Raw genomic sequence first — 54,755 nt, 5'->3', positions numbered from 1 at the left:
CTTCTACAAGCGGACCGGCAAGCGCGTGTTCCGCATGGCGCCGATCCACCATCATTTCGAACAGCTCGGCTGGTCGGAGCCGACGGTGGTGATCCGCTTCTGGATCATCGCCTTCGTGCTGGCGCTGGCGGGCCTGTCGACGTTGAAGCTGCGATGATCACGTCGCGCGACTGGGCGGGGAAACGTTACGCGGTGCTGGGGCTCGCACGCTCCGGCGCCGCGAGTGTTTCGGCGTTGCTCGCAGGCGGGGCGAGCGTGGTGGCGTGGGATAGCGAGCCCGACAAGCGTGAGGCTATCCTCCCCGGCACGGGGAGGGGGACCAGCGAAGCTGGTGGAGGGGGCGTGCCACTGGGCGAGTCCTTTGCCGAAGCCCCCCTCCACCACCAGCCTGCGGCTGGCGGTCCCCCTCCCCGTGCCGGGGAGGATTTGAAGATCGCACCGCTCGATGACCTGTCCGGCTTCGACGCACTGGTCGTGTCGCCGGGCGTACCACTCAACACCCACCCCCTCGCCGCTGCGGCGCGCGCGGCGGGGGTGCCGGTGATCGGCGACATCGAACTCTTCGCCCAGGCGCGGCACGACCTGCCGCCGCACAAGGTCGTCGGCATCACCGGCACCAACGGCAAGTCGACCACCACCGCGCTGGTCCACCACATCCTGAAGACGGCGGGCGTGCCGACCCTGATGGGGGGCAATATCGGCCTGCCGATCCTGGGACAGGAGCCTCTGCCCGAGGGCGGGGTCTATGTGCTGGAGCTGTCCAGCTATCAGATCGACCTGACGCAGAGCCTCGACTGCGACGTGGCGGTGCTGCTCAACATCACACCCGATCACCTCGACCGCTATGACGGCTTCGCAGGCTATGCGGCGTCCAAGGCGCGGCTGTTCGCGATGCAGTCGGCAGGGCATGTGGCGGTGGTCGGCACGGGTGACGAAGCTTCGGCCAATATCGCCCAAGGTCTGGCCGGACGCGCGGAGGATCTCGTGACGATCGCCCCCGACGCCCCGCTCGACCAGAGCCGTTGGCCCGCGCTGCAAGGCCCGCATAACGCCCAGAACGCGCAGGCCGCCATCGCCGTAGCCCGCGCGTTGGGGATCGGCGAGGACGCAATTGAGGCAGGTCTCGCCAGCTATGCCAGCCTGCCGCACCGGATGCAGCATGTCGCGACCCGGAACGGCGTGGCCTTCGTCAACGATTCCAAGGCGACCAACCCCGAATCCACCTCGCCCGCGCTCGCCGCATTCCCGCGCGTGCACTGGATCGTCGGCGGCAAGCGCAAGGGCGACGATCTCGACGCCTGCGCGGCCCATCTGGACCACGTCGTCGCGGCCTATACGATCGGTGAGGCGGCCCCGCTCTTCTACGATCTGTTGAAGGGCAAGGTGCCCGTGGTGGAGCAATCCGGCACGCTGGAGGCGGCGGTCGCCCATGCGGCGGCGGCGGCGCGGTCGGGGGACACGGTGCTGCTGTCGCCCGCCTGTGCCAGCTTCGACCAGTTTCGTGATTATGAAGCGCGGGGCGATGCCTTTCGCGCGGCGGTGGAGGCTCTGGCGTGAACGATCGCACTGCAAAGCCCGTCCCGCGTCCCGGCCTGATCGGTTCGATCAAGGGCCGGGGCGGGCGGGGCGACCGTTCGCCGCTGGGCACTTGGTTCTGGGATATCGACCGGGTGCTGCTGTTGCTCACCCTGTTCCTGATCGCGATCGGCCTGATCGCGGTCGCCGCCGCCAGCCCGGCCACCGCCATGCGCTATTCGGGCGAGCACAAGAAGTTCGCGCCGCTTTATTATTTTTGGCGTCAGGTGATGTGGGTGGGCGTGTCTTTGCCCGTGCTGTTCGTTGTCTCGATGCTGCCGGTCGTCACCGCGCGGCGTATGGCGGTGCTGGGGACGGCGATCCTGATCGCGATCCTGGCCGTGACGCCCTTTATCGGGGTGGAGATCAACGGTGCGCGGCGCTGGATCGGCTTCGGCATCGCGCAGTTCCAGCCGTCCGAATTCCTGAAACCGATGTTCATCGTCACCACCGCCTGGCTGTTGTCGCTGAAGGCCAAGGAGCGCGACCTGCCCGCGACCCTCATCACCATGGGGATGACCGGCCTGGTCGCCGGGCTGCTGATGATGCAGCCGGATTTCGGGCAGACGATCGTCTTCTGTCTGGTCTGGGCGGCGCTGCTGATGATCTCTGGCACGCCGATGCGGGTGATGCTGGGGCTGGCCGCGATGGTGCCGGTGGGGCTGACCGCCGCGTACATGTTCTATGGCACCGCGCGGAACCGCATCAATGCGTTCCTCTTTCCCGATGTCGAGGGTGAGGGCGCGGCGGACCATTTCCAGGTCAACGCCGCGCACAACACGCTGACCGCCGGTGGCTGGACCGGCACCGGGCCGGGCGGGGGATCGGCCAAGTTCGGGCTGCCGGAGGCGCATACCGACTATATCTTCTCGGTGATCGGCGAGGAGTTCGGGCTGATCGCCTGTTCGATCATCGCGCTGGTGTTCCTGGCGATCGTGGTGCGCGTCTTCGTGAAGCTGCTTGACGAACAGGACGAGTTCAAGCTCTACGCCGCCTCCGGGCTGGCGGTGCAGTTCGGCGCGCAGGCGCTGATCTCGATGGCGGTGAACACGGGGCTCGCGCCTTCCAAGGGCATGACCCTGCCGTTCATCAGCTATGGCGGCTCGTCGATGATCGCGCTGTCGATCGGGATGGGGTTGTTGCTGGCGTTCACCCGGCGCAATCCGTTCCTGACGCGCAGCCCCTATGTAGTCAGGTGGAGCGGGCAATGAGCCGTCACTTCGTCCTCGCCGCCGGAGGAACCGGCGGCCATATGGTTCCCGCCGCGGCGCTGGCGGCCGAGCTGACCCGGCGCGGCCACCGGGTCGCGCTGGTGTCGGATGCGCGCGGGGTGCGCTTTCCGGGGCTGTTCGAGGATATCCAGACCCATGTCCTGCCCGCCGGGCGTTTCGCGGGCGGACCGATCGGCTGGGGCAGGGCGTTGCGCGAGATGTGGCGCGGCCGGGCGATGGCGCGCGAGCTGTACAGCACCTTCCGCCCGGCGGCGGTGATCGGTTTCGGCGGTTATCCCGCCATGCCCGCTTTGCTGGCGGCCTTCGCGGAAGGCATCCCGACCGCGATCCACGAGCAGAATGCGGTGCTGGGCCGGGTCAACCGGCTGGTCGCGGGCAAGGTGGATGCGATCGCGCTGTCCTATCAGGATACGCAGCGGCTGAGCGCCAAACATGCCGACAAGACCCGGCTGGTTGGCAATCCGGTGCGCGACCAGGTGCTGGCGCTTCGCACGCGCCCCTATCCGCTGCTGGAGGAGGACGGCATCTTCCGCGTTCTCGTCACCGGCGGCAGCCAGGGCGCGAGCATCCTGTCCAAGGTCGTGCCCGACGGCCTCGCCATGCTGCCCGTCACCTTCCGGCGGCGGTTGCAGGTGACGCATCAGGCGCGGATCGAGGATATCGACGAGGTTCGCGCCAAATATGCCGAGCATGAGATCCCGGCCGAACTCGCCACCTATCTGCCCGATCTGCCCGAGCAACTGGCCTGGGCGCATCTCGTGATCGCGCGGGCCGGGGCCTCGACACTGGCGGAGCTGACGGTCGCGGGTCGCCCTGCGATCCTGGTGCCGCTGCCCAGCGCAACCGACGATCACCAGACGGTGAACGCGCGCGAGATGACCCAGGCCGGTGGCGCGCGGACCATCGCGCAGAAGGATTTCACGCCCGTCGAACTCGCCAAGCAGATGCAGAAGCTGGGCCTCGACCCGGCGGCATTGGAGAATGCGGCGGGTCGGGCGCGCGGCTGCGGGCGGCCCGAGGCGGCGAGCGACCTCGCCGATCTGGTCGAAAGCCTCGGCTCGCCGCGTCTGGTCCTGCCGGTCGGCAAGTCGCACACTACTCAGAATTTGGCGGGAGCAGGCGCATGAAGGGCGTCGCCACGGATATCGGCACGATCCACTTCGTCGGCATCGGCGGCATCGGCATGTCGGGCATTGCCGAGGTGATGAAGAATCTCGGCTATCGGGTGCAGGGCTCCGACGTGGCCGAGGGCTATGTCGTGCAGGGTCTGCGGGACAAGGGTATTCCGGTCGCCATCGGCCATGCCGCCGACAATCTGGGCGATGCGGCGGTGGTCGTCACCTCGACCGCGATCACCCGCTCCAACCCCGAAGTCGAAGCCGCGCTGGAACGCCGCATCCCCGTGGTGCGCCGCGCCGAGATGCTGGCTGAGCTGATGCGGCTCAAGTCCACCGTCGCGGTGGCGGGCACGCATGGCAAGACCACGACCACCTCGATGGTTGCGGCTTTGCTGGATGCGGGCGGGGTCGACCCGACCGTCATCAATGGCGGCATCATCAACAGCTATGGCTCCAACGCGCGGCTCGGCGCCTCCGACTGGATGGTCGTCGAGGCGGATGAGAGCGACGGCAGTTTCCTGCGGCTGGATGGCACGATCGCGGTCGTGACGAATATCGATCCCGAGCATCTCGACCATTACGGCTCGTTCGACCGGGTGAAGGACGCGTTTGTCGAGTTCGTCGAGAATGTGCCCTTCTACGGGGCGGCCTTGCTCTGCCTCGACCATCCGGAAGTGCAGAACATCCTGCCGCGTGTGCGTGACCGGCGGGTGGTGACCTATGGCTTCTCTGCGCAGGCCGATGTGCGTGGCGTTAACGTCACGCCGATCCCCGGCGGTAATCGGTTCGAAGCGATCATCCGCAACCGCGACGGCTCCAGCCGCTCGATCGAGGGGATCGAGCTGCCCATGCCCGGCCGCCACAATGTCCAGAACGCGCTCGCCGCGATCGGCGTCGCGCTGGAGCTGGGGATCGAGGACGCAACCATCCAGCAGGGCTTCGGCCAGTTCGGCGGGGTCAAGCGGCGCTTCACCAAGGTCGGCGAGATCGCGGTGGACGGCGGTACGGCAACCGTCATCGACGATTACGGCCACCACCCGGTCGAGATCCGCGCGGTGCTGGCCGCCGCGCGTGAGGGCGCGCGAGGCCGTGTGATCGCGGTGGTGCAGCCGCACCGCTTCACCCGGCTCGGCAATCTGATGGAGGAGTTCCAGACCGCCTTCAACGATGCCGACCGTGTGCTGGTGACGCCGGTCTATGCGGCGGGCGAACAGCCGATCGAGGGCGTCGACGCCGACGCACTGGTCGAGGGGCTGAAGCGGCGCGGGCATCGCTCGACCGCGACCGTGGCGGATGCGGATGCGCTGGCCGATGAACTGGCGGGCTCGATCCGCGCGGACGACATGATCGTCTGCCTGGGCGCGGGTGATATCACGAAATGGGCGGCGGGTCTGGCGAGCGCCATCGAGGCGCGCCGATGACCCTGCCCGACACCGCCGGCCGACTGACTCCGGGCGCGCCGCTGGCGCCGCTGGTGTGGTTCAAGGCGGGCGGACCGGCCGAATATCTGCTGGAGCCGAAAAGCGTCGACGACCTGTCGGCATTCCTGCGCGATCTGGCATCGGACGTGCCGGTCATGGCGCTGGGGCTCGGCTCCAACCTGATCGTGCGCGACGGTGGCGTACCGGGCGTGGTCGTGAGGCTGGGCAAGCCCTTCGCCTATGCGCGGGCAGGGGAGGGGTATCTGATCACCTGTGGCGGGGGTGCGTCGGGTATCCTCGTTTCGTCCAATGCGCGCGATGCGGGCATCGGGGGTCTGGAGTTCCTGCGCTCGATCCCCGGCACGGTCGGCGGCTTCGTGCGGATGAACGGCGGGGCCTATGGTCGCGAAGTGGCGGACGTGCTGGTATGCGCCACGGTCATCCGCCGCGACGGCACGGTCGAGACGCTGGGCGTCGCCGATTTGGAATACACCTATCGTCACTCCAACCTGAGCGACGGGACGGTGGTGGTCGAGGCGGTCTTCCGGGGCCATGCCGCCGAGCCGGCGGCGATCCAGGCCGAGATGGACCGCATCGCCGCCGCGCGCGAGGCGTCGCAGCCGCTGCGTTCCAAGACCGGCGGTTCGACCTTCAAGAACCCCGAGGGGCACAAGGCCTGGGCGCTGGTCGATGCGGCGGGCTGTCGCGGCTTGACTCGCGGCGATGCGCAGGTGTCGGAAAAGCATTGCAATTTCCTGCTCAACCTCGGCAACGCCACGGCCGCCGAGATCGAGGCGCTGGGCGAGGAAGTGCGGGACAAGGTGAAGGCGCAGTCGGGCGTGACGCTCGAATGGGAAATTCAACGAGTGGGAATCGCGAAGTGACCAATGCTATCCATATCGCGGTTCTGATGGGCGGCTGGTCGGCGGAGCGGCCGGTGTCCCTCATGTCGGGCGCGGGCGTCGCGGATGCGCTGGAGCGCAAGGGGCACCGCGTCACCCGGATCGACATGGATCGCGATGTCGCCGCCAGGCTGGTCGAGGCCCAGCCCGATATCGTCTTCAACGCGCTGCACGGCTCGCCCGGCGAGGACGGGACGGTGCAGGGGATGCTCGACCTGATGGGGATTCCGTACACTCATTCGGGGCTGGCGACCTCGGTCATCGCGATCGACAAAGTCCTTACTAAGCAGGCGCTTGTGCCGCACGGCATCCCCATGCCCGGCGGCCGGATCGTGAAGTCGGAGGAGTTGTTCGCGGGCGACCCCCTGCCGCGCCCCTATGTGCTGAAGCCCGTCAACGAGGGCTCCTCGGTCGGCGTCGCGATCGTCACCGACACCAGCAACCATGGCAGCCCGATCGGTCGCGACGTGGCCGGTCCCTGGGCCGAGTTCGAGGAACTACTCGCCGAGCCCTATATCCGGGGCCGCGAACTGACCACCGCCGTGCTGGGCAACCGTGCGCTGGGCGTGACCGAATTGAAGCCCAAGAATGGCTGGTATGATTTCGACGCGAAATACACCGATGGCCTGACCGAGCATGTCTGCCCCGCGCAGATTCCCGACGACATCGCCGAGGCGTGCAAGTCGCTGGCGCTGGAGGCGCACCGCATCCTGGGCTGTCGCGGCGCCTCGCGCTCCGACTTCCGTTGGGATGACGAGCGCGGCGTCGACGGCCTGTTCCTGCTGGAGGTCAACACCCAGCCGGGCATGACCCCGCTCAGTCTCGTGCCCGAACAGGGGCGTCATGTCGGCATGGATTACGACACGCTGGTCCAGGCGATCGTCGATGAGGCGGTTGCTTGGTATAAGGATCGCGCGGGATGAGCCGGACGATCAAGCGCGGGCCGTCCCCCCGCCGCCCGGTGCCGCGCCGCCGCCAACCGGTGAAACGCGCGACGCTGTCCGAGCGATTGCTGGCGAAGCTGCCGGTCAGTGAGGAGACGGTCAAGAAGGCGGTCACCTGGGCGATATTGGGCGGCGCCGGCGCCGCGGTGCTGGCGGTCGCGACCTATGTCGGCGTACCCGGCATGATCGGCACCGCCGTCGCCGAACAGGCGGGCCATGCCGGTTTCCGTGTCCAGCAGATCGAGGTGACTGGCCTGAAGCGCATGGACCGGATGACCGTCTATGCCGTCGCGCTCGACCAACAGAGCCGGGCGATGCCGCTGGTCAATCTGGAAGATGTCCGCGCCAAGCTGTTGCGTTATGGCTGGATCAAGGACGCGCATGTCTCGCGCCGTCTGCCCGACACGCTGCTCGTCGATATCGAGGAGCGGACCCCGGCGGCGGTGTGGCAGGACAATGGCCAGCTGACCCTGATCGACGCGGGCGGCGTGCTGCTGGAGCCGGTGCAGCCCGAGGCGATGCCCGACCTGCCGCTGATCATCGGGCCAGGCGCGAACTTGCAGGAGCCGGGCTATCAGGCGCTGCTCGCCGCGGCGCCCGCATTGAAGCCGCGCGTCAAGGCCGCGACCTGGATCGGCAACCGCCGCTGGGACCTGACCTTCGACAGCGGCGAGACGCTGGCCTTGCCGGAGGATGGGGCAGGGGCGGCGTTGATGAAGTTCGCCGCGATGGACGGATCGCGCCCGCTCTTGGGGCGTGGCTGGCTGCGCTTCGACATGCGCGATCCCGCGAAGCTGGTTGCGCGCAAGCCCGGATTGAATCAGAATCACGCTCTGGCCGAACCGGCACAGGCGGGCGCCGCGGCAACGGGCGAGCCCGCGACGGACGGTGGCGCGGAGGGGCCGCGCAACGACGGGGAATCACAGGGGTAGCAAGACCATGGCAAAAATTGCACCCGAAGGGCTGATCACCGCCCTGGACATCGGATCGTCCAAGGTCTCGGCGCTGATCGCGCGCAAGGGCGATGGCGGCGAGCTGATCGTGCTGGGCACCGGCCAGCGCGAGAGCCGGGGCGTCAAGCGCGGCTATATCGCCGACATGGGCGCGACCGAGGCGGCGGTGCGTGAGGCGGTCGAACAGGCCGAACGCATCGCGGGGCTGAATATCGAGAATGTCTGGGTCGGCTTCTCGGCCGGTGGCCTGGTGTCCGACGTGGCCGAGGTCGAGTTCGAGCTGGGCGGCCATCAGGTCGAGCAGGGCGATATCGACGCGCTGCTGGCGGCCGGGCGCAACTCGATCGACCCGCAGGGGCGTATGGTTCTGCACGCGCAGCCCGCGCTCTATACGCTGGACGGGCTGACGGGGGTAAAGAAGCCGCTCGGGCTCCATGCCGATCGGCTGGGCGTGCATATCCATGTCGTCGCCGCCGATGGCTCGCCGGTCCGCAACCTGGACCTGTGCGTCCGCTCGGCGCATCTGGAGGTCAAGTCGATCATCGCGGCTCCCGTGGCGACGGGCCTGGCCTGCCTGTCCGACGAGGAGCGCGAACTGGGAGTGGCGCTGGTCGAGATGGGGGCGGGGATCACCAATGTCTCGCTGTTCGCGGGCGGGATGCTGGTGGGGCTGTGCTCGCTGCCGATGGGCGCGGCGGACATCACCGATGACGTGGCGTCGGCCTTCGGCACGCGGCGACAAATGGCCGAGCGGATGAAGTGCTTCCACGGCTCAGCCAATGCTTCTCCTCGCGACAATCACGACATGATCCAGGTGACGCCGATCTCTGCCGAAGATGGCGGCGACACGATGCAGATCACCAAGGCGCAACTGATCGGCGTGATCCGCCAGCGGTTGGAGCATCAGATGGGTGAGATCCGCAAGGCGCTCCAGCATCTGAAGTTCGAGGGGCCGGTGGGGCGTCAGGTAGTGCTGACCGGCGGCGGCGCGGAGCTGAAAGGGATCGCCGACTATGCGCAGCAGGCGCTGGGGCGGTCGGTCCGCATCGGGCGACCGCGCGGGCTGTCCGGTCTGCCCGATGCGCATGGCGGCCCGGCTTTCGCGACGCTGGCGGGGCTGGCATTCTATGCCGCGACCGATCCGATCGACCTGCGCAGCATCGCGCCGACCAACCAGACGGTCCACCGGCCCAGCGGCATGGGGCTGTTTCGGCGGCTGATTCAGGCGGCGAAGGCGAATTATTAAGCGAAAGCGTCGTATCTTCGACGGTTTTGGGTTGGCACCAGGGCTTTGACTGGTGCACTAACAGTCAATCAGGGGCCCGGTCTTAGCGTATCGACCGGGAACGGCGGAGTAGAATTGGGATGAGCATCGAATTCATCGCACCCGAGGTCGACGAATTGACGCCGCGTATCGCGGTGATCGGCGTCGGCGGTGCCGGCGGCAACGCGATCGCGAACATGATGCGCGCCGAGGTGCAGGGCGTGGATTTCCTCGTCGCCAATACCGACGCGCAGGCGCTGAAACAGTCGATCGCGCCGCAGCGTATCCAGCTGGGTGCCAAGATCACGCAAGGCCTGGGCGCGGGTAGCCGCCCGGAAATCGGGCGTGCGGCGGCCGAGGAGACGATCGAGGATCTGTCGCGCCTGCTCGAAGGAAGCCATATGTGCTTCATCGCGGCGGGCATGGGCGGCGGCACCGGCACGGGTGCGGCCCCGGTCATTGCCAAGGCGGCGCGTGACATGGGCATCCTGACCGTCGGCGTGGTGACCAAGCCCTTCGCCTTCGAGGGCAATCGTCGCGCCAAGTCGGCGGACGGCGGCATCGAAGAGCTTCAGAAGTACGTCGATACCCTCATCGTCATCCCCAACCAGAATCTGTTCCTGATCGCCAATGCCAACACCACCTTCAAGGAAGCGTTCGCGATGGCGGACGAGGTGTTGCAGCAGGGCGTTCGCGGCATCACCGACCTGATGGTCATGCCGGGCCTCATCAACCTCGACTTCGCCGACGTCCGCTCGGTGATGCAGGAGATGGGCAAGGCGATGATGGGCACCGGTGAAGCCACCGGCGACAATCGCGCGATCGAGGCGGCGCAGAAGGCGATTGCCAACCCGCTGCTCGACGGCGTGTCGATGCAGGGGGCCAAGGGCGTCATCATCTCGATCACCGGCGGCGACGACATGCGCCTGCTGGAGGTCGACGAGGCGGCGAACCATATCCGCGAGCTGGTCGATCCCGACGCCAACATCATCTGGGGTTCGGCGTTCAATCCCGAACTGGAAGGCCGCATCCGCGTGTCGGTGGTCGCCACCGGCATCGATGCCGATGTGAAGCCGGGTGCCGCCGCCCCGACCGAAACCCAGCGCAGCAGCTTCAGCATGGGCGGCATGGCGCGCAAGGCGGACGAGACGCCGAGCTATCGTCCCAGCGAACCGGCGGCGGTAACGCCCCCGGCTCCGACGCCCGCCGCCCCGGTCGAGCAGGCTGCCGCGCCGGTCGCTGCCCCGGCGCCGTCCGCACCGCTGGTCGCGCCGATCGCTTCGTCGCTGGCCGCCACCGCGCCCAAGCCCGCCCCCGCGCCAGCCCCGAGCGAGGATGACGAACTGGTGCTGGGCGCCGACACGATCGTTCCCGCCGCTCCCGCGCAGGCCCCTGCGGCCCCGGTCCAGGCTCCGGCCGAACCCGCGCCGGGCAGCGAAGAGGCGCGTCGTCGCTGGCTGGCTCCGGGCAGCGAAGCGGGCGAGGCTCCGGCACAGCCCGCCCCGCGCGTAAAGCTGGGTGGCACGCTGTTCGAGCGTATGTCGAACGCTGCACGCGGCGCGCAGCGGGATGACAATTCGCAGGGCGGCTCGGACTCGTCGCTCGACATTCCGCGTTTCCTGCATCGGCAGAACAACCAGTAACGTCCTACCCGGCCCCTGCGAGGGGGCAGGGACGACAGCCAGGGGCCCGCGCGACCGGATCGTGCGGGCCCTTCGTTTGTTATGGAACGGTCCAATAAGCTGTCCTCTCAAACGACGTGATCCGTCGTATACGACACCATCCCAATCCTCCCCTGGAAGGGGAGGTGGCAGGCCGAAGGCCTGACGGAGGGGTGTCCCGGTAGGAGGAACGGGCATTCCGATGATCGGGGGGCGGGCTTCGCAAAATCCTGAAGCAGATCGACATTCATTCTCACGCGAAGACGCGAAGAATATGTTCGCGCGGAGGCGCGGAGGACGCAGAGATGTCGTGCTCGCGGCTACTGCGGTCCATTCTTACCAACTGAGGATTGACGAGGCGCGCTGCCGTGCGCGCATGATTTCTCTGCGTCCTTCGCGCCTCCGCGCGCAAAAAGACTTGGCGTCTTCGCTTGGGTTTCCAGCGCGACGAATGTCGATCCAACCTGACCCGGTCGCGACAGTTTGCGCGGGAAGGGCACGGAGGTCGATCGAACCAGACAGCAGCCTCCTCGAAACGGACCATGATCCCGACGAACGTCAGCCTGGACACCAGACCGCCCGCCACCCGGTCCGCCTGTTGGTCGACCGCCCGGAGCGCTCGGGCGCGTGGGGTATGCGATGGGCATTGCCGCGCGCGGGAAAACGCGCTTTATGGGTGATGGTCCCATGACGTTCGCAATCTTTCCCCGCGCCTCGCTCGCGCTCGCGCTGGCCATCGCCGCCGCGCCCGTGCCCCTCCTCGCGCAGGAGGTGGTTCAGCCACTCCCCGGCACCACCGATGCCGACAAGCTGGGGGACGTGATGCGCCGCGTCGCGCAGAACCCCCGCAACGTCGATGCGCTGGTCGAGGCGGCGCAATTGTCGATCCATCTCGACGATCTGTCCGGCGCGGCGTCCCTGCTGGCGCGCGCCGAGAAGGTCGATGCCCGCGATCCCCGCGTGAAGGCGGGCATGGCCTCGATCCTGGTGCGTTCGGAACGACCGGGCGAGGCGCTGCGCTATTTCGCCCAGGCGGAGGCGGCGGGGCTTCCGGCCGCGAAGTTCGCCGCCGACCGTGGCCTTGCCTATGACCTGATCGGCGATCAGGGGCGGGCGCAGCGGGATTATCGGCTGGCGCTGGCCAATGGGGCGAATGACGAGGTGATTCGCCGCTACGCCCTGTCGCTGGGCATTTCGGGGCAGCGCGAACAGGCGTTGGAACAGCTCGATCCGTTGCTGCGCAAGACCGACCGCGCGGCATGGCGCGCGCGTGCCTTCATCCTGGCGATGGGCGGCGACCTGCCCGAAGCGACGCGGATCGCCAGCACGATGATGCCCCCGCAACTGGCGCAGGGACTGCAACCCTTTTTCCAGCGCCTGCCGAGCCTGCCCGCCGTCGATCGCGCCTTCGCCGTGCATTTCGGCGAGACCCGCGCCACGCCGGAGCGGCTGGCCGATGCAAAGCTGGCCCCCAATCTGCCCGCGCTGACCCCCGAACCCGTCGCGCTGGCATCGGCCCGGACGGCGGCACCGGTAACGGTCGCTGCCCCCGTGACGACGCGCGAGGAGCGGCGGCGGGGCGGGCGATCGTCGCGCGGTAATCGTGGCGTCGCGATGGCGGCGGCGACCCCGCAGCCGACGACCCCCGTCACCGCCACTCCGACGCCGACGCCGCCCGTGACGGCGGCCCCGACGCAGGTGGCGGCGCTTCCGGCTCCGGCGACGGTCAATCCCACTCCAGCGCCGACTTCGGAACCCCGCGCGGTCGCGGCGACCCCGCCAAGGCAGATGGTCCAGCCCTTGCCCGGCTTCGTCAGCACCTTGCCCACCACGCCACCGCCCAGCGGGACCGCAGCCAATCGCCCGCCCGTCACCGTCGCGTCGAACACGCCGCCGCGTGCCGTGATCCAGCCGCTGCCCGCTGCGCAGCCGACGGTGGCGCCCTCGAACGGTGGCTCGACCGCGATGGTCCAGCCCTTGCCCGCGACGGTCGAAACCCCCGCGCCCGAGCCCGTGGCCGTCCGCGAGCCGACCCCGACGCCGGTGGCCGTTGCGGCGGCGGAGCCGGAAAAGACCGTCACGTCCGCCCCGCGCCCGACGCGTACCACGACTCGCCGCCCGTCTCTCGCCGCGGCGCATGCGGTCCGCGAGGATTCGGTCCTGGCGCGGATCGTTGCCAATCTCTCCATCCCGGCGTCCGAACTCGGCGTGGAAGGGCCCGAGCGTCCCGCCGCCGTCGCCGCAAATGTGCCGATGAACAGCGGCTCGCAGCGGGTCCTGGCGGAGGCGCGGGCCAAGGCCGAACGGGACGAGGCGGCGCGCGAAAAGGCCGCCGAAACCATCGATCCGGCCCCCCGCACGCCGACCGCCGCCGAGCGCAGGGCCGTTGCCGCCAAGGCCGCGGCCGCCAAAAAGGCGCTGGCCGCCAAAAAGGCCGAAGCCGCCAAGAAGGCGCTCGCCGACAAGGCCGAGGCGGAGGAGAAGAAGCGCGCTCGTGCCAATCCCGAGCGGATCTGGGTGCAGGTCGCGGGCGGCGCGAACGAGGATGACTTGCCCAAGGCCTGGGCCGCGACCAAGGCCAAGGCACCGACCGTCTTCGCCGGGCGACAGGGGTACAAGACCCCGCTTCGCGCCACCCACCGCGTGCTGACGGGACCGTTCAAGACGGACGAGGAAGCCCGCGCCTTCGTCAACCAATTGGCGAAAAAGGGTGTGTCGGCCTTCCCGGTGACCAGCGAGGCGGGGCAGGCGGTCACCCGGCTCGACGCGAAATAAGTATCGCCATGACCCGCTTCGCCCCTTGGGCCTCCTATCCCGACCAAAGCCGGGGGCGTCGCCATGGCGAGGCCCCGGGGCTGGAACGCGGGCCGCGCGATGCCTTTCAGCGCGACCGCGACCGGATCATCCATTCGATCAGTTTCCGACGCCTGCGCCACAAGACGCAGGTGTTCATGGCTCCCGATGGCGATCATTTCCGCGTCCGCCTGACCCACAGCCTGGAGGTGGCGCAGATCGGTCGGACCATCGCCCGCACCCTGGGGCTGAACGAAGACCTGACCGAGGCGCTGTGCCTGGCGCACGATATCGGCCATCCGCCCTTCGGCCATGCGGGCGAGGACGCGCTGAAGGCCGCCCTGGCCGATCATGGCGGCTTCGACCATAACAGCCATACGCTGCGCACCCTGACCGAGATCGAGCGGCCCTATCCGCGCTGGGACGGACTGAACCTCAGTTGGGAGACGCTGGAGGGGCTGGCCAAGCATAACGGCCCGGTGCGCCATCCCGGCTGGGCGCTGCGTGAGGCGGATGCGGGCTTTCCGCTCGATCTGGAAAGCCATGCCTCGCTGGAGGCGCAGGTCGCGGCGCTGGCCGACGATATCGCCTATGACAATCACGATATCGACGACGGCTTGCGCGCGGGGCTGTTGACGCTCGACCAGTTGCTGGCGGTGCCTCTGGTCGCGCGGGGGTGGGACGCGGCGCGCGCGCAATTCCCCGATGTCGCGCCCAAAAGGCTGGCGAGCGAACTCATCCGGTCGCAGATCGGGGTGATGGTCAATGATCTGGTCGCCGAAACGCGCGCCCGCATTGCCGAGAGCGGGGTGGGGGACGTGGCGGACGTTCGCGCGGCGGGCCGGGCGCTGGTCGGCTTTTCCGACGCGATGCGGGTCGAGGAGCGCGATCTGAAGCGCTTCATGTACGCCAATCTCTATCATCACCCGCGCCAGTTGGCGGCGGCGGATGCGGCGCATGGCATCGTGAAGGGGCTGTTCGCGGCCTATCGCGCCGACCCGTCCCAACTCCCCGAGGAATGGCGGGAGCGCTTGCCAGAGGAAGAGCCCGCGCGCAGTCGGCATATCGCGGACTTCATTGCGGGCATGACCGATCGCTATGCCGTGCGATGCTATCAGCAGGTGGTGGGCGACATCGACCTGCCTGAGGGATTCTGACGCCGGGATCGCGGGCGTATCGGGGAGTGGTTGAGGGGGGATGGGGTGAGAGGAATTCTTGTCCTGGGCATCGTGGCAGCGGCGCTGGCGATGCTCTTCGCCTATGCCGGGGGTGCCCGACCGGCGAAAAGCGGCAAGCGCACCCCCGTCAGCATCGGCGCTGGACCGTTGAGCCGCGACGATTTCTGGGCGTTGGTCGATCACTCCGCCACCTGGGGTGCGGATGCGGACGAGCAACTGGCGGACCTTCGCGCCTCGCTCAATCGGTTGACCCCCGCCCAGATCGTCGCGTTTCAGGGATATTTCGACGAGGCGATGATCGGGGCCTATCGCTGGGACCTATGGGGTGCCGCCTATGTCGCCAAGGGCGGCGCGTCGGATGACGGGTTCGAATATTTCCGAAGCTGGCTGATCGCACAGGGGCACGACGCCTATGCCCGGGTGCTTGCCGATCCCGATGGATTGGCCGAGCTGGCGATCCCGGACGCGGATGACGATCTGGAGTTCGAATCCTTCGCCTATGTCGCGGGGGAGGTCTGGTCGGCGAAGACCGGGCAGGCGGTCGCGCGGATGCCGGGGGCGGAGGGCCGGTCGTACCCGAGCCAGCCGGTCGGCGAGCCGTTTCGCGAGGATTCGGCGGAACTCGCCAAGCGCTACCCTCGGCTTTGGAAGCGTTTCGGAAGCTGGTTCTAAGGCGGATCGACATTCATTTTCGCGCGAAGACGCGAAGAATGTGTTCGCGCGGAGGCGCAGAGGACGCAGAGATGTCGTGCCCCAGGCGATGGCAGTCCATTTTCTTTGCCATCCGACGAACAGTGAGGCGCGGTGCCGCGCCTGCCTGATTTCTCTGCGTCCTTCGCGCCTCTGCGCGCAAAAAAGAGCTGGCGTCTTCGCTTGAAGCTTCACCCTGACGAATGCTGATCCCCCTTGGATCGGAACCCTGTCGGGCACACCCAGCCTTCCTTCCTGATCGAGGCGAGAGGGAAGCAAGGAGCCCAAAACGAAAACGGCCCGCGCATCCCATCGGATACGCGGGCCGTCCCCCCAAGAAAGGGAAGTCGGATCAGCGAGCGCTGGTCTCGACGCCCGAGCCGAGTGCGCCACGGGCTTCGTCGGTGGTGAACGAAACCTGGGTGTTGCCGGTCGTGCCGGTCACGCGGTGGCCCTTGACGACGAAGCGGAACGGCTCGTTGCCCGGATACCGGCGGCCTTCGATCACGGCCTGGCCGTTCGCGTTGGTGCGGGTGTAGACATAGGTGCTGCCTTCATGGACGAACGACTTCTCGCCCTCGGCGGCGACGGCACCGATGGTGGGGATGGCGGCTGCGGCGATGGCGGCCAGGGTCAGGATGGTCTTGCGCATGATCGAAACTCCCGCTTGTTGGCGTTGAGCCGGATCAGGTCCTCTCGCGCGTTTTCGCGCTTAAACTTTCGTATACCGAAATATTGCGTTGCAGCATGGAACGGCAACTGCAAAGGATTTCCGATCGAATGCATTGAGCGCAATCGTCCGACCAGGCCATCAAGGCATGATTTGAAGCGGGGCTTCGATTTCGCTAGAGCGCAACGCTTTGCTACCCCGATCGGACGATGTGATGACCCTCTACACCCGCTTTGCCGCGCATATCGATGCGGCGCTGGACACGCTGGTCGCCGCCGGCACGCTGCCCGGCGGGCTGGATCGCCGCAACGTCACGGTGGAGCCGCCGCGCGACGCGAGCCATGGCGACCTCGCCACAAACGCCGCGATGGTGCTCGCCAAGCCTGCCGGAACCAACCCCCGCGCGCTGGCGGAGGCCATTGCGGCCGAGCTGGGCAAGCTGGACGAGGTAGAGAGCGTCTCGGTCGCGGGGCCGGGCTTCCTCAACATGCGGCTGACCGATGCGGCGTGGCGCGACGAGCTGGCCGCGATCCCGCAGGCCGGGGCCGATTATGGCCGCTCGACGCGCGGGGAGGGCGTGACCGTCAATATCGAGTATGTCTCGGCGAATCCGACCGGGCCGATGCATATGGGGCATTGCCGGGGCGCGGTGGTGGGCGACGCGCTCGCCACCCTGCTGGAGTTTGCGGGGCACAAGGTCATCCGCGAATATTATGTCAACGATGCGGGCGGCCAGGTCGACGTCCTCGCCCGCTCGGCGCATCTGCGCTACCGCGAGGCACTGGGCGAGACGATCGAGATCCCCGAGGGCTTGTATCCGGGCGAATATCTGAAGCCGGTGGGCGAGGCGCTCGCCGCCGAATTCGGCGACCGGTATGTGAGCGCGCCCGAGAGCGAATGGCTGGTCCTGTTCCGCACCCGCGCGGTGGCGGCGATGATGGCGATGATCCGCGACGATCTGGCGCTGCTCGGCATCCATCACGACCTCTTCTCCTCGGAGGCCGAGTTGCAGGCGGCGGGCAAGCCCGAGGCCGCCGAGGCCGAATTGCGGTCGCGTGGGTTGGTCTATGACGGTGTGCTGGAGGCTCCCAAGGGGGAGACGCCCGAGGATTGGGAGCCGGTCGAACTGCCGCTGTTCCGCTCCAGCCAGTTCGGCGACGATCAGGACCGCCCGATCAAGAAGTCGAACGGCGCCTGGACCTATTTCGGCGCCGACCTGGCCTATCACTATCAGAAGGCGCAGACCGCCCATCAGTTGATCGACATCTGGGGCGCCGACCATGCGGGCACCGTCAAGCGCATCGTCGCCGCCGTCGAGGCGCTGACCGGCGGCAAGACCAAGTTCGACGTGAAGCTCGTTCAGATGGTCCGCCTGCTGCGCGGTGGCGAGCCGGTGAAGATGTCGAAGCGCGCAGGGAATTTCGTGACGCTCGCCGATGTCGTGCGCGAGGTCGGCAAGGACGTGGTGCGCTTCACCATGCTGACCCGGCGCTCGGACGCGCAGATGGACTTCGATTTCGCCAAGGTGGTCGAGGCGTCGAAGGACAATCCGGTCTTCTACGTGCAATATGCCCATGCCCGTATCGCCTCGCTGAAGCGGCGCGCGGCGGAGGCTGGGATCAGCCTGGACAATGGCGGCGGCGCGGCCGACCTGTCCCTGCTTGATACGGAAGACCTGGCGCTGGTGAAGCTGGCGGCGCAATTCCCGCGCATCGTCGAGACCGCGGCGGCGGCGCGCGAACCGCATCGAATCGCCTTTTACCTCTATGATTTGGCGGCGGCTTTCCATGCGGCGTGGAATGTCGGCAACGACCGACCCGACCGCCGCTTCCTGATCGCCGAGAATGCCGAGGTCACACGCGCGCGTCTTTTCCTCAGCGACGGGATCGGGCAAATCATTCGTAACGGTTTGGCGCTCATGGGTGTCGAAGCGGTTTCGGAGATGAAGTGATGGCGAACGAGATGAACCTGCGCGGCGACGACCGGGAAGAGGATCGCCTTCCCTGGCTGGAAACCGTCGAGCCGGACGAGCCCGAGGGCGTCGGCATCGGCAAGGTGGTGGCGCTGGTCATATTGGGCCTGGCCTTCCTCGCGGCGGTCGGCTTCGGCCTGTACAAATGGCAGGCGCATAGCGCGGCGGCGGACGGCGGCGGCGCGCTGATCGCCGCGCCGGAGGGCGATTACAAGGTGCGTCCGGCCGATCCGGGCGGGCTGAAGGTGAAGGGCGAGGGCAACACCGCCATCGCGACCAGCGCGGGCAAGCCCGGCGGCAACGGTGCGATCGATCTGCGCGCCGTGCCCGAGGCACCGATGAACGGCACCCGCGTCGTCCAGAAGCCCGCCGAGCCCAATGGCGGTCGCAATGCCGTGGCGCAGGTGCCCGAATCGGGCGGCAAGCTGGTCGCCCCCGCACCGGTCACCGCCGCCCGCGCCCCCGCCGCGGCACCGACCGCCAACGGCGCGATGGTGCAACTCGGCGCCTATCCCAGCGAGTCCTCGGCCAACGCGGCCTGGGACCGTTTCTCGAAGCGCTTCTCCTATGTCGCGGCGCTGGGCAAGGTGGTCCAGCCCGTCGCGTCGAACGGCAAGACGCTGTACCGTCTGCGAGTGAATGCCGGTTCGGCCAACCAGGCCGCCGATATCTGCGGTCGCCTGCGCGTCGCGGGCGAAAGCTGCTTCGTCGCCAGCTGATCGATCACGCCCTCCGCCCGCCATGCCGGGCGGGGGGCCGGAGCCTGTTGCCATGATCCCCGTTATCTTCGGCCTGTCGGGCCCGGTGCTGACCCCCGACGAGCGCGCCTTCTTCGCCTCGGTCGAACCGGCGGGCTATATCCTGTTCAAGCGCAACATCGTCGACCGCGCACAGGTCCGCGCGCTGACCGACGATCTGCGCGCCCTGGCGGGGCGGGACGATCTGGCGATCCTGATCGATCAGGAAGGGGGCCGCGTCGCCCGGATGGGGCCGCCCGAATGGCCCGCTTTCCCGGCGGGGCCGGCCTTCGCCAGACTCTATGACACTGCGCCCATGTCGGCGATCCAGGCGATGCGCGCCAATGGTCAGGCGCTGGGCCTGATGCTGCGTGAGGTCGGGATCACCGTCGATTGCGCCCCCTTGCTCGACGTCGCGCAAGCTGACACGACCGAGGCGATCGCCTGCCGCGCTTATGGGGCCGAGCCTATGCAGGTCGCCGCGCTGGGCCGGGCGATGCTGGAGGGGCTGGCGGCGGCGGGCGTGGTCGGCGTGGTCAAGCACATGCCCGGCCATGGCCGCGCGCTGGTCGATTCCCACCATCTGCTTCCCACCGTCACCGCCAGCGAGGCCGAACTGGAGGCCGATCTGGAGCCCTTCCGCACCCTGAACGCCGCGCCGATGGGCATGACCAGCCATATCGTCTTTCCGGCATGGGATGCCGAGCGCCCCGCGACCCTGTCGCCGGTCATCATCGAGCAGGTCATCCGCCAGCGGATCGGTTTCGACGGACTGCTGATGACCGACGATATCGACATGAAGGCGCTGTCCGGCACCGCGGGCGAAAAGGCGGCCGGAGCCTTGGCGGCGGGGTGCGATCTGGTTCTCGACTGCTGGGCGCGGATGGACGAGATGGTCGAGATTGCGGGCCGGGTGCCCCCGATCACCGAACAGGCCCGCGCCCGGCTGGACCGCGCGATGGCAAGCGTCGGACCGGGCGAGGGTGATTTCGACGAACTGATCGCCCGCCGCGACGCGCTCTTGGCTCTCGCCAACTAGGGCCAATCGACGTTCATGCTACTCCTTCTTCCCTCTCCCCTGGACAGGGGAGAGGGGTAGCGGAGGTTGCCAGCCTGCTGGCTAGCGCAGCTTGGGTGAGGGGTCGAGCGAGCCGCAGGCTCGCGCGCTCTTCGAGCGCACCACCCCTCACCCAGCTCCGACTAAGCCTTTGCTGCGCAAAGACCAAGTCTGCGCAACCCTCTCCCCTCTATGAGGGGCGAGGGAAAGAGGGGCATATCGGAATGTAGATCCGGCTGCACAATCATTCTTCCTCCCCTGCAAGGGGAGAGGAACCATGCGGAGCATGGTGGAGGGGTGTAGCCAGCTATGAGCTTGGCCGACCTCACCAACGCGGAACCCGTCCGTCAGGCCTTCGGCCTGCCACCTGCCCTTTCGGGGGAGGAATAGCGTGAATGTCTATCACCCTGTGTCCTCCCTAAGCCGAGCTTGGGGAGGAATGATCGACCATGGCTCGCCAATAGGGTCGCCCCAAGCTAAGGTTCCGTTCGATGACGGGGGAACAGCTGACGCTCGATCTGGACGGGTGGGAAGGGCCTCTGGACCTGTTGCTGTCGCTTGCGCGGTCGCAAAAGGTCGATTTGCGGCAGATTTCCATCCTCGCCCTGGTCGAGCAGTTCCTGCGCTTCGTCGATCGGGCGGGGCGGATGCAGCTGGAACTGGCCGCCGATTATCTCGTGATGGCGGCATGGCTGGCCTATCTCAAATCCGCGCTGCTGCTGCCGCGCCAGCCCGAGGAGGAGCCCGATCCGGAGGAGATGGCGCTGCGCCTGCAACTCCGGCTCGAACGGCTGGCGGCGATGCGCGAGGCGGGGGCGCGGTTGATGGCGCGCGATCGGCTGGGCCGCGACGTCTTCCCGCGCGGCGCGCCAGAAGGCCTGGCGGTGCAGCGCAAGGCGATGTGGCAGGCCGAACTCTATGACCTGATCGCCGCCTATGGCCGCATCAACGCCCGCACCCGCCCGGTGATGCATGTCGTCGCCGACCGGCAGGTGATGACGCTGGAGGCCGCGCTGGAGCGGGTCTCGATGCTGGTCGGCAGCCGCATCGACTGGTCGGCGATCGAGACCTTCCTGCCCGACGGCAGCGCGCGGTTGCGGCGGTCGGCCCTGGCCTCCAGCTTCCTCGCCGTTCTGGAACTGGCGCGGCAGGGCAAGGTCGAGTTGCGCCAGGCCGGACCCTTCGCCCCGCTGCTGATCCGGCAACCGGCATGAGCCCGATCGACCCGGTCGTCCGCGCGGTGGAGGCGGTGCTGTTCGCCTCGCCCGAGCCGATGAGCATCGATTCGATCCGCGCCTATGTCGGCACGGGCAAGGGCGGCGACATCCGATCCGCGCTGGATCTGCTGGAAGAACAGTATCGCGGGCGGGGGATCATATTGGTCCGTCGCGGCGACCGCTGGCATTTCCAGACCGCGCCCGATCTGGCGCATCTTCTCCGTCGCGACCGCGAGGAGGCGCGGCGACTGTCCCGTGCCGGGATCGAGACGCTGGCGATCATCGCCTATCACGAACCCGTCAGCCGTGCGGAGATCGAGGCGATTCGCGGCGTCGCCATTTCCAAGGGGACGCTCGACGTTTTGATGGAGGCGGGCTGGGTCCGCCCCGCCGGGCGGCGCGAGGTGCCGGGGCGGCCGCTCCTCTACGCGACGACCCCCGCCTTCCTCCAGCATTTCGGACTGACCAGCCGGCGCGACCTGCCCGGGATCGAGGATCTGCGCGCCGCCGGGCTACTCGATCCGGTCGATCTGGCGCTGGAGCGGATGGGCGAGGAGGACAGGGCCACCGATGCGCGCGACGATGACGGCCGGGACGATTGATCGCTTTCCTTTGCGTCATGGCCGCGTCACAATGCTCCGCCACGGCACCACCTCATCCTCATCGTGCCGTTCGCATCGCTCGACCATTGCCGCTGGCGATGCCAAGGCCTAGATAGATGATAGATTCCTAGGAGACGTGCCATGGGCAGCTTCAGCCCGATTCACCTTCTCGTCCTCGCGATCGTCGCGATCCTTCTGCTCGGCGGTGGCCGCTTCTCCAACCTGATGGGCGACGTCGCCAAGGGTGTGAAGAACTTCAAGAAGGGCATGGCCGAGGAAGACGAGAAGCCCGCCAAGCCGTCGGCGCGGATCGAGGCGCAGAAGTCCGCCGAGCCCGCCTTCGACCGCGATGGCGAGCGCGTGCGCGACGATCGCTGATCCGGTTCGCCTTCTAACACCGGATTTCCATGTTCAACATCGACTCGAGCGAGTTCCTGCTGGTCGCCATCGTGGCGCTGGTCGTGATCGGTCCCAAGGATTTGCCCAAGGCGATGCGTGTCGTCGGCTATTGGGTGGGCAAGGCGCGTGGCGTGTCGCGCCAGTTCCGGCAGGGCTTCGACAATATGGTGCGCGAAGCCGAGCTGGAGGAAATGGAGAAACGCTGGGCGGCGGAAAATGAACGCATCATGCGCGAACATGCCGCCGACGCGCCGCCCGCTCCTGCGCTCGACGCCCCCCATGCCGCTTCGGAACCCGCCGCCCATGCGGCGGGCGGGGAGCAGGCGGGGCATCAGGATCAGGACCATAGCGACCAGCCGGTCATGGTCGAAAAGCCGGTCGTCGCTCCCGCACCCGCCGAGCCCGCGCCTCATACCCCGCGTCCCAATGAGGGGGCGGCGTCGTGAGCGAGGATCATGACGAGATCGATGCCAGCCGCGCGCCCCTGCTTGAGCATCTGATCGAGCTGCGCCGCCGTCTGCTCTATTGCATCATCGCGATCGCGCTGGGCTTCGGCGTGTCGATGTATTTTTCGGAATCGATCTTCGGCTTCCTGGCCAAGCCGCTATTGGCGGCGGGGCAGGGCAAGCTGGTCTATACCGAGATTTTCGAGGCGTTCTTCGTCCAGGTGAAGGTCGCCTTCTTCGCCTCGGTCATGATCGCCTTTCCGGTGATCGCGAACCAACTCTGGCAGTTCGTGGCGCCGGGGCTGTACCGCAAGGAAAAGCGGGCGCTGCTGCCCTTCCTGCTGGCGACGCCGGTGCTGTTCCTGATGGGGGCGGCGATGGCCTATTATATCGCCATCCCGATGGCGCTGCACTTCCTGCTGGGCTTTGACGGCGTGGTCGGCGGCGTGCGGCGAGAGGCCTTGCCCGCGATCGGCAATTACCTGTCCTTCATCATGCAGTTCCTGTTCGCTTTCGGCCTGGCGTTCCTGCTGCCGGTGTTGCTGATGCTGCTGGAGCGGGCGGGGATCGTGACGCGCAAGCAACTGATCGGTGCGCGGCGCTATGCCATCGTCGCGGCGACGGCGGTCGCAGCGGTGCTGACGCCGCCCGACTTGATGTCGCAGGTGCTGCTCGCGGTGCCGCTGATCATCCTGTACGAGCTGGCGATCATCGGTATCTGGTTCACCGAGCGATCGCGGTCGAAACAGGCGGCGGTCGAGGATGCCGACGCGACGGCGTGATGACCTTGAGGTTTATGGAGAGGGTCTCGACGGAAGTCGGGGCCCTTTTTGTTTGTGGTGAGGGTGGGGCGTGGCCTTCGACTTCGCTCAGGCTGAACGGTTGTTGGGGATCATTGGCCCCCTCGCTCCGTTCAGCCTGAGCGAAGTCGAAGGCCAAGGGAAGCGCTCACCGCATAACGAAAAAGGGCCCCGACGCTGTCCGTCGAGGCCCTTTTGCCTGTCAGCCGGGTGAGGGGCTTACTTGGCGTCGTCCGCCGTCTTGGCGACCGTATTGCCGGCCGAGCTGACGTCGCGACCCACGCCTTCGACGGTGTTGCAGGCGCTGACCAGCAGCGCACCGGCGACGATCGCCAGACCCATGAGCTTACGCATTCTCTGTCTCCTCTACGAAATCCGTCTCGGCCCAATGCCTCAACACGGCATTCGTTCCGGTGCTGTCACGGATGATCGGGGAAGGCGGTGAAAAAGATTAAGGCCTGGAAGCGTCACCGGGGGGGGGGAGGGTGGACGCTTCCAGGCCTATGTCTTGGACAGCGAGAGCGGGGGGGCATAAGTTCGCTATCCGAAGAGCAGAACCCACCGCCGGGCCGTCGGTTCCCGGCTTTTTTCGCAATTGCGAATCTTTTTCCGAAAGTCAGTCGCGCCCGACGATCGGCACGGCAATCTCATAGGCGCCGGTCAGGGGATCATGGTGAAGCGGGGCGCGAAGCTGTCGTGCCAGCCCCTCCATCACCCGGCCATAACGCTTGCCGATCAGGTGGCGAAGCTCGTCGGTTTCAACCAGCGCGCGCGATACGACCCGGACGACGGCGCGGCCCTCCTGCTCGGTGGGCTTGATCGCGACGCGGATTTGCGCCGCGGGGTCGCAGTTCATCGCCAGTTCGATCGTCTCGGTCACGAGGAACGCGACGGCAACCGCCACGTCCTGGTTGACCAAGAGCGGCGCGACGTCGAGCGAGATGCCGATCCCGGCGGCGTTCTCCGGCGCGGTGGCGCGGATATTGGCGGCCAGCTCGCCGATCATCGTGCGCAGGTTCAGCCCGCGATTTTCCTCCAGCTCGGCGAAATGATGGCGGTGGACCACCGCCAAGGCATCGACCCGCCGCTGGATCGAGGAATAGGCCGCCATCGCCTCGGGACCCGTCGCGCCGCGCGCGTGGAAGTTGATGAGGCTGGAGATCACCTGAAGGTTGTTCTTGACCCGGTGATGCACCTCACGGGTCAATTTGGTCTGGCGCACCAGTCCTTCGGCAAGCCCCGCCTCGTGCGTGGCGACGGTCTGGGTGATCGCCTCGAACGTGTCGGCCAGGTCGCGGATTTCCTGGGCGGGGGCCGCCTCGACCCGGCTGATGTCCAGGACTTCGCCAGGCTGATAGGCAGCGACGATACCGCGCAACTGGCGGAGCGGCCGGATGAGCAGCCGGTCGACGACGAACCATCCGATCAGCACCGCCGCCAGCCACATCAGCAGCGGCAGCGCGAGCGCGACGATCAGCGACGAGGTGATCGGCGCACTCGGCGCGGAGGTGCGCAGGACCAGACCCGCAATGCCCAGCTCGGTGCGGATCGACTTCATCCGCTCCAGCGCCCCGCGCTTCGGCATGTCCTCCAGCGCCAGCGATTCACCGTCCAGCTCCAGTGCCGAGGCGATCGGACTGCCATGGCTGTTCTGATCGATCAGCGATTGAAGGAAGGGCAGCGGGAAGAAGGCGCGGGCCTGGGCCCGCCCATCCTGATGCGCGACCGACAGGACCAGTCCCTTGCCCGGCAGGATATCGGCCCCGATCGGCGATCCGCCGACCGGCATGGGTAGCGCGGCGGGCAGGGGATCGCCGCACAGCGTCCGCCCCGAACGATCGGTGATCAGGAACCGCGCGCCGGTGAGCGACTGCTGGGCGAAGACGCCCTGCGCGCGTGCGCAACTCGGGGTGTCGAGCGGGTCCTGGCCCATGGCGCGGACCGCGACGCGCAGCGCGGTCATGTCGCCCATCAACTCGGTGGCGATGGCGCGCGCATCCTCGTTAGCGGCGATGCGCAGCCGGCCGCTGGCCTCGCTATCGGCGAGCCGCGTCGTCTGGAGCGTGGCGAAGACCGCGATGGCGGCCAGGATCAACAGGGTGCCGCCGAGAACGAAAACGAGTTTCGCGCCCGTCGTCAAACGCGGCGGGGCGGGGCGGAGGCGTTCGGGAACCTCTGTGTCTTGGGTTGGTGCACTGGCCATGCGGCCGGTCGTCAACCCAGCTTGCTGAGAAGGTCAAGCATCTCGTCAGGAATCTTTTCGTCGACGGTCTTTTGATACGCCTGGCGAAGTGCCGAGCCCGCATCCTTCTCGCCACCCTTTTGAGGAGCGGATGACGGCGTCTTCTTCGTCTTGTTGCCCAAACTCAAAATATCCCCCTGCAACGACCCACAAAGCGGGGCAACCGACGTGTCGACGCACCATGGCGCCGCCGGTCGGCGTTACGCCAGAGCCATAGTTGATGTGGCGATGAAACCAAATTCGATCTTGTTGGTTCCCGATGCGATACGAAAAATCCGAAGGCGGGTTCCGTCAGAGGCGATTTCGGGAAACGGCATTGAAAACCGGCGCGGGGGCCAGCACATGAGTCACCGCGAATACCTCAGGGAGTGATTATTACCCATGTCGCTTGGACAGCAGCTTGCGCCCCATCTTCCCTTTCTGCGGCGCTATGGCCGGGCCCTGACGGGCAGCCAGATGCACGGCGACAAATATGTTCGCGCCACGCTGGAAGCGATCGTCGCGGCCCCCGACCAGTTTCCGCGCGACGTCGATCCGCGGCTGGGCCTGTACCGCATGTTCCAGGGCATCTGGTCCTCGGCCAATTATGACGAGCTCGATCGCGAAGGCGTCGATGCCGACGGCAATGAGGGGGTGGCCCGCGCGCGTCTCGCCCGCATGACGCCGCTGTCGCGCCAGGCGCTGCTCCTGACCGCGATGGAAGGCTTCACGCCCGAGGACGCGGCCTATCTGATCGATGTCGAGCCGAGCGAGGTCGAGAATCTCGTCTCCGAGGCGCTGGCCGAGATCGAGAAGCAGACGCGTGCCCGTGTCCTGATCATCGAGGACGAGCCGATCATCGCGATGGATATCGAGACGATCGTGCGCGATCTGGGCCATGAAGTGACCGGCGTCGCCGTAACCCGTGACGAGGCCGTGGCGCTGGCCATGGAGGATCGTCCCGGTCTGGTGCTGGCGGATATCCAGTTGGCCGACGACAGCTCGGGCATCGATGCGGTCAAGGACATCCTGGCCGAGTTCGAGGTACCGGTGATCTTCATCACCGCCTTCCCCGAGCGTCTGCTGACTGGCGAGCGGCCCGAACCGACCTTCCTGATCACCAAGCCCTTCCAGCGGTCTACCGTGAAGGCGGCGATCAGCCAGGCGCTGTTCTTCGACCAGACCACCATTCCCGCCGAGTAAGGGGCCGAACAGGAAAGCGTTTCGGTTACGGACCCAAAACGGTCGACGGACGTTGAGGCAGACATGGCTGATCCCAGTGAACCCATTCATGTCGCCAAAGAGGATGCTCGGGCAGGATCGACGCCGCATGTCACGCGGTACGTCCTGCCCATATCGCTGGTCCTCGTGATCGTGATCTTCGCCTTCCTGGTGTTGCGCTGACACGAGGCCCGTCGATTAGGGCTCTGGCACGACTGGCTATTTTTGGGCCGGTACCTTATATTTTGAAGTGGTCGTGTTGTCGGCCGTTTCCGATGATCGGATTTTCATGACGCAGCCTTTGACGCGGGACGAATTGGAAGACGACGCACCCGATGCGCCCGTCGAACACGTCGCGCTGGATGATTCCGAGTTCAAGACGGAACTGGCCCGCGTAATTCCCCATCTTCGCGCCTTTGGCCGCTCGCTGTCGGGCAGCCGCGACCTGGCCGACGATCTGGTGCAGGAGACGCTGCTGAAGGCATGGGCCGCGCGCAAGCGGTTCCAGGCGGGTACGAACATGCGTGCCTGGACCTTCATCATCCTGCGCAACCTGTATCTGTCGCAGATGCGCCGCGCGCGCTTCAAGGGCGAGTGGGACGATCTGGTCGCCGACCGCATCTTGGCGGCTCCGGCCAGCCAGGATCGCCATGTCGAGCTGGGCGATATGCAACGCGCGCTGATGCACCTGCCCCAGCCGCAACGCGAGGCGCTTATCCTCGTCGGGGCGGGCGGATTCGCGTACGAAGAGGCGGCGGAAATCTGCAACGTCGCGGTCGGGACGATCAAGAGCCGCGTCGCGCGTGGTCGCGTCGCGCTGGAGGCGATCCTGACCGAAGGCTCGTTGCCGTCGCGTCGCCTGCACGAAACCGACAGCAGCAAGACTGCGCTCGACACGATCATGGGCGATGTCGACCAATTGAGCGGCGGGCGGTAATTCCGCGTCCGATGATTTCGCGGCCGCTTCGATCCATGGGTCGGGGCGGTCGTTTTGTGTCTGGTTCCAGCGGTGAGTGATCCGTCGCTGGGTTGGGAAGGAGTGGCGGAACGGTTCGCCGCCCTTCGATCCGGTATCGGCGTCGATGTCGTGCTTCGCTGGGCCGGGCATGTCCGCCCCGGTGGCGCGATCGTGGATATCGGATGCGGGACCGGCTTTCCGATAGGGCGGGCGCTGAGCGATGCGGGCTTTCGTATGTTCGGCATCGATCCATCGCCGACATTGCTGGCGGCCTATCGCCGCAATGTGCCAGGCGCGCTCGCGGCGGAAGAGGGTGTCGAGGTCAGTCGCTTTTTCGATCGCCGATTCGATGGCGCGGTCATGGTCGGACTGCTCTTCCTGCTTACCGAAGAGCGACAGCGCCAGGTGCTGACCCGCATCGCCGACATTCTGCACCCCGGCGGGCAGCTGCTGTTCAGCGCACCGGAACAGCCATGTCAGTGGACCGACAGCCTGACCGGTCGGGTTTCCCGGTCACTCGGCCTTTCGGAATATCGCCGCATTCTGACGGAAATCGGCTGCCCATTGGTCGAGCGCTATAGCGATGAGGGTGGCAATCATTATTGCCACGCCCGGCGATCGGACTATCGCGCCTGATCGGACCGGGTGCCGGACACGCCACGAACGCGGTCGAGGCGCGCCAGGAGCCGGACCCAGGGATCGGGCAGCCGGGACGGCTCCGAAAAGGCGGCGCGCAACGTCATGCCGATATCGTCCACGCGGCGCGGCGCGGGCACGATCCGGATATCGCTGGTCCAGGGGTCTGTACTCGTCATACGATCATAACGAACTTGGTCTTGACAAGTTCAAAACATTATGAACCGATTCTCGTCATCGCATGGAAAGCCTTGGTCCATGTGCCGCGTCGGGATAGACGGGATGCATGAACGCGTTCCCGGCCAGCGGCCCGATCATGAGCCTGCCCGATGCGGTCGCCCGCGCGCGGCGGCATTCCTCCTTCCTGGCGATGCTGCTCGACCGGGAGCCGGAGATCGAGGCCGAGGCACTGGACGGCGTCCTGGCCGAGCCGCGCGCGTCAGACCCCGATCTGCCGGTCGGAACCGCCCTGCGGCGGCAGCGGCGCGCGCTCGCTTTGACCGTCGCACTGGGTGATCTGGCGGGGGCCTATGACCTGACCGAAGTTACGGGGCGGCTGACCGATTTCGCCGACCATGCGCTCGACCGTGCGATCCGGGCGGCGATCGAGGAGCGGACGCCGGGCGCCGAGCCCGTCGGTTTCGCCGCCATCGCATTGGGCAAGCAAGGCAGCCGCGAACTCAACTATTCGTCCGACATCGATCCCATCCTGCTGTTCGACCCGAAGGTCCTGCCACATCGCCCGCGTGAGGAGCCGGAGGATGCGGCGGTCCGGATCGCCAAGCGGGTGGTCGAACTGCTCCAGGCGCGTGACGGCGAGGGCTATGTGCTGCGCGTCGACCTGCGGCTGCGCCCCTCGCCGGAGGCGACACCGATCGCGATTCCCGTGGAGGGCGCGATCGCCTATTATGAAAGCCAGGCGCTGACCTGGGAGCGGGCGGCCTTCATCCGCGCCCGTGCGGCGGCGGGGGACATGGCGCTGGGGCAGCGTTTCCTCGATGCGATCCGCCCGTTCGTCTGGCGGCGCGCGCTCGATTTCGGGGCGGTGGGCGAGATCCGCGACCTGACTCGCCGGATCCGCGATCACCATGCGCAGGGACAGGCGATGGGGCCCGGCTATGACCTAAAACGCGGGCGCGGCGGGATACGCGAGATCGAATTCTTCGCGCAGATCCATCAGTTGATCCATGGCGGTCGCGACCCCGCCCTTCGCGCGCCCGCCACCCGCGACGCACTGGCGCGGCTGGCGGAGGCGGGGCGGATCGACGCGGGCGAGGCGAAGGCGCTGTCCGACGCCTATGTCCTGCTGCGAACCATCGAGCACCGGGTGCAGATGATCGACGATCGCCAGACCCATCAACTGCCGCTGGGCGAGGGATTGGGCCGGGTGGCGCAACTGCACGGGCTGGCCGATGGCGAGGCGCTGGTCGCGATGCTCGCCCCAGTGACGGCCCAGGTCGGGCGGCTTTACGACGCCCTCGACGCCGATGAGCGACCGCGCCTGCCGCATGATCCGGTGCTGCTCAACGAGCGACTGGCGGCGGCGGGGTTGCGCGATGTCGAGGCGGCGGCGCGGCGGATCGCGGCGTGGCGCGGCGGCGACTATGCCGCCTTGCGCAGCCCGGCGGCGCGTGAGGCGCTGGACGCGGTGTTGCCGACCCTGGTCGAGGCCCTCGGGGAGGCGCCCGATCCCGATGCGGCGCTGCTCAAGCTCGATTCGCTGTTCGAGCGGATGACGAGCGCGATCAACATCTTCCGCCTGCTGGAGGCGCGACCCGGCCTCGCCAGCCTGACCGTTGCGATCCTCAGCCATGCGGCACCGCTCTCCGCCGAACTGGCGCGGCGTCCGGCGCTGCTCGACGGGCTGATCGACGCCTCCGCCTTCGAGCCGCTGCCCGGCGTCGAGCATCTGGAACGCGCCATGCGTGGGGGCGAGGCGGGGCAGGATTATCAGGACCGGCTCGATCATGTCCGCCGGGTGGTCGGCGAATTGCGGTTCGCCTTGGGCGCGCAGATCGTGGCGGGGCGGGCCGATCCGCTGGAGGTCGCGGGCGGCTATGCGCGCGTTGCCGAGGCGGCTGTGGGGGTGCTGGCGCAGGCGACGGTCGACGAATTCGTGACCGCGCATGGCCGGGTGCCCGGTAGCGAACTCGTGATCCTGGCATTGGGCCGGATGGGCGGCGCGGCGCTGACCCATGCCTCCGACCTCGATCTCGTCTATCTCTTCACCGGCGATTTCGCCGCCGAGTCCGATGGGCCCAAGCCGCTGGGGGCGACGCTTTACTATAACCGGTTGGCGCAGCGGGTGACGGCGGCGTTGTCGGTCCCGACCCAGGCGGGGCCGCTCTATCCGGTCGATACGCGGCTGCGCCCCTCGGGCACGCAGGGGCCGCTGGTCGTCTCGGTCGAGAGTTTCGCGCGCTATCAACGCGAGGATGCCTGGACCTGGGAGCATATGGCGCTGACCCGCGCCCGGCCGATCTATGGATCGGCGGAGGCGCGGAACGCCGTCGCCTCCGTCATCGCCGATGTGCTGAACGGCAACCGTCCCCCGCGTGACGTGGCGGCGGAGGCGGGGGAGATGCGGGCCGAGATGGCACGGCACAAGCCGCCGCAAGGGCCGCTCGACGTCAAGCTGCTGCCCGGTGGGCTGGTCGACCTGGAGTTCGCGGTGCACCGGACGCAACTGACCCGGCGGACCGGCTTCGACCCCGATCTGGGCCGCGCGATCGCCGCTTTGGTGGGGCAGGGGCTGCTGCCTCCCGGCATGGCGACGGCGCATGACGTGCTGACCCGCGCGCTCGTCGCCTTCCGCCTGCTGGTCCCCGATGGGCAGGAGCCGCCCGAGCCGACCCGCCCGCTGATCGCGCGCGCCATGGGGCTGGCCGACTGGGACATGGTGGTTGCCACGCTGGAGGCGACGCGGCAGGAGGTCGGCCAAGTCTGGCAAGAAGGAGTGGGCGATGGAACAGGGTGATCCGATTCCGGCGGTAACGGTCGCGACGGCGACGGGCGAGCCGCTGGCGCTGGGCGAATTGGCCGGGCCGTTGGTCGTCTATTTCTATCCCAAGGACGATACCTCGGGCTGCACGCGCGAGGCGCAGGATTTCACCGCTTTGGCCGGAGATTTCTCGGCTGCGGGTGTGCGGGTGATCGGCATTTCCAAGGACAGCCCGGCCAAGCACCGCAAGTTCACCGAAAAGCACGCGCTGACCGTCGAACTGGCGAGCGACGAGGACGGCGCGGCGTGCGAGGCGTTCGGCGTCTGGGGCGAGAAGAAGCTCTACGGCAAGACCTATATGGGCATCGAGCGCGCGACCTTCCTGTTCGGTCGTGACGGCACCCTCGTGCAAAGCTGGCGCAAGGTGAAGGTGCCCGGCCATGCCGAGGCGGTGCTGGAGGCGGCGCGCGCGCTTTGACGACGATCGCGGAACGGTGCGCGGCGGTGCTGCGCGAAAGCGAGCCGCTGGCCAAGGTGCGGCTGGCACGGCGTGTGGCGCGCGAGTGGCGGCGGGGGGCGCTGGCGCATCGCTTCGACACCGCCATGCCCGATGCGCCGGGGCGGCCCGACCGGCCCGAATTGCTGCCCCCCAACCGGATGCCCAAGCGCGGGCGTGGGGGATCGGAAAAGGGGCGGATCGCGCTGCTCCATGCGCTGGCGCATATCGAGTTTTCGGCGATCGACCTGGCGTTCGACGCGGCGGGGCGGTTCGGCGGGCAATTCCCGCGCAGCTTCGTCGACGACTGGATTTCGGTCGGCGCGGACGAGGCGATGCACTTTGCGGTGCTGCACCGGCGATTGCGGGCTTTGGGTTCGGGCTATGGCGAATTGCCCGCCCATGCCGGATTATGGGAGGCGGCCGAGGAAACCGCGCATGACGCGATGGCGCGCCTCGCCATCGTGCCCATGGTGCTGGAGGCACGCGGGCTGGACGTGACGCCGGAGACGGTCGCGCGCTTTCGCGGCGGCGGTGACGAGGCGTCGGCGCGCATCCTCCACCGCATCTACACCGACGAGATTCGCCATGTCGGGTTCGGCGCGAAATGGTTCGGCTATCTGGCGGCCGGGCACGACATCGAGCCTGCGGCGCACTGGCAAATGCTGGTCCGCCGCCATTTTCGCGGGGCGGTTAAGCCGCCGTTCAACGTTTCGGCGCGCGAGTCAGCCGGTTTGACGCGGGATTTCTACGAACCACTTGCGGACATGGAACCCATCACGGCACAAGCTGACCGTCTGTAACGCGGTGGGGCTGCGAAACAGCATTGGATGGACGAAGCCGGCAAGCCCGCAATGGGGGTGTCTGGCGCAAAAGTGTCGGGGTTCGATGACGCAGCTTCAGTTTACGGGTAAATCGATTGCATCGCGCGTCCGATCGGTTCTCGGTGCCGCCGCCGTCATCACACTGACCGGCAACGCCGCGATCGCGGCATCCTCCGCTCCCAGCGCACCCAAGGCGCCGCATCACGCGCCGACCGCCATCGGTGGCGAGTTCATCCCGGCGAACAGCACCGAGGCCTCCGCCGACCTTCGCACCGACCAGCAGTTCCGCACCCTGTTCCAGACATGGAAGAAGATGGACACGCTGCAAAAGGGCGTGATCGCGATCCCCTCGGTCCATCCGGTCGAGAAGCTTCAGTTCACCAGCAATTTCGGCATTCGCTCCGATCCGTTCCGGGGCACCGCCGCGATGCATGCCGGGGTCGATATCCCGGGCCCGGTCGGCACCCCGATCTACGCCACCGCCGACGGCATCGTCGATCATGCGGGCTGGCAGGGCGGTTACGGCAATCTGGTCGAGGTCAATCATGGCAAGGGCATCGCGACCCGCTATGGCCACCTGTCGAAGATCCTGGTCGCCGACGGTGCCCGCGTGACGCGCGGCCAGTTGATCGCGCTGATGGGTTCGACCGGGCGTTCGACCGGCCCGCACCTTCATTATGAGGTCCGCATGGACGGTCACGCCGTCAACCCGATCCCCTTCCTGACCACCGGCGACTATCTGACCGCGTCGCAGGATCATGCGATCCACCAGATCCCCGTCTCCACCGACGGCCCCGCCGCACAGGATTAAAGAGTAAATCCTCCCCTGTAAGGGGAGGGGGACCATGCGCAGCATGGTGGAGGGGTGTCGCCGCTCGCGATCCCTTTCCCAACGGTCGGTGACACCCCTCCGTCAGGCCTGCGGCATGCCACCTCCCCTGCCAGGGGAGGAATAGTCCCTTCATCGGGATTGCCCCACTCGCCCCCCGCGCCTATCTGAACGCCATGGCCACCAGCATTTCCGAAATCGCGCTGACCCCGGCCGCTGCGTCTCGCGTCGCGGCGATCGCCGAGCGGCAGAACAAGCCCGCCATCCTGCGCCTGTCGGTCGAAGGCGGCGGCTGTTCGGGTTTCCAGTATAAGTTCGGCCTGGCCGACGCCCCCGCCGAGGACGATATGGTGAGCGAGACCGACGGCGTCCGTCTGGTCGTCGACAGCATCAGCCTGGACCTCGTGCGCGGCGCGCAGGTGGATTATGTCGAGTCCCTGGGCGGCGCGGCCTTCCGGGTCGAGAACCCCAACGCCGCCTCGGGCTGCGGCTGCGGCACGAGCTTCTCGGTCTGACGTGAAGATCACCACCTACAACGTCAACGGGATCAAGGCCCGTCTGCCCCGCCTGCTCGAATATCTGGCGGAGGCGGATGCCGATATCGTCTGTCTTCAGGAACTGAAGGCCAGCGACGATAGCTTTCCCATAAAGGATATCGAGGCCGCCGGATATGGCGCGGTCTGGCACGGCCAGAAGAGCTGGAACGGCGTCGCCGTCCTCGCGCGCGGCACCCAGCCCGTCGAGCGCCAGCGTGGTCTGGCGGGCGAGAATGAGGACGAGCATAGCCGTTATCTCGAATGCGACGTGAACGGACTGGTCGTCGCCTCGCTCTATCTGCCCAATGGCAATCCGCAACCGGGGCCGAAGTTCGATTACAAGCTGCGCTGGATGGAGCGGCTGGCGACCCGCGCGCGGGAATTGCTGGCGGAGGAAGTCCCGGCGGTGCTGGCGGGGGACTATAACGTCATCCCGAACGACGACGACACCTTCTCGGTCCCCGCCATGGCGAGCGACGCGCTGATGCAGCCGGAGAGCCGGGCCGCCTATCGCCGGTTGCTGGCGCAGGGGTGGACGGACTCGCTGCGCACCCGTGCGCCCAAGGGCGGGGTGTGGACCTTCTGGGACTATCAGGCGGGATCGTGGCAGCGTGATGCGGGCTTTCGCATCGACCATCTGCTGCTCAGCCCGCAGGCCGCCGACCGGCTGGTCGATGCGGGTGTCGACAAGAGCTATCGCGGGCGGGAAAAGGCCAGCGATCATGCGCCCACCTGGGTAAGATTGCGGGACCAGTAATCCTCCCCGGTACGGGGAGGGGGACCATGCGGAGCATGGTGGAGGGGGATCGCCGCAGAGGGCGTCCATTGTGGAAGCCCCCCTCCGTCAGGCCTTTGGCCTGCCACCTCCCCGTGCCGGGGAGGATTTGATATGGCCCCCACGCTCAACTATCCGAGACCACCGATGCGCCGCGCCGCTGCCCTTATCCTTCTCACCCTGACCCTGACCGCCTGCGACCAGCGCGGCAGCGCCGATGCACGGCTGGCCGATGCGGACGCGCAGGAGCGGGCGCGCCAGGAGAAACTGGCGAAGGAGATCGTCGGCCAGACCGAGGATCAGGTGCGCGTGAAGGTGCTGGAGCAGCGTGTCGCTGCGCTGGAGGCGCAGGTCGCGGCGATGCAGGGCGATCGCAAGTTGCTCGACGCGCAACTGGTCGAGCAGCGGCTGAACCAGATCGAGGCGCGGAATGCGGGCGATACGGCGACTTCGCCGATATCGAATGCGCAAGGTGGTGCCGCTTCGCCCGATCGGGCCGCGAAGACCCGGGCGCCGAGCCCGTCCGCGACGCCCGCCGCGCGCAAACCGCTGGTCCTCGACCTGCGATAGCGGCGCGGCGGGGAAGGGCGCCCCGGCCCGGCGGACCGGAGCGCGGTGAAGGCTTACTTCTTCAGGTGCGCCGAGATGAACTTGTTCATCTCGAACATGGTGCACTTGTCCTTGCCGAACACCTTCTTCAGCTTGTCGTCGGCCAGGATTTCCCGCTTGTTTTCCGGGTTCTGCAGGTTGTTGGCCTTGATATAGTCCCACACCTTGCTGATGACCTGGCTGCGCGGCAGCTTCTCGTTGCCGACGATCGCGCCCAGTTCCTCGGACGGCTGGACCGGTGCGTGGATGCCGGTGCCCGTGGTTGCGGTGGCCATGTGTTTCCTTCCCTTAATCCTTCTGCGTCCCGGCCTGGTCGGCGGGTCGCGCGTGAATCACGCCTTCTTAAGCGCGTCCGCCTTGTGCGCTGCCTTTCCGCCGTTGTCACTCTCTACTATGTATTGCGGTGCATCCTTCGACGCGCGCACGGTGTGGCCCTTGATGGTCGTGTCGCTGGTCTGCTTCTTCACGACCTTGCCCTCGGCGGTGCCGCCATGGCTGTTCCATTCGACCTGATCGCCCTTCTTGAACTCGGTCATCATCGCTCTCCCGGGTTGTGATCCGCATCAATCCGCCGGGTCATCCTTGGTTGCATGGTCGCGCGCGACGCGGCATCAGGGCGGCTCCTAAGGAGACAGGAAGTTATGAAGACCCGCGCCGCCGTCGCCTTCGAAGCGAAGAAGCCGCTCGAAATCGTCGAACTCGATCTGGAGGGCCCCAAGGCGGGCGAGGTTCTGGTCGAGATCATGGCGACCGGCATCTGCCACACCGACGCCTATACGCTCGACGGGCTGGACAGCGAGGGGATCTTCCCCAGCGTGCTCGGCCATGAAGGCTGCGGCATCGTGCGCGAAGTGGGCGCGGGCGTGACCAGCGTGGTGCCGGGCGACCATGTCATCCCGCTCTACACCCCCGAATGCCGCCAGTGTAAGTCGTGCCTGTCGGGCAAGACCAACCTGTGCACCGCGATCCGCGCCACGCAAGGGAAAGGGCTGATGCCCGACGGCACGACCCGCTTCAGCTATAAGGGGCAGCCGATCTTCCATTATATGGGCTGCTCGACCTTCTCGAACTTCACCGTGCTGCCCGAGATCGCGGTGGCCAAGATCCGCGAGGACGCGCCGTTCGACACGAGCTGCTATATCGGTTGCGGCGTGACGACGGGCGTCGGCGCGGTGGTCAACACCGCCAAGGTGCAGCCGGGCGAGAATATCGTCGTCTTCGGCCTGGGCGGCATCGGCCTGAACGTCATCCAGGGCGCCAAGCTGGCGGGCGCGGGCCGGATCATCGGCGTCGACATCAACCCGGCGCGCGAGGAATGGGGCCGCCGCTTCGGCATGACCCACTTCCTCAACTCCAAGGGGCTGAGCCGCGAGGAGACCATCGCCAAGATCCTCGAACTGACCGATGGCGGCGCGGATTACAGCTTCGACGCTACCGGCAATACCGAGGTGATGCGCACCGCGCTGGAGGCTTGCCATCGCGGCTGGGGCACTTCGATCATCATCGGTGTGGCCGAGGCGGGCAAGGAGGTCAGCACCCGGCCGTTCCAGTTGGTCACGGGCCGCAACTGGCGGGGCACCGCGTTCGGCGGCGCGCGAGGGCGGACCGACACGCCGAAGATCGTCGACTGGTATATGAACGGCAAGATCGAGATCGACCCGATGATCACCCACCGGCTGACCCTGGAGGAGATCAACAAGGGCTTCGACCTGATGCACGCGGGCGAGAGCATCCGCAGCGTGGTGATCTTCTGATGTTCAGCCATGTCGTACTCGGCGCGAACGATATCGCGGAGGCCAAGCGCTTCTATGACGCGATCCTGGGCGCGATCGGCGTGCCGGAGGGCGTGGTCGATCCGCTCGGGCGGCTGGTCTACAGCCATAAGGGCGGGCGCTTCCTGATCACCCGGCCGCTCAACGGCGAGCCTGCGACCCATGCCAATGGCGGGACGCTGGGCTTTGCGGTAGACTCGCCTGAACAGGCCGATGCCTGGTATGCGGCGGGTCTGGCGCATGGCGGCACCGCGATCGAGGACCCGCCGGGCTATCGCCATCCGCCGGTGGGCAAGGTCTATCTCGCCTATCTTCGCGATCCGGCCGGTAACAAGCTGTGCGCGCGGCATCTGGTGGTGGTGGCCTGATGTACACCCACATCATGGTCGGATCGAACGACATCGCCCGGTCCAAGACCTTCTATGACGCGCTGTTCGGCGCGCTTGGCGGCAAGCCGGGAATGCAGAATGGCGAGCGCGTCATGTACCGGCACAACGGCGCGGTGTTCATCGTCACCAAGCCGATCGACGGACAGCCCGCCACCCATGCCAATGGCGGCACCATCGGCCTGGGCGCCGCCGATCCCGCACAGGTCGACGCGGCCCATGCGGCGGGCCTCGCCCATGGCGGCACCGCCATCGAAGCGCCGGTCGGGGAGCGCGAGACTGGCCTGGGCCCGGCCTATCTGGGCTATCTGCGCGACCCGGACGGCAACAAGCTGTGCCTGGGTTGCCGTCGGCCTGCCGCATGAGCCACGACTATATCCTGACGCTGGCGTGCCAGGACCGGGTCGGCATCGTCGCCGCCGTGTCGGGCGCGCTGGCGGGGATCGACGGGTTCATCCTCGACAGCCAGCAATATGCCGATCTGGAGACGGGGCGCTTTTTCCTGCGCATCGTCTTCACCGGCCAGGGGGAGCGTTTCCCCGCCTCGGTCGAGGAAGTGCGGGCGGCACTGGCCGACCCGGCGGCGCGGTTCGGCTTCGACTGGCATGTCGCGCCTGCCACCGAGCGCCCCCGGATGCTGATCGCGGTGTCGAAAGGCTCGCACTGCCTGAACGACCTGCTCCATCGCTGGCGGACCAACACGCTGCCGGTCGAGATCGTCGGCGTCGTCTCCAACCATGACAGCCTTCGGCCGCTGGTCGAGTGGCATGGCCTGCCCTGGCATTATTTGCCGGTCAGCGACGCCAATCGCGCGGAGCAGGAGGCGGCGATGCTCGACCTGATGGAGAGCAGCCAGGCCGATTACCTCGTCCTCGCCCGTTATATGCAGGTGCTGGGCGAGCGGCTGGTCGCGGCACTGCCGGGGCGGTGCATCAACATCCATCACAGCTTCCTGCCCGGCTTCAAGGGCGCGCAGCCCTATCACCAGGCGCATGCGCGTGGGGTGAAGCTGATCGGCGCGACCGCGCATTTCGTCACCGCCGACCTGGACGAAGGGCCGATCATCGAACAGGCGGTCGAGCGCGTCGATCACCGCGCCAGCGTCGACGACCTGATCCGCATCGGCCGCGATATCGAGGCGCAGGTGCTGGCCCGCGCGGTCGCCTGGGTGGGCGAACGGCGCGTCTTTCTCAATGACAACCGGACGGTGGTGTTCCGATGACGATCGAGACGATTTCGACCTCCAAGGCGCATGGCGGCGTGCAGGGCGTCTATGCGCATGACAGCGCGGCGACGGGCACGCGCATGACTTTCTCGGTCTTCGTGCCGGAGCATAAGGACGGCGAGAAGCTGCCCGTCCTCTGGTATCTGTCGGGCCTGACCTGCACCCATGCCAATGTCACCGACAAGGGCGAGTATCGGGCCGCTTGCGCCGAGCACCGGGTGATCTTCATCGCCCCCGACACCTCGCCACGCGGGGAGGGCGTCGCCAATGACGACGCCTATGACATGGGGCAGGGCGCGGGTTTCTACGTCGACGCCACGCAGGAGCCCTGGGCGAAGCATTTCCAGATGCGCACCTATATCGAGCAGGAACTGCCCGCGCTGATCGCCGAGCATTTTCCGGTCGCCGACATGGGGGCGCAGGGAATCACCGGCCATTCGATGGGCGGCCACGGCGCGCTGACCATCGGCCTGCGCAACCCGGATCGCTTCCGCAGCGTATCGGCCTTTGCCCCCATCGTCGCGCCGTCGCAGGTTCCGTGGGGCGAGAAGGCGCTGGGCGGCTATCTCGGCCCGGACCGGGGGGCATGGCGACAGGCAGATGCCGTCGCCCTGATCGAAGACGGCGCGCGGCTGCCCGACCTGTTGGTCGACCAAGGCGATGCCGACCAGTTCCTGGCCGAGCAACTCCGCCCCGAACTGCTGGCCGAGGTGTGCGAAAGGGCCGGGATCGCCCTGACCCTGCGGATGCAGCCGGGATACGATCACAGCTATAACTTCATCTCGACCTTCATGGCCAACCATGTCGCCTGGGCGGCGGAGCGGCTGCGCCAATAAACCCACCCCACGTTCAGCCTGAGCGAAGTCGAAGGCCACGCTGAAACGCCTGAACCGGACGGTTTCCCTTGGCCTTCGACTTCGCTCAGGCCGAACGGACGTGGAGTAGGGGGATGACAGGACGCATCTTTTGCACCCTCACAAACGATCCGCTATCGCACCGGCTTTGAGGTGAAGGACGAGATATGAGCTGCGCCCATGGCGACCCGGAGGATGGCGACCTGATCGGCGAGGATGGCAAGGTCGTCGTGCCGGACCATGTCGCCGACGCCATCCGCACGCTGATCGCCTGGGCGGGGGACGATCCCACGCGTGAGGGGCTGGTCGATACGCCCCGTCGTGTCGCGCGGGCGTGGCGGGAATATTGCGCCGGTTATGGCGACGACCCCGCCGTCCATCTGTCGCGGGTGTTCGAGGAGGTCGGCGGCTATGACGAGATCGTGCTGCTGAAAGACATTCCCTTCCAGTCGCATTGCGAGCATCACATGGCCCCGATCATCGGCCGTGCGCATATCGCCTACCTTCCGCGCAACCATGTCGTAGGTATCTCGAAGCTCGCCCGCGTCTTGCACGGTTTCGCCCGTCGGTTGCAGGTGCAGGAACGGCTGACCGCCGAGGTCGCCGATTGCATCTGGGACAATCTGAAGCCGCTGGGCGTCGCGGTGGTGATCGAGGCGACCCATGCCTGCATGACCGCGCGTGGGGTGCGCACGCCCGGCGTGTCGATGGTGACCAGCCGGATGATGGGCGTGTTCCGCGACGACGACCGCAGCCGCAAGGAAGTCCTGTCTCTGATGGGCCTGGGCGGATGACGAGCCGCACCGTCCTGGTGACCGGCGCGGCCAAAAGGCTGGGCGCGGAGATCGCGCGTCGGCTGGTGGCGGACGGGCACCGGGTGGTGATCCATTATAACGGTTCGGGCGAGGACGCGACCGCGCTGGCGGCGGAGCTGGGCGCGGTGACCGTGCAGGGCGATCTGGCCGATCTGGATGGCATCGACGCGCTGTTCGCCCGCGCCCGTGCGGCGGCGGGCGGGCCGATCGACGGACTGGTCAACAGCGCCTCCGCCTTCGTCTTCGACCGACCGCCGGAGCCGGACGCGGCCCTGATGGCGAAGCTCTATGCGATCAATGCCGCCGCGCCTGCGCTACTTGCCTCGGCGCTGGCGCGGCAGGACGATGTGAAGGACGGCGCGGTGGTCGATATTCTGGACCAGAAGCTGGCCAATCCCAACCCGGATTTCTTCGCCTATAGCTGCGCCAAGTTCGCGCTGGCGGGGGCGAACACGATGCTGGCCCAGGCGCTGGGCCCCCGCATCGCGGTCAATGCCGTCGCCCCCGGCCTGACCCTGCAAAGTGGCGACCAGAGCGATGCGGAATTCGCGGCGGCCTCGGCCAAGAACCTGCTCGGTCGCCCCATCGGCGCAGGCGCCGTGGCCGAGGCGGTGTCCTTCCTGCTGACCGCCAGCGGCATTCGCGGCCAGACGCTGTACGTCGATTGCGGCCAGCGCTTCTGCCGCCGCGACGGCGACGTGATGTTCGAGGGGCGGGCATGAGCGCGACCTATACCATCCTGCTCGACGAAATGACGGTCGCGATGCGTCTGGGCATCCACCCGCACGAGGCCGAGCCCCAGCCGGTCAGCCTGTCGGTGGCGATGACCGTCACCTATCCCGCCGCGCCCCGCGCCGACCGGATCGAGGAGGTGCTGGACTATGATTTCCTGCACGACGCCATCCTCGCCATGGCGCGTGGGCCCGGCTTCGCGCTTCAGGAAAGTCTGTGCGAGGCGGTGGCCGCGCTGTGCCTCGCCGATGCGCGCGTGGTCGCGGTGAAGGTGCGTTCGACCAAGACCGGCATCTATCCCGACGCCCGGATCGGTTGCGAGATCGAACGGACGCGCTGAGCATGTCACGGATTCGTCACCGAAACGTCATCAATCTGTTGCGAACCGCCGGGGTGCTGGCCTAAGCCCCCGTCGCGAACAGGGCGGGACGAACAGGTGATCAAGTCGAGTTTCCATCGGGCCCGCCATGGCGCGACCGCCGCCGTCGCGCTGGCCCTGATCCCCACGCCCGCCGCCGCGCAGACGGTGCAGGAATTGCAGCGGCAGATCGACGAGCTGAAGGGGCAGATCAAGGCCCTGACCGAGGCGCAGAAGGCGACGACGGCCACGGTCGCGCCGCCGCCCGCCGCCGCGCCCGCCACGCCGCCGGTCATGGCGGCGGCCCCCGCACCCGCCGCACCCCAGCGCGTGGCGAACGTGCCCAAGCCGGTATCCTCGCGTACCCCCTGGTATGAGCGGATGAAGCTGCGCGGCTATACCCAGCTTCGCTACAATGCCGTGCTCGACGCCCAGGACGCGGCGGGGCCCGACGGATCGCGGCTGCGTTCGGTGCATGACAGTTCGATCAACGAGGATGGCGGCTTCCTGCTGCGCCGGGTGCGGATGGTGTTGCAGGGCGATATCACCGACCGGCTGCAACTCTATTTCCAGCATGATTTCGGCACGGCGGTGAACAACCAGTCCAGCACCGAGCGGCGCGAGAATTTCGGGCAGCTGCGCGACGTCTATGTCGACTGGTTCCTCGATCCCGAACGCCGCCTGCGCCTGCGCTTCGGTCAGTCCAAGGTGCCGTTCGGGTGGGAGAATCTGCAATCCTCGTCCAACCGCCTGCCGCTCGACCGGTCGGATGCGATCAACAGCGGGGTGCCGGGCGAGCGGGATATCGGCATCAACGCCTATTATACCCCCGCACCGGTCCAGGCGATCTGGGACCGGCTGACCAAGAACAAGCAGAAGCTGTTCGGCAATTACGGCGCATTCGGCGTCGCGCTCTATAACGGGCAGGGGACCAACCGGACCGAGCGCAATACCGGCCGGATGAAGGTCGCGATGGCGACATGGCCCTTCGCGCTCGACGGGCTGGGGCCGTTGTTCCGGGGACAGGTTCTGGAGGTCGGCGGTTCGGCGATGTTCAACCGCTACCGCGTCGAACTGCGCAGCGGCGGCGTGAGCGCGGAGGACTATCGTGACGACCGGGTCGGCGTCCACGCCATCCTCTATCCGCAGCCCTTCGGCATCCAGACCGAATGGATGACCGGCTGGGGCCCGCAATATGACGGCGCTCTTCGCTCGATCCGCAGCGATCGGCTGGGCGGCGGCTATGTCCAGCTGATGGGCGATCTGGGCAAGACGCCGATCGGGCGCGCCATCCCCTATGTCCGCTGGCAACATTATCGCGGCGGGTGGAAGGCCAATGTCGATGCGCCGCGTCTGGAGACGGACGAGTGGGAATTGGGTAGCGAGATCCAGTTGGTCGAGGCGCTGGAACTGACCATCGCCTATGCCCGAATGGAACGGCGCGAGGCGGATTCACGGCGCGTAGGTCGTGCGACGGGCGACCTGATCCGCACCCAGATTCAGTTCACCTATTGAACGGGCTTGCCTTCCTCCCTTCGCAGCGGAGGAAGGCGATGGGCCTCAATCGCCGCCGCCGGGGCCGGTGAAGTCGATGCGGATGCGCACCCATTCGCCGACCATCACCTTGCCGCCGATACGCGGTGCGCGGACGCGGAATTGCCAGGCGGCCTCGCGCATCGCCCGGCCCAGGCCGGAGCCGACTGGCGATTCCCCCAGCGTCCGGCAATTCTCGACCCGATAGTCGGGGATGGTCTGGCACGCGATCAGCGCCCAGCTTCCCGGCGGCGGGGCGCTGCGCAGATAGCCGTTCAACTCGGCATTGGTGGGGCGGCGGGGATACCATTCGGCATTGTAGAGCCGCTGCCCGCCGGGCCCTTCGCCGGGGCCATAGGCGGATGCGCTGTCCTGGCCGCGATCGTCGCCGTCGCTCGACCCGACACCCTTGCCCGATCCCTTGGGCATGGCGGCGATATCGCCCGCGTCGAACAGCGACTTGTCGCCCCATTGCCAGGGCGTCGGGGCGGATTGATCGGCCTGTTTTTCGGTCGGCGGCTTGGGCGTGACCGGCTGCTTGGGGGTGACGGGGGCCTTCGAGCCCCCGGCCGCCGCCGGTTTGCGGGTGACGGTGCGGGTCTCGGGCACCGGCGCCCCCGCGTCCTGATCCGAAGGCGAGACCGAGAAGCTGTTGAGTGAGGACGACTTCTCCGGCTCGATCAGCTTGGGCGCGAGGTGGAAGAGCAGCCAGGCCAGCAGCAGATGCGCCAGCACCGTCAGCGTGATCGACGCACCCCGCTCGCGCAGCTTTTCGCGGTAGCGCTGCGGGATGAAATCCCACCGGCCCGGCGCGGAGGGTGGGACCGCCGCCATCGTCTTAGCCGAGAAGGGCGGCGGTCGGGCGCATCAGGCCCGGTTGGCGGCGGAGAGCACCGCACGGACGCTGGCCGTGGCGATGTCGGTATCGAGCCCGACACCGAACACGATCCGCCCATCGGCGGTCCGCGCCTCGACATAGGCGGCGGCCTGCGCATCGGCACCGTGGCCGATGGCGTGCTCGTTATAGTCGATGACCTCCAAATTCGGTCCGGTGGTGTCGGCCAGCGCGGCGATCACGCTGGAGATCAGGCCGTTGCCGCGACCTGCGATCGACCGCTCCTCACCATCGACCAGCACGCGCCCGATAAAGGTCCGCTGCCCCGCCGAACCGCTTTCCTCATAGTCGCGCAGCACGAACCGGTCGCCCTCGCGCGGCAGATAGGTCGCCTCGAACCCCGCCCAGATATCGGCGGCGTTGAGTTCGCGGCTGGTCGTGTCGGCCAGCGCCTGGACATGGCGGCTGAAATCGGCCTGGAGCCGCTTGGGCAGCTTCAGCCCCTTGTCCTGCTCGATCACCCAGGCGACACCGCCCTTGCCCGACTGCGAATTGACGCGGATCACCGCCTCGTAACTGCGTCCCAGGTCGGCGGGATCGATGGGGAGATAGGGGACTTCCCACAGATCGTCGTTGCGCGCGGCCTGTGCGGCGAAACCCTTCTTGATCGCGTCCTGGTGACTGCCCGAGAAAGCGGTGAAGACCAGTTCGCCCGCATAGGGGGTGCGCGGATGGACGGGCAGGTTGGTGCAATATTGCACCGTGTTCACCACCTCGTCGATGTCGGACAGGTTCAGGCCCGGATCGACCCCTTGCGTGTACATGTTGAGCGCGACGGTCACGAGATCGCAATTGCCGGTCCGCTCGCCATTGCCGAGCAGACAGCCCTCGACCCGGTCCGCGCCCGCCATCACGCCCAACTCCGCCGCCGCGACGCCGGTGCCCCGGTCGTTATGCGTGTGAAGCGAGATGGCCACCGAATCGCGGTTCGGGATGTTACGGCCGAACCATTCGATCTGGTCGGCATAGACATTGGGCGTCGCGCACTCGACGGTGGCGGGCAGGTTCAGGATCAGCGGATGCTCGGGCGTCGGCTTCAGCACGTCCATGACGGCCGCGCACACCTCGACCGAGAAATCCAGCTCGGCGGTCGAGAAGGTCTCCGGGCTATATTCGAAATGCCAGTCGGTGTTCGGGCGCTTGGCGGCTTCGTCGCGCAGGATCTTGGCGCCCTCGACCGCGATCTCGCGGACCTGGTCGCGGGTCATGCCGAACACGATCTTGCGCCAGGCCGGGCTGACCGCGTTGTAGAGATGGACGATGGCGGTGCGCGCGCCGTCCAGGCTTTCGAAGCTGCGCTCGATCAGGTCGCGGCGCGACTGGGTCAGGACCTGGATCGTCACGTCGTCGGGAATGCGGTCGTCACGGATCAGGCCGGAGATGAAGTCGAACTCGGTCGCGCCCGCCGACGGAAAGCCGACCTCGATCTCCTTCAGCCCGACCTTGACCAGCAGGTCGAACATCCGGGTCTTCTTCTCGGCGTCCATCGGGTCGATCAGCGCCTGGTTGCCGTCGCGCAGGTCGGTCGACAGCCAGCGTGGGGCCTTGGTGATCGTGCGGTTCGGCCATTGCCGGTCGGGCAGGGCGATGGTGGGGAAGGGGCGGTATTTGGTCGAAGGGTCGCGGAGCATGATCGTCGGGTCTTCCAGCATTCTCGGCCGCGTCAGGCCAGGGGCGCGGCGGGATTAGGCTATTCGGGTTCGTTCAGCCCTTAGGGAAGTCGCGCATGGCCACGCCGATCCTCCCCTAAGGGCGGATAAGTCGAAGCGAACGGAGCAGCAGCGCGGCGATCATGATGGAGCGGTTCATGCCGCGTCGTGGCGCGCTTGTCCATATCGAGATTGATGACGGCCACCTGACGGGGCAGGCACAAAAGAACGAGGCCGCCCCCAATGGGAGCGGCCTCGTCGCCCTGGTATGGGTCTTGGGAGTTACTGCGCGGTGAAGGCGGCGTTGATCGTCAGGTCGACGTCATCGCCCACGACCGGAACATAGGCGCCGACGCCGAAGTCCGAACGCTTGATCTTGCCCGTCGCGCGGAAGCCGATGTTCAGCTTCTTCGACATCGGGTTGGTGCCCGCACCAAAGAAGGTGGCGTTCAGCGTGACCGGCTTGGTCTGGTCCTTGATGGTCAGGTTACCGGTGATGACCGCCTTGGTGCCCATGACCTTCACACTCGTCGAGACGAAGCGCGCGGTCGGATAGGTCGCGGCGTCGAAGAAGTCCTTCGACTTCAGGTGATTGGCGAAGGGGGCGGCGGTGACCGAGAGATTGTCGATCTTGAAGGTCACGTCGACCTTGGCCGCCTGGGGCTTGGCGGGGTCGAGGGTCAGCGAGCCTTCGGACGCGCCGAACTGCCCCTCAAGCGTCGAGAAGCCCATATGGTTCAGCGCCCAGGTGACCTGGGTGTGGGCGGGGTCGACGGCATAGGTGCCGGCGACGACGCGCGAGGCCACGGGGGCGCCGGGCGTGCCCTGCGGCGCGGTCTGGGCGATGGCGGGGGCGGCGAGGACGAGCGCCATGGCGGCGGGAAGGACGAAACGCATGGGTATACTCCCTGTTGAACCAGCCCTTTCTGGTCGGTGCGCATAACGCACGTCAAAGGCCAAGGTCGCAACGATGCGTTTCCGGGTTGGAGTTGGGGGGTGGTCTCTGCGAGGCTCCTTGCCCTCCCCCATCCCCTCCCGCTTGCGGGAGGGGCGTGCCTGCGGCTGCGGTCAGCATAATGACCGGCTTTACAACCTGTGGATAGGTGCGGGTAAAGCGTAACGGCTGCCCAATAGCGCTCCCCTCCCGCAAGCGGGAGGGGATGGGGGAGGGCAACGGTGTCTCACCGAGCCCGCCCCGGGCGAAAAGATCAGTTCTTCGCCTTGTCCACCAGCTTGTTCGCCCCGATCCACGGCATCATCGCGCGCAGTTCGGCGCCGACCTGTTCGATCGGGTGGCGCTTGGCGGCGATGCGGCTGGCCTTCAGTTCGGGCTGGCCGGCGCGGTTGTCGAGCACGAAGTCCTTCACGAAGCGGCCCGACTGGATGTCGGCGAGGACGCGCTTCATTTCCTTCTTGGTTTCCTCGGTGATGATGCGCGGGCCGGTCTTGATGTCGCCGTACTCGGCGGTGTTCGAGATCGAGTAGCGCATGTTGGCGATGCCGCCCTCATACATCAGGTCGACGATCAGCTTCAGCTCGTGAAGACACTCGAAATAGGCCATTTCGGGGGCATAGCCCGCCTCGACCAGCGTCTCGAAGCCCGCTTGGACCAGCGCGGTCGCGCCGCCGCACAGCACGGCCTGCTCGCCGAACAGATCGGTTTCGCACTCTTCGCGGAAGTTGGTCTCGATGATGCCCGAACGACCGCCGCCGACGCCGCTGGCATAGGCCAAGGCCACGTCATGCGCGTTGCCGCTGGCGTCCTGATGGATCGCGATCAGGCAGGGCACGCCGCCGCCGCGCACATATTCGCTGCGCACCGTGTGGCCGGGGCCCTTTGGCGCGATCATGATGACGTCGATGTCCGCGGGCGGCTCGATCAGGCCGAAATGCACGTTCAGGCCGTGCGCGAAGGCGAGCGCGGCGCCGGGCTTCATATTGCCCTTGATGTCAGCCTCATAGATCGCGGCCTGATGCTCGTCGGGGGCCAGGATCATGAGGATGTCGGCCCAGGCGGCCGCTTCCTGGTTCGACATGACCTTGAAGCCGGCGCCTTCCGCCTTGGCGGCCGAGGCCGAACCGGGGCGCAGCGCGATCGCGACATTCTTGACGCCCGAATCACGCAGGTTCTGCGCATGGGCATGGCCTTGGCTACCGTAACCCAGGATGGCGATGTTCTTCTCGGAGATCAGGTTCAGATCGGCGTCGCGATCGTAATAGACACGCATTGGTTTCTTCCCTTTCGATACGTCCGTCATGCCAGCGCAGGCTGGCATCTCATGCAGTGAGGCCTGGAGCCTTCCAAGAGACCCCAGCTTTCGCTGGGGTGACGATGGTGGTTGTGATGTGATGGTTGTGAAGATGCTTCAGGCCGCTTCGGCCCCGCGCGAGATGGCGGCGATGCCGGTGCGGGCGACCTCGACCAGGCCGACCTCGCCCATCAGTTCGACGAATTTGTCGATCTTGGCGATGGTGCCGGTGACCTCGAACACGAAGCTGCCGATCGTCGCATCGACTACGCGGGCGCGATAGACTTCGGCCAGGCGCAGCGCCTCGATTCGGCGGTCGCCGGTGCCCGCGACCTTCACCAGCGCCAGTTCGCGCTCGACATGATCGCCCAGCACGGTCAGGTCGGCGACTTTGTGGACGGGGACCAGCCGGTCGAGCTGGGCGATGATCTGCTCCATCACCGGCGGCGAGGCGCTGGTGACGATGGTGATGCGGCTGACCGCCTTGTCGGCGGTGATCTCCGACACGGTCAGGCTCTCGATATTATAGCCGCGCGCGGTGAACAAACCTGCGATCCGGGCGAGGATGCCGGGCTCGTTGTCGACGATCACCGCCAGCGTGTGGCGTTCCACCTGTTCGGTCTTGATGTGCATTCGGCCGTCATCCCGGCGAAGGCCGGGATCTCCCTATTATGTCAACCCATGCTTTGTTGAGGCCCCAGCCTTCGCTGGGGCGACGATCCGGTCAAACCAGCGCCTTGGCCTCGTCGTCCATGGTGCCCGATACCTCATTGGCCTGAAGGATCATGTCGGTATGCGCCGCCCCTGACGGGATCATCGGGAAGCAGTTGGCGAGCTTGGCGACGCGGCAGTCGACGATCACCGGTCCGTCATGGTCCAGCATCGCGGCGATGCCGTCTTCCAACTCGTGCCGGTGCTCGATCAGGATGCCCTTCCAGCCGTAAGCCTCGCCCAGCTTCACGAAGTCGGGCAGCGAGTCCGAATAGCTTTCGGCATAGCGGCTCTCATAGGTCAGTTCCTGCCACTGGCGGACCATGCCCATATATTCGTTGTTCAGGATGAAGATCTTGACCGGCAGGCGATATTGCGTCGCCGTCGCCAGTTCCTGGATGTTCATCTGGATCGAGGCTTCACCGGCGATGTCGATCACCAGCGCACCCGGATTGCCGAGCTGCGCGCCGATCGCGGCGGGCAGGCCGTAACCCATGGTGCCGAGACCGCCGCTGGTCAGCCACTTGTTGGGCTTTTCGAAGCCGAAATGCTGCGCGGCCCACATCTGGTGCTGGCCGACCTCGGTGGTGATGATCGGCTGGCGCGCCTTGGTCGCGTCGTACAGCGCGCGGATCGCCCGCTGCGGCATGATCGCGTCGCCATTCTCCGGGAAGGAGAGGCAGCCGACCGCGCGCCAGCCCGCAATGCGGCGCTGCCACTCGGTGGTGTCGGGCTTGGGATGCTGGCGCGACTTCCAGATGCGCACCGCATCCTCCAGCGCGTGGCCGACATCGGCGATGATGGCCAGGTCGACGCGGACATTCTTGTTCACGCTCGACCGGTCGATATCGACATGCACCTTGCGGCTGTTGGGGCTGAACGCATCCAGCCGCCCGGTCACGCGGTCGTCGAAGCGGCTGCCGAGTGCCACCACCAGATCGGCCTGGTTCATCGCCATATTGGCTTCATAGGTGCCGTGCATGCCCAGCATCCCCAGCCATTGCGGGTCGCTGGCCGGGAAGGCGCCCAGACCCATCAGGGTCGAGGTGACGGGCGCGCCGGTGATGCGGGCCAGTTCGCGCAGCAGTTGCGACGCGGCTGGACCCGAATTGATGATGCCGCCTCCGGTATAGAGGATCGGACGTTCCGCCGCCGCCAGCATGTCGACCAGCTGCTCGATCTGGCTCTGGTCGGCCTTCACCTGCGGGCGATAGGTCTTGTGACGGATCGGGCCCGGCTTCTGATAGCGGGCGGTGGCGACCTGCACGTCCTTGGGGATGTCGATCACGACCGGACCGGGGCGGCCCGAGGTCGCGATGTGGAACGCCTCATGGATCACCTCGCCCAGCCGCGCGGGATCCTTGACCAGATAATTGTGCTTGGAACAGTGGCGCGTGATGCCGACCGTGTCGGCTTCCTGGAACGCATCGGTGCCGATCAGCGCGGTCGGCACCTGGCCGGTGATGACCACCATCGGGATCGAATCGAGCAGCGCGTCGGTGATGCCGGTGACCGCATTGGTCGCGCCCGGCCCGGAGGTGACGAGCACCACGCCGGGCTTGCCGGTCGAGCGGGCATAGCCCTCCGCCGCGTGCGTCGCCGCCTGTTCGTGGCGGACCAGAATGTGGCGGATGCGCCCTCCGTTCTTGGCCGCCCGGAACAGCGCGTCATAGATCGGCAGCACCGCACCACCCGGATAGCCGAAGACGACCTCCACGCCGAGATCGCACAGCGCCTCGACCAGGATATCGGCTCCGCTTTTCTCGGTCATCGTCTTCGTCCTTCTGCGTCCGTGCCCACTGACGGGGCTTGTCGGGAGAGGCGCGGCTACAAGTTTAAAAAGTGCGCGTCAACCGTCAATTGCGCAATAAAGTTTCTATTGTGCTGCGGCGCACATCAGGCGCGGTGTCGGAAATCACGGTCCAGCCGGGGCCGGGCTGATGACGGAACCAAGTAAATTGCCTTTTGGCATAACGCCTTGTCGCGAGTGCTCCCGCCGCCTCGGCTTCCGCGCGGGTCATGGTGCCCGCCAGCAGCGCGGCGGCCTCGGGCACACCGATGGCGCGGCGGATGGGCGCGTCGGCGGGCAGGTCTGATCTTGCGAGCAGCGCGGCGGCCTCGTCCAGTCCTTCGTCCAGCATCTCGCCGAAGCGGGTGTCGATCCGCGCATTCAGCCAGTCGCGGTCGGGAAGCAGGATGACGGCGGACAGGGCGATGCGCTCGCCGATGCCGCCTTCTCTCCGCGCCTGCCATTCATGCAGCGCGCGGCCGGTAGAGCGCACCACCTCCAGTGCGCGTGCGACGCGGGTGGTGTCGGCGGGGTTCAGCCGCGCAGCGGCCTGTGGGTCTTCGCGCGACAGGGCGGCATGGGCGTCCGCCACGGGCAACGCCCGGACCTCGGCGCGGATGGCGGGGTCGATCTCGGGCACGGGCGCGATGCCGTCGAGCAGGGTACGCATATAAAGGCCGGTCCCGCCGACCAGGATGGGCAACGATCCCGCCGCGACGCTATCCTCGATCGCCGCGCGTGCCTCCGCCGCCCAGCGCGCCGCCGAATAGCCGGTGTCCGCCCCATCGACATGGCCGAAAAGCCGGTGCGGCGCCTGCGCTTCCTCTTCGCGCGAGGGACGGGCGGTCAGGATCGACAGGTCGCGATAGACCTGCGCCGAATCGGCATTGATGATCGTGCCGCCGGTCGCCTTCGCCAGATCGAGCGCCAATGCGGACTTGCCGCTGGCGGTCGGCCCTGCGATGAGCGCCACATTCGGGAGAGCCATTGTGTTCATTGCGACCTACATAGCCGATCAGAACTTCGACGCCTCGCTGCTTTCTGACATCGCCCATGAATTCGACACCGAATGCACGGCCGGGCGGCTGGTGTCGGTCGAATGGCTGGACGAGGGCCGTGCCGCCGATCTGGTGTTCGAACCGGCTGCGGAGTTTTCGCTCGGCGATTGCGCAGGCCTGGCCGATGCCATGCGGGAACGCGCCTGCTCTATCGCCGAAGGTGGGTTTGGACGTCGACTGCCCCTCGATGTCATCGTTCAGCCCGCCGCGCACCGCGAGAAGCGGCTGCTCGTCGCCGACATGGACTCCACCATGATCACCGTCGAATGCATCGACGAACTGGCCGATTATGCCGGGATCAAGGAGCAGGTCGCCGAGGTGACGGAGCGCGCGATGCGGGGTGAGCTCGACTTCGCCGCCGCGCTCGACGCCCGTGTGGCGCTGCTGGAAGGGCTGGACGAGAGCGTCATCGAGCGCTGCCTGGCCGAGCGGGTCACGTTGATGGCCGGGGCCCGTGCGCTGGTCCGCACGATGAAGGCGCGCGGCGGTCATGCGATCCTGGTGTCGGGGGGCTTCACCCGCTTCGCCGAGCCGGTCGCCACCGAGATCGGCTTCGACCGCGCCATCGCCAATTATCTGGAGATCGCGCACGGCAAGCTGACCGGCACGGTGCGCAAGCCGATCGTGGGTTCGGATACCAAGGAAAAGACGCTGGTCGAGGCGCTGGCCGATCTGGGGCTCGATCCATCGGCCAGCATGGCGGTGGGCGACGGGGCGAACGATCTGGCGATGATCCGCCGCGCCGGCTTGGGGGTGGCCTATCGCGCCAAGCCGATCGTCGCGGGCGCGGCGGCGGCGCGCGTCGATTATAACGACCTGACCGCGCTGCTCTATGCCCAGGGAATTCCGAGCGCGGAGTGGGTCACGGCGTAATCGAACGTCCCGTTACGGCGCCACCACCATACAGGACTGGCCGGAACGACTGCACGCGGCCTGCGCCTCGCCGCGACCGGCATAGCCCCCGGCCTGCAACCGCGTAACGCCGCCCGCGGTGACATAGAAGGGCTCCGCGCCGCCGAGACGCGCGCGGAGCTTTTGCCACAGCGCGCTGGCGTTTTCCTTGTCGCGGAAGGCGCCGAGCTGGATGCGCCATGCGCCGCCGCTCTTGCGAACTGGAGCCGGTTTGGCCGGAGCCTTCGCGACGCTGCGCGGAGTGGTGGCGCGGGGGGCGGCGGCTTTCGGAGCCTCGGCGGCGCGATCCGGGGCCGCCGCCGCCCCGCCCGGAACGGGGTAGCTCGCCCCCGGCCCGGTGGGACGCGAAGGCGCGACGGGGACCGGCTGAACCACCGGACGCGCGGCGGCGACGGGCGTGCCGGTCGCGCGAGGCGGTTCGCCACCCACCACCACCCGGGTCGGCCCACCGGGAGCCGGGGCGGGCGTCGCGGCCAACCTGGCGCTATAGTCCTGCACCAATTGCGTGCCCCGTTGCCGATCGGCGGGGGTAATATACTGGTCCATCTGCGCGAGCGTCTCGGACGCGGACTGCAAGCCGGCCTGCGACGCCAGCGTCATCAGCGCATAGGCGCGCGGATAGTCGCGGGTCACGCCGTCGCCGTTGAACAGCATCGTGCCCAGCACCAGTTCGGCACGCGGCTCGCCCCGCGCCACCGACTTTTCGAGCCAGGGCAGCGCTTCGGCCCGCTTGCCCGCCTGGAACAGCGCGAGGCCGTAATTGTCGGCCGCCGGGAAATGCCCCTGCATCGCGGCCTTGCGGAACCAGCTTTCGGCCAGCGCGGGGTCGAGCGGTACGCCGCGCCCCAGCTTATAGGCCTGAGCCAGGTTGAACTGCGCATCGGCCTCGCCCGCGACGGCGGGGCCGCGCCATTCCTCGACCGCCTGGCGATAATCGCCGCGCGCCCAGGCATCGACGCCCGCCTTCACATCGGCCAGGGCGGGGGTGGCGGCAAGACAGACGGCGATGGCGGTCAGCCCCGCGCCGATGACCGGGAATTTGCGCATCATCCTTCGTCCTTCCCGCAAAGATGGTTCGCGCCATCCATGCCCCGGCCCCGGTCGCGGGTAAAGCGGTCGGGCGGATTTAACATTTCCTTAGACCGTTCATGGTTAGCGTCCGTCCGAAATGGGCAGGATGGGGCAGGGGCATGCCATCCGCCGGGCATGACGGATGACCAGAATGACGACGATCCGCATTTTCATCACCTGTAGCGTCGGCGCGTTGATCGTCGGCGGCGCCCTGACCGGGTGCGCGGCGACCGGCCCGCGGACCGGACGGTTAAGCGATCGGGCGGGGGACGCACGGGCGATCGCGAAGCTGGCCGACCAGACCCGGCGCGTGCTGGCCCAGCATGACGGGGACGGCGCGGTGGCGCTGGCCGAACGGCTGGTCGCCGCCGAACCGCATCGGGCGGCGTATCGCGCGCTGCTCGGGCAAAGCTATCTCCAGGCCGGGCGCTTCGCCTCCGCGCGACAGGCCTTTACCGATGCGCTGCAACTCGATCCGGCGGATGGCCGCTCGGCGCTGAACCTGTCGCTGGCGATGATCGCGGGCGGCAATGGCGAGGGCGCGCAGGCCTTGCTGGAGCGCCATGCGGCGATGATCCCGGCGGCGGACCTCGGGCTGGCCATGGCGCTGGCCGGGGCTCCGGCGGACGGGGTTCGCATCCTGACCGCTGCCGCGCGCGAACAGGGAGCGACCGTCAAGACGCGACAGAATCTCGCTCTGTCGCTCGCGCTGTCGGGCCAATGGGACATGGCACGGATGGCCGCCTCCGCCGACATGGCGCCCGCTGATGTCGAGGTGCGGATGCAGGAATGGGCCGCGTTTGCCGCCGCCACCAATCCGGGGGATCAGGTCGCCTCGCTGCTGGGTATCCGGCGCGTGTCCGATGGGGGGCAGCCGCTGACCCTGGCGCTCAACGCCGCGCCCTCCGCCGCGGTGGTGCAGGACATGATGCAGGCATTGCCGCAGCCGGTCGAGGCGCAGATCGCTAATGCGCCGGAGGCTCCGGCGGAAACGCCGATCCTGTTCGCCGCCCGGCGCGAAGTGGTGCAGCCGCTGGCCATGCCCGCCGAACCGTCCTCGGCTCGCACC

General features: G+C 67.3%; 58 protein-coding genes (1 of these 58 running past the window's edge). 43 read left to right on the top strand and 15 right to left on the bottom strand.

The window, feature by feature from the left end; all coding sequences use genetic code 11:
- The 13 genes from mraY to OXQ33_RS11460 form a co-directional block, all read left to right on the top strand.
- Positions 1–157, top strand: the 3' portion of a protein-coding gene (gene mraY, locus OXQ33_RS11520) for a phospho-N-acetylmuramoyl-pentapeptide-transferase (protein WP_267434834.1). The gene continues 914 nt to the left of window position 1, outside the view; 157 of the gene's 1,071 nt are visible here — the last part of the coding sequence; its start codon lies beyond the left edge, outside the window; it ends in the stop codon at positions 155–157.
- On the top strand, positions 154–1,557 hold the full coding sequence (murD, locus tag OXQ33_RS11515) for a UDP-N-acetylmuramoyl-L-alanine--D-glutamate ligase (protein ID WP_267434833.1): 1,404 nt from the start codon (positions 154–156) through the stop codon (positions 1,555–1,557). The genes mraY and murD overlap by 4 nt, the downstream gene beginning before the upstream one ends.
- 47 nt (positions 1,558–1,604) lie before the next feature.
- Positions 1,605–2,786 (top strand): putative peptidoglycan glycosyltransferase FtsW, encoded by a 1,182-nt coding sequence (locus tag OXQ33_RS11510; protein WP_267434850.1) that lies wholly within the window; start codon positions 1,605–1,607, stop codon positions 2,784–2,786.
- Positions 2,783–3,934, top strand: a complete 1,152-nt coding sequence (murG, locus tag OXQ33_RS11505; protein WP_267434832.1) for an undecaprenyldiphospho-muramoylpentapeptide beta-N-acetylglucosaminyltransferase — start codon at positions 2,783–2,785, stop codon at positions 3,932–3,934. Before OXQ33_RS11510 ends, murG begins: the two co-directional genes overlap by 4 nt.
- A complete protein-coding gene (gene murC / locus OXQ33_RS11500) occupies positions 3,931–5,346 on the top strand; it encodes a UDP-N-acetylmuramate--L-alanine ligase (RefSeq protein WP_267434831.1) in 1,416 nt (471 codons plus the stop codon). Before murG ends, murC begins: the two co-directional genes overlap by 4 nt.
- On the top strand, positions 5,343–6,230 hold the full coding sequence (gene murB, locus OXQ33_RS11495; RefSeq protein ID WP_267434830.1) for a UDP-N-acetylmuramate dehydrogenase: 888 nt from the start codon (positions 5,343–5,345) through the stop codon (positions 6,228–6,230). The genes murC and murB overlap by 4 nt, the downstream gene beginning before the upstream one ends.
- The gene (locus OXQ33_RS11490; protein ID WP_267434829.1) at positions 6,227–7,171 is read left to right on the top strand and encodes a D-alanine--D-alanine ligase; all 945 of its coding nucleotides are present in this window, start codon (positions 6,227–6,229) and stop codon (positions 7,169–7,171) included. The genes murB and OXQ33_RS11490 overlap by 4 nt, the downstream gene beginning before the upstream one ends.
- Complete coding sequence (locus OXQ33_RS11485; protein WP_267434828.1) at positions 7,168–8,124, top strand: cell division protein FtsQ/DivIB; 957 nt, start codon at positions 7,168–7,170, stop codon at positions 8,122–8,124. Before OXQ33_RS11490 ends, OXQ33_RS11485 begins: the two co-directional genes overlap by 4 nt.
- Before the next feature lie 7 nt (positions 8,125–8,131).
- The gene (ftsA, locus tag OXQ33_RS11480; RefSeq protein ID WP_261269059.1) at positions 8,132–9,391 is read left to right on the top strand and encodes a cell division protein FtsA; all 1,260 of its coding nucleotides are present in this window, start codon (positions 8,132–8,134) and stop codon (positions 9,389–9,391) included.
- A gap of 119 nt (positions 9,392–9,510) precedes the next feature.
- Positions 9,511–11,052 (top strand): cell division protein FtsZ, encoded by a 1,542-nt coding sequence (gene ftsZ / locus OXQ33_RS11475; RefSeq protein ID WP_267434827.1) that lies wholly within the window; start codon positions 9,511–9,513, stop codon positions 11,050–11,052.
- Positions 11,053–11,757: 705 nt separating this feature from the next.
- Positions 11,758–13,845, top strand: coding sequence for an SPOR domain-containing protein (locus OXQ33_RS11470; RefSeq protein ID WP_267434826.1), 2,088 nt, complete (start codon positions 11,758–11,760; stop codon positions 13,843–13,845).
- Between the two features lie 8 nt (positions 13,846–13,853).
- Complete coding sequence (locus OXQ33_RS11465; protein WP_267434825.1) at positions 13,854–15,020, top strand: deoxyguanosinetriphosphate triphosphohydrolase; 1,167 nt, start codon at positions 13,854–13,856, stop codon at positions 15,018–15,020.
- 45 nt (positions 15,021–15,065) lie between these two features.
- Positions 15,066–15,713 (top strand): DUF4240 domain-containing protein, encoded by a 648-nt coding sequence (locus OXQ33_RS11460; RefSeq protein ID WP_267434824.1) that lies wholly within the window; start codon positions 15,066–15,068, stop codon positions 15,711–15,713.
- A 370-nt stretch (positions 15,714–16,083) separates the two neighbouring features.
- On the opposite strand, the gene OXQ33_RS11455 is transcribed toward OXQ33_RS11460, so the two are convergent.
- On the bottom strand, positions 16,084–16,383 hold the full coding sequence (locus tag OXQ33_RS11455; RefSeq protein WP_267434823.1) for a hypothetical protein: 300 nt from the start codon (positions 16,381–16,383) through the stop codon (positions 16,084–16,086).
- A 232-nt stretch (positions 16,384–16,615) separates the two neighbouring features.
- On the opposite strand from OXQ33_RS11455, the gene argS reads away from it, so the two are divergent.
- The 8 genes from argS to tatC all read left to right on the top strand — a co-directional run bounded on the left by argS (position 16,616) and on the right by tatC (position 23,613).
- Positions 16,616–18,352, top strand: a complete 1,737-nt coding sequence (argS, locus tag OXQ33_RS11450; protein ID WP_267434822.1) for an arginine--tRNA ligase — start codon at positions 16,616–16,618, stop codon at positions 18,350–18,352.
- Positions 18,352–19,092 (top strand): SPOR domain-containing protein, encoded by a 741-nt coding sequence (locus OXQ33_RS11445; protein WP_267434821.1) that lies wholly within the window; start codon positions 18,352–18,354, stop codon positions 19,090–19,092. The genes argS and OXQ33_RS11445 overlap by 1 nt, the downstream gene beginning before the upstream one ends.
- Positions 19,093–19,144: 52 nt before the next feature.
- Positions 19,145–20,149 (top strand): beta-N-acetylhexosaminidase, encoded by a 1,005-nt coding sequence (gene nagZ, locus OXQ33_RS11440; RefSeq protein ID WP_267434820.1) that lies wholly within the window; start codon positions 19,145–19,147, stop codon positions 20,147–20,149.
- Positions 20,150–20,658: 509 nt separating this feature from the next.
- A complete protein-coding gene (locus OXQ33_RS11435) occupies positions 20,659–21,381 on the top strand; it encodes a ScpA family protein (RefSeq protein WP_267434819.1) in 723 nt (240 codons plus the stop codon).
- Complete coding sequence (gene scpB / locus OXQ33_RS11430) at positions 21,378–21,986, top strand: SMC-Scp complex subunit ScpB (RefSeq protein WP_267434818.1); 609 nt, start codon at positions 21,378–21,380, stop codon at positions 21,984–21,986. Before OXQ33_RS11435 ends, scpB begins: the two co-directional genes overlap by 4 nt.
- A gap of 141 nt (positions 21,987–22,127) precedes the next feature.
- Complete coding sequence (locus tag OXQ33_RS11425) at positions 22,128–22,364, top strand: Sec-independent protein translocase subunit TatA (RefSeq protein WP_007405493.1); 237 nt, start codon at positions 22,128–22,130, stop codon at positions 22,362–22,364.
- 29 nt (positions 22,365–22,393) lie between these two features.
- Positions 22,394–22,831, top strand: coding sequence for a Sec-independent protein translocase protein TatB (gene tatB / locus OXQ33_RS11420; protein ID WP_267434817.1), 438 nt, complete (start codon positions 22,394–22,396; stop codon positions 22,829–22,831).
- The gene (tatC, locus tag OXQ33_RS11415) at positions 22,828–23,613 is read left to right on the top strand and encodes a twin-arginine translocase subunit TatC (protein WP_267434816.1); all 786 of its coding nucleotides are present in this window, start codon (positions 22,828–22,830) and stop codon (positions 23,611–23,613) included. Before tatB ends, tatC begins: the two co-directional genes overlap by 4 nt.
- Positions 23,614–23,850: 237 nt before the next feature.
- Here tatC and OXQ33_RS11410 read toward each other — a convergent pair whose 3' ends face one another.
- From OXQ33_RS11410 to OXQ33_RS11400, 3 genes are all read right to left on the bottom strand, one after another.
- Entirely contained in the window at positions 23,851–23,985 is a 135-nt protein-coding gene (locus OXQ33_RS11410) for an entericidin A/B family lipoprotein (protein ID WP_007405456.1), read from the bottom strand.
- A gap of 262 nt (positions 23,986–24,247) precedes the next feature.
- Positions 24,248–25,834, bottom strand: a complete 1,587-nt coding sequence (locus OXQ33_RS11405; protein WP_267434815.1) for a histidine kinase dimerization/phosphoacceptor domain -containing protein — start codon at positions 25,832–25,834, stop codon at positions 24,248–24,250.
- A gap of 11 nt (positions 25,835–25,845) precedes the next feature.
- Complete coding sequence (locus tag OXQ33_RS11400; RefSeq protein ID WP_267434814.1) at positions 25,846–25,995, bottom strand: NepR family anti-sigma factor; 150 nt, start codon at positions 25,993–25,995, stop codon at positions 25,846–25,848.
- A gap of 259 nt (positions 25,996–26,254) precedes the next feature.
- Between OXQ33_RS11400 and OXQ33_RS11395 the strand changes: the two genes are divergently transcribed.
- The 4 genes from OXQ33_RS11395 (at position 26,255) to OXQ33_RS11380 (ending at position 28,667) form a co-directional block, all read left to right on the top strand.
- The gene (locus tag OXQ33_RS11395) at positions 26,255–27,055 is read left to right on the top strand and encodes a response regulator (protein ID WP_267434813.1); all 801 of its coding nucleotides are present in this window, start codon (positions 26,255–26,257) and stop codon (positions 27,053–27,055) included.
- Positions 27,056–27,118: 63 nt separating this feature from the next.
- Positions 27,119–27,256: a hypothetical protein gene (locus tag OXQ33_RS11390; RefSeq protein ID WP_267434812.1), complete on the top strand. Its 138-nt coding sequence runs from the start codon at positions 27,119–27,121 to the stop codon at positions 27,254–27,256.
- 106 nt (positions 27,257–27,362) lie between these two features.
- Positions 27,363–28,010 carry a sigma-70 family RNA polymerase sigma factor gene (locus tag OXQ33_RS11385; protein WP_267434811.1) on the top strand — a complete coding sequence of 216 codons (648 nt, stop codon included), beginning with the start codon at positions 27,363–27,365 and terminating at the stop codon, positions 28,008–28,010.
- Between the two features lie 72 nt (positions 28,011–28,082).
- A complete protein-coding gene (locus tag OXQ33_RS11380; RefSeq protein WP_267434810.1) occupies positions 28,083–28,667 on the top strand; it encodes a class I SAM-dependent methyltransferase in 585 nt (194 codons plus the stop codon).
- On the opposite strand, the gene OXQ33_RS11375 is transcribed toward OXQ33_RS11380, so the two are convergent.
- Positions 28,655–28,846 carry a hypothetical protein gene (locus tag OXQ33_RS11375; RefSeq protein ID WP_267434809.1) on the bottom strand — a complete coding sequence of 64 codons (192 nt, stop codon included), beginning with the start codon at positions 28,844–28,846 and terminating at the stop codon, positions 28,655–28,657. The genes OXQ33_RS11380 and OXQ33_RS11375 overlap by 13 nt on opposite strands.
- Positions 28,847–28,953: 107 nt before the next feature.
- On the opposite strand from OXQ33_RS11375, the gene OXQ33_RS11370 reads away from it, so the two are divergent.
- The 7 genes from OXQ33_RS11370 to OXQ33_RS11340 all read left to right on the top strand — a co-directional run bounded on the left by OXQ33_RS11370 (position 28,954) and on the right by OXQ33_RS11340 (position 35,638).
- A complete protein-coding gene (locus OXQ33_RS11370; protein ID WP_267434808.1) occupies positions 28,954–31,644 on the top strand; it encodes a bifunctional [glutamine synthetase] adenylyltransferase/[glutamine synthetase]-adenylyl-L-tyrosine phosphorylase in 2,691 nt (896 codons plus the stop codon).
- Positions 31,631–32,086, top strand: a complete 456-nt coding sequence (locus OXQ33_RS11365; RefSeq protein ID WP_267434807.1) for a peroxiredoxin — start codon at positions 31,631–31,633, stop codon at positions 32,084–32,086. Before OXQ33_RS11370 ends, OXQ33_RS11365 begins: the two co-directional genes overlap by 14 nt.
- Positions 32,083–32,907 carry a ferritin-like domain-containing protein gene (locus OXQ33_RS11360; RefSeq protein WP_267434806.1) on the top strand — a complete coding sequence of 275 codons (825 nt, stop codon included), beginning with the start codon at positions 32,083–32,085 and terminating at the stop codon, positions 32,905–32,907. The genes OXQ33_RS11365 and OXQ33_RS11360 overlap by 4 nt, the downstream gene beginning before the upstream one ends.
- An 85-nt stretch (positions 32,908–32,992) precedes the next feature.
- Positions 32,993–33,739, top strand: a complete 747-nt coding sequence (locus OXQ33_RS11355; RefSeq protein ID WP_267434805.1) for a M23 family metallopeptidase — start codon at positions 32,993–32,995, stop codon at positions 33,737–33,739.
- Between the two features lie 194 nt (positions 33,740–33,933).
- A complete protein-coding gene (gene erpA / locus OXQ33_RS11350; RefSeq protein WP_267434804.1) occupies positions 33,934–34,272 on the top strand; it encodes an iron-sulfur cluster insertion protein ErpA in 339 nt (112 codons plus the stop codon).
- Between the two features lies 1 nt (position 34,273).
- A complete protein-coding gene (xth, locus tag OXQ33_RS11345; RefSeq protein ID WP_267434803.1) occupies positions 34,274–35,050 on the top strand; it encodes an exodeoxyribonuclease III in 777 nt (258 codons plus the stop codon).
- A gap of 132 nt (positions 35,051–35,182) precedes the next feature.
- Positions 35,183–35,638 carry a hypothetical protein gene (locus OXQ33_RS11340; RefSeq protein WP_267434802.1) on the top strand — a complete coding sequence of 152 codons (456 nt, stop codon included), beginning with the start codon at positions 35,183–35,185 and terminating at the stop codon, positions 35,636–35,638.
- 53 nt (positions 35,639–35,691) lie between these two features.
- Here the strand turns inward: OXQ33_RS11340 and OXQ33_RS11335 are convergent, their stop codons facing one another.
- Together OXQ33_RS11335 and OXQ33_RS11330 are read right to left on the bottom strand one after the other, a co-directional pair.
- A complete protein-coding gene (locus OXQ33_RS11335) occupies positions 35,692–35,952 on the bottom strand; it encodes an SWIB/MDM2 domain-containing protein (RefSeq protein ID WP_007405135.1) in 261 nt (86 codons plus the stop codon).
- A 57-nt stretch (positions 35,953–36,009) separates the two neighbouring features.
- Entirely contained in the window at positions 36,010–36,213 is a 204-nt protein-coding gene (locus OXQ33_RS11330) for a DUF2945 domain-containing protein (protein WP_267434801.1), read from the bottom strand.
- A 105-nt stretch (positions 36,214–36,318) separates the two neighbouring features.
- Between OXQ33_RS11330 and OXQ33_RS11325 the strand changes: the two genes are divergently transcribed.
- From OXQ33_RS11325 to OXQ33_RS11285, 9 genes are all read left to right on the top strand, one after another.
- Positions 36,319–37,431 carry an S-(hydroxymethyl)glutathione dehydrogenase/class III alcohol dehydrogenase gene (locus OXQ33_RS11325; RefSeq protein WP_267434800.1) on the top strand — a complete coding sequence of 371 codons (1,113 nt, stop codon included), beginning with the start codon at positions 36,319–36,321 and terminating at the stop codon, positions 37,429–37,431.
- Positions 37,431–37,817 (top strand): VOC family protein, encoded by a 387-nt coding sequence (locus tag OXQ33_RS11320; RefSeq protein WP_267434799.1) that lies wholly within the window; start codon positions 37,431–37,433, stop codon positions 37,815–37,817. The genes OXQ33_RS11325 and OXQ33_RS11320 overlap by 1 nt, the downstream gene beginning before the upstream one ends.
- Entirely contained in the window at positions 37,817–38,200 is a 384-nt protein-coding gene (locus tag OXQ33_RS11315; protein WP_267434798.1) for a VOC family protein, read from the top strand. The genes OXQ33_RS11320 and OXQ33_RS11315 overlap by 1 nt, the downstream gene beginning before the upstream one ends.
- On the top strand, positions 38,197–39,057 hold the full coding sequence (gene purU / locus OXQ33_RS11310; protein ID WP_267434797.1) for a formyltetrahydrofolate deformylase: 861 nt from the start codon (positions 38,197–38,199) through the stop codon (positions 39,055–39,057). The genes OXQ33_RS11315 and purU overlap by 4 nt, the downstream gene beginning before the upstream one ends.
- The gene (fghA, locus tag OXQ33_RS11305) at positions 39,054–39,896 is read left to right on the top strand and encodes an S-formylglutathione hydrolase (RefSeq protein WP_267434796.1); all 843 of its coding nucleotides are present in this window, start codon (positions 39,054–39,056) and stop codon (positions 39,894–39,896) included. Before purU ends, fghA begins: the two co-directional genes overlap by 4 nt.
- Positions 39,897–40,081: 185 nt before the next feature.
- The gene (folE, locus tag OXQ33_RS11300) at positions 40,082–40,708 is read left to right on the top strand and encodes a GTP cyclohydrolase I FolE (protein WP_267434795.1); all 627 of its coding nucleotides are present in this window, start codon (positions 40,082–40,084) and stop codon (positions 40,706–40,708) included.
- On the top strand, positions 40,705–41,451 hold the full coding sequence (locus tag OXQ33_RS11295) for an SDR family NAD(P)-dependent oxidoreductase (protein WP_267434794.1): 747 nt from the start codon (positions 40,705–40,707) through the stop codon (positions 41,449–41,451). Before folE ends, OXQ33_RS11295 begins: the two co-directional genes overlap by 4 nt.
- The gene (locus OXQ33_RS11290) at positions 41,448–41,801 is read left to right on the top strand and encodes a dihydroneopterin aldolase (RefSeq protein WP_267434793.1); all 354 of its coding nucleotides are present in this window, start codon (positions 41,448–41,450) and stop codon (positions 41,799–41,801) included. Before OXQ33_RS11295 ends, OXQ33_RS11290 begins: the two co-directional genes overlap by 4 nt.
- A gap of 96 nt (positions 41,802–41,897) precedes the next feature.
- A complete protein-coding gene (locus OXQ33_RS11285) occupies positions 41,898–43,334 on the top strand; it encodes a porin (protein WP_267434792.1) in 1,437 nt (478 codons plus the stop codon).
- Positions 43,335–43,379: 45 nt separating this feature from the next.
- On the opposite strand, the gene OXQ33_RS11280 is transcribed toward OXQ33_RS11285, so the two are convergent.
- The 7 genes from OXQ33_RS11280 to miaA all read right to left on the bottom strand — a co-directional run bounded on the left by OXQ33_RS11280 (position 43,380) and on the right by miaA (position 51,642).
- Positions 43,380–44,186: a hypothetical protein gene (locus tag OXQ33_RS11280; protein WP_267434791.1), complete on the bottom strand. Its 807-nt coding sequence runs from the start codon at positions 44,184–44,186 to the stop codon at positions 43,380–43,382.
- Between the two features lie 33 nt (positions 44,187–44,219).
- Entirely contained in the window at positions 44,220–45,878 is a 1,659-nt protein-coding gene (gene leuA / locus OXQ33_RS11275) for a 2-isopropylmalate synthase (RefSeq protein ID WP_267434790.1), read from the bottom strand.
- A 300-nt stretch (positions 45,879–46,178) separates the two neighbouring features.
- On the bottom strand, positions 46,179–46,793 hold the full coding sequence (locus tag OXQ33_RS11270; protein WP_267434789.1) for a YceI family protein: 615 nt from the start codon (positions 46,791–46,793) through the stop codon (positions 46,179–46,181).
- A gap of 311 nt (positions 46,794–47,104) precedes the next feature.
- Positions 47,105–48,124 (bottom strand): ketol-acid reductoisomerase, encoded by a 1,020-nt coding sequence (gene ilvC, locus OXQ33_RS11265; RefSeq protein ID WP_267434788.1) that lies wholly within the window; start codon positions 48,122–48,124, stop codon positions 47,105–47,107.
- A 138-nt stretch (positions 48,125–48,262) separates the two neighbouring features.
- Positions 48,263–48,778, bottom strand: coding sequence for an acetolactate synthase small subunit (ilvN, locus tag OXQ33_RS11260; protein WP_267434787.1), 516 nt, complete (start codon positions 48,776–48,778; stop codon positions 48,263–48,265).
- Positions 48,779–48,869: 91 nt separating this feature from the next.
- Positions 48,870–50,627, bottom strand: a complete 1,758-nt coding sequence (locus OXQ33_RS11255; RefSeq protein WP_267434786.1) for an acetolactate synthase 3 large subunit — start codon at positions 50,625–50,627, stop codon at positions 48,870–48,872.
- 85 nt (positions 50,628–50,712) lie between these two features.
- Positions 50,713–51,642, bottom strand: coding sequence for a tRNA (adenosine(37)-N6)-dimethylallyltransferase MiaA (gene miaA, locus OXQ33_RS11250; protein ID WP_267434785.1), 930 nt, complete (start codon positions 51,640–51,642; stop codon positions 50,713–50,715).
- On the opposite strand from miaA, the gene serB reads away from it, so the two are divergent.
- A complete protein-coding gene (gene serB, locus OXQ33_RS11245; RefSeq protein WP_267434784.1) occupies positions 51,635–52,576 on the top strand; it encodes a phosphoserine phosphatase SerB in 942 nt (313 codons plus the stop codon). The genes miaA and serB overlap by 8 nt on opposite strands.
- Positions 52,577–52,588: 12 nt before the next feature.
- Here the strand turns inward: serB and OXQ33_RS11240 are convergent, their stop codons facing one another.
- Complete coding sequence (locus OXQ33_RS11240) at positions 52,589–53,665, bottom strand: SPOR domain-containing protein (RefSeq protein ID WP_346015352.1); 1,077 nt, start codon at positions 53,663–53,665, stop codon at positions 52,589–52,591.
- Between the two features lie 172 nt (positions 53,666–53,837).
- Between OXQ33_RS11240 and OXQ33_RS11235 the strand changes: the two genes are divergently transcribed.
- The coding region (locus OXQ33_RS11235; protein ID WP_267434783.1) for a tetratricopeptide repeat protein at positions 53,838–54,755 on the top strand (918 nt) is incomplete at its 3' end.

Origin of the sequence: Sphingomonas sp. GM_Shp_1, assembly GCF_026540895.1 — a bacterium.
GTDB lineage: Bacteria > Pseudomonadota > Alphaproteobacteria > Sphingomonadales > Sphingomonadaceae > Sphingomonas.
Note: the sequence above shows the minus strand (reverse complement) of the source record. Positions and strands in the feature narration are given on the sequence as shown.

What these genes read in the sequence shown, in the direction of transcription:
- OXQ33_RS11375 (WP_267434809.1), bottom strand. Translation starts at nt 28,846, where the DNA reads ATGACGAGTACAGACCCCTGGACCAGCGATATCCGGATCGTGCCCGCG.
- OXQ33_RS11335 (WP_007405135.1), bottom strand. Translation starts at nt 35,952, where the DNA reads ATGGCCACCGCAACCACGGGCACCGGCATCCACGCACCGGTCCAGCCG.
- OXQ33_RS11290 (WP_267434793.1), top strand. Translation starts at nt 41,448, where the DNA reads ATGAGCGCGACCTATACCATCCTGCTCGACGAAATGACGGTCGCGATG.
- miaA (WP_267434785.1), bottom strand. Translation starts at nt 51,642, where the DNA reads ATGAACACAATGGCTCTCCCGAATGTGGCGCTCATCGCAGGGCCGACC.
- OXQ33_RS11325 (WP_267434800.1), top strand. Translation starts at nt 36,319, where the DNA reads ATGAAGACCCGCGCCGCCGTCGCCTTCGAAGCGAAGAAGCCGCTCGAA.
- OXQ33_RS11340 (WP_267434802.1), top strand. Translation starts at nt 35,183, where the DNA reads ATGGCCCCCACGCTCAACTATCCGAGACCACCGATGCGCCGCGCCGCT.
- ilvC (WP_267434788.1), bottom strand. Translation starts at nt 48,124, where the DNA reads ATGCGTGTCTATTACGATCGCGACGCCGATCTGAACCTGATCTCCGAG.
- OXQ33_RS11320 (WP_267434799.1), top strand. Translation starts at nt 37,431, where the DNA reads ATGTTCAGCCATGTCGTACTCGGCGCGAACGATATCGCGGAGGCCAAG.
- murC (WP_267434831.1), top strand. Translation starts at nt 3,931, where the DNA reads ATGAAGGGCGTCGCCACGGATATCGGCACGATCCACTTCGTCGGCATC.
- murG (WP_267434832.1), top strand. Translation starts at nt 2,783, where the DNA reads ATGAGCCGTCACTTCGTCCTCGCCGCCGGAGGAACCGGCGGCCATATG.
- OXQ33_RS11330 (WP_267434801.1), bottom strand. Translation starts at nt 36,213, where the DNA reads ATGACCGAGTTCAAGAAGGGCGATCAGGTCGAATGGAACAGCCATGGC.
- ftsZ (WP_267434827.1), top strand. Translation starts at nt 9,511, where the DNA reads ATGAGCATCGAATTCATCGCACCCGAGGTCGACGAATTGACGCCGCGT.
- OXQ33_RS11240 (WP_346015352.1), bottom strand. Translation starts at nt 53,665, where the DNA reads ATGATGCGCAAATTCCCGGTCATCGGCGCGGGGCTGACCGCCATCGCC.
- leuA (WP_267434790.1), bottom strand. Translation starts at nt 45,878, where the DNA reads ATGCTCCGCGACCCTTCGACCAAATACCGCCCCTTCCCCACCATCGCC.
- OXQ33_RS11395 (WP_267434813.1), top strand. Translation starts at nt 26,255, where the DNA reads ATGTCGCTTGGACAGCAGCTTGCGCCCCATCTTCCCTTTCTGCGGCGC.
- OXQ33_RS11385 (WP_267434811.1), top strand. Translation starts at nt 27,363, where the DNA reads ATGACGCAGCCTTTGACGCGGGACGAATTGGAAGACGACGCACCCGAT.
- fghA (WP_267434796.1), top strand. Translation starts at nt 39,054, where the DNA reads ATGACGATCGAGACGATTTCGACCTCCAAGGCGCATGGCGGCGTGCAG.
- OXQ33_RS11465 (WP_267434825.1), top strand. Translation starts at nt 13,854, where the DNA reads ATGACCCGCTTCGCCCCTTGGGCCTCCTATCCCGACCAAAGCCGGGGG.
- ftsA (WP_261269059.1), top strand. Translation starts at nt 8,132, where the DNA reads ATGGCAAAAATTGCACCCGAAGGGCTGATCACCGCCCTGGACATCGGA.
- murB (WP_267434830.1), top strand. Translation starts at nt 5,343, where the DNA reads ATGACCCTGCCCGACACCGCCGGCCGACTGACTCCGGGCGCGCCGCTG.
- OXQ33_RS11355 (WP_267434805.1), top strand. Translation starts at nt 32,993, where the DNA reads ATGACGCAGCTTCAGTTTACGGGTAAATCGATTGCATCGCGCGTCCGA.
- nagZ (WP_267434820.1), top strand. Translation starts at nt 19,145, where the DNA reads ATGATCCCCGTTATCTTCGGCCTGTCGGGCCCGGTGCTGACCCCCGAC.
- ilvN (WP_267434787.1), bottom strand. Translation starts at nt 48,778, where the DNA reads ATGCACATCAAGACCGAACAGGTGGAACGCCACACGCTGGCGGTGATC.
- OXQ33_RS11315 (WP_267434798.1), top strand. Translation starts at nt 37,817, where the DNA reads ATGTACACCCACATCATGGTCGGATCGAACGACATCGCCCGGTCCAAG.
- OXQ33_RS11270 (WP_267434789.1), bottom strand. Translation starts at nt 46,793, where the DNA reads ATGCGTTTCGTCCTTCCCGCCGCCATGGCGCTCGTCCTCGCCGCCCCC.
- OXQ33_RS11255 (WP_267434786.1), bottom strand. Translation starts at nt 50,627, where the DNA reads ATGACCGAGAAAAGCGGAGCCGATATCCTGGTCGAGGCGCTGTGCGAT.
- purU (WP_267434797.1), top strand. Translation starts at nt 38,197, where the DNA reads ATGAGCCACGACTATATCCTGACGCTGGCGTGCCAGGACCGGGTCGGC.
- OXQ33_RS11425 (WP_007405493.1), top strand. Translation starts at nt 22,128, where the DNA reads ATGGGCAGCTTCAGCCCGATTCACCTTCTCGTCCTCGCGATCGTCGCG.
- OXQ33_RS11470 (WP_267434826.1), top strand. Translation starts at nt 11,758, where the DNA reads ATGACGTTCGCAATCTTTCCCCGCGCCTCGCTCGCGCTCGCGCTGGCC.
- OXQ33_RS11435 (WP_267434819.1), top strand. Translation starts at nt 20,659, where the DNA reads ATGACGGGGGAACAGCTGACGCTCGATCTGGACGGGTGGGAAGGGCCT.
- OXQ33_RS11405 (WP_267434815.1), bottom strand. Translation starts at nt 25,834, where the DNA reads ATGGCCAGTGCACCAACCCAAGACACAGAGGTTCCCGAACGCCTCCGC.
- murD (WP_267434833.1), top strand. Translation starts at nt 154, where the DNA reads ATGATCACGTCGCGCGACTGGGCGGGGAAACGTTACGCGGTGCTGGGG.
- OXQ33_RS11410 (WP_007405456.1), bottom strand. Translation starts at nt 23,985, where the DNA reads ATGCGTAAGCTCATGGGTCTGGCGATCGTCGCCGGTGCGCTGCTGGTC.
- OXQ33_RS11280 (WP_267434791.1), bottom strand. Translation starts at nt 44,186, where the DNA reads ATGGCGGCGGTCCCACCCTCCGCGCCGGGCCGGTGGGATTTCATCCCG.
- OXQ33_RS11370 (WP_267434808.1), top strand. Translation starts at nt 28,954, where the DNA reads ATGAACGCGTTCCCGGCCAGCGGCCCGATCATGAGCCTGCCCGATGCG.
- OXQ33_RS11445 (WP_267434821.1), top strand. Translation starts at nt 18,352, where the DNA reads ATGGCGAACGAGATGAACCTGCGCGGCGACGACCGGGAAGAGGATCGC.
- OXQ33_RS11365 (WP_267434807.1), top strand. Translation starts at nt 31,631, where the DNA reads ATGGAACAGGGTGATCCGATTCCGGCGGTAACGGTCGCGACGGCGACG.
- erpA (WP_267434804.1), top strand. Translation starts at nt 33,934, where the DNA reads ATGGCCACCAGCATTTCCGAAATCGCGCTGACCCCGGCCGCTGCGTCT.
- OXQ33_RS11390 (WP_267434812.1), top strand. Translation starts at nt 27,119, where the DNA reads ATGGCTGATCCCAGTGAACCCATTCATGTCGCCAAAGAGGATGCTCGG.
- folE (WP_267434795.1), top strand. Translation starts at nt 40,082, where the DNA reads ATGAGCTGCGCCCATGGCGACCCGGAGGATGGCGACCTGATCGGCGAG.
- OXQ33_RS11455 (WP_267434823.1), bottom strand. Translation starts at nt 16,383, where the DNA reads ATGCGCAAGACCATCCTGACCCTGGCCGCCATCGCCGCAGCCGCCATC.
- argS (WP_267434822.1), top strand. Translation starts at nt 16,616, where the DNA reads ATGACCCTCTACACCCGCTTTGCCGCGCATATCGATGCGGCGCTGGAC.
- scpB (WP_267434818.1), top strand. Translation starts at nt 21,378, where the DNA reads ATGAGCCCGATCGACCCGGTCGTCCGCGCGGTGGAGGCGGTGCTGTTC.
- tatB (WP_267434817.1), top strand. Translation starts at nt 22,394, where the DNA reads ATGTTCAACATCGACTCGAGCGAGTTCCTGCTGGTCGCCATCGTGGCG.
- OXQ33_RS11485 (WP_267434828.1), top strand. Translation starts at nt 7,168, where the DNA reads ATGAGCCGGACGATCAAGCGCGGGCCGTCCCCCCGCCGCCCGGTGCCG.
- OXQ33_RS11295 (WP_267434794.1), top strand. Translation starts at nt 40,705, where the DNA reads ATGACGAGCCGCACCGTCCTGGTGACCGGCGCGGCCAAAAGGCTGGGC.